We start from the raw sequence: 41,648 nt of genomic DNA, 5'->3' as shown, positions 1-41,648 counted from the left end.
GTGCTGGAAGGGGTGAACAACAAGATCAAAGTGATAAAGCGTATGGCATATGGATTTAGGGACTCAGAATACTTTTTTCTGAAAATCAAGGCGGCCTTCCCCGGAAAGCCGCGATGAACCTAAAAAAACCGGCACAAGGCCGGTTTTTGACGAACAGGGGAATAACTCAGGGCAAGATGCGGGGGCTCCACTCCAGCCACTCTTTCTCTGCCTTGGCATGAAGCGGATAACGATGGCCCGCCTTGACGGTCGCGCCCATTTCCCGCTCCGGCGTATTGAAGGCAATCCCGCCTGCCAGCAGGCTTTGCACCGTTTCGACCTCGATGGTGCCACCGGTCAGCCCGATATCGGCCTTGACCCCGGAGACATTCCAGAAGCGGCTATTGGCGCGTATCAGATGGGCGTACTGTCCATCCACATTCACATAGATCAGTACCTCACTGCCATCCCGGGCCAGGGTCACGCCGGTGACGCTGCCCACGACCATCTTGCGAAACAGCAGGGGGCTGCCCACGCTGATGCCATCGACGGAGGGGCTCTTGAGGGTCAGGGCAAGACCGGCGGGGCCACTCTGGCTCAAGGGGAAGGTCTCCTTGCCAGCCCCCCGGCCCGGTGTCGCCTCCACAAAGGCCCCCTTGATCAGGGTATCGAGGTGGGCAACCCCCCCCAGCCCGACCTTGGCCTGCACCAGGGCATAGCGTGCCCCGGATTGCAGGAAACGCGCGGCATATTGCTCATTCAGCTCGGCCTTGAAGCTTACCTGGCCCAGGGTCGGGTCCAGTTCCACCTGCTCTACTTTGCCGATGTCCACTCCGCGATAGCGGATGGGGCTGCCAACCCCGAGACCCGGGTTGTGATCCGCCGTGAGCGTGAGGGTACGCACCTGGGAGCTTGCCTGCTCCTTGCTGTCAAAGAGCTGATGACTGCTGCGACCTGTCCCCAGCTTGTCGAATTCGATGGCACCACGCAGCAGGGTGGCGAGGTTCCCCATCTTGACCTGCACGCCATCGAGCCGGATCTTGCCGTCAATGGCGGCCTTCTTCCAGAACTGGGGTTGCTGCTTGAGCAAAGGAGCATAGATGGCATCGATCTCCAGGGTGATGGCCACCCCGCGATCATCGGCATCCAGCGCCTTGACCTTGCCCGCTTCCAGTCCCAGGTAGAGGACGGGGGAGCCCACACCGATACCATCAGCCTGAGCGGCACGCAGCGTCCAGCTGACCGCTTTGGCATGGCGGCTCCCAAGCAGGGCTAGCTCCTGGCTGGGGTAGAGGCGGTCAATCCTGTCACCCTTCGCAGCCTGTACCAGCTTGATGCCCCCCGCCAACCAGGCACTGGCCGGGCTGGTCTCCACCTTGATACCGCTGAGATCCGCCTCCACCTGCAAGGGGGCGGCGCGATAGAAGCGAGCCCGTTGCAGCAGATGGCGATAACGCTCGTTCACCAGCAACTCGACACTGGCATTGCCGCCGGCATCCAGGGTCAGTGCCCCGAGCTGACCTATCTGCAACCCCTTGAACCAGAGCGGAGCCCCTTCGCTCAAACCGGCGAGATCCTCTGCCTGCAGGGTCAGCTTGATGCCGCCGCGCTGTGCCTGGCTCTCCAGGGTCATGGTGTTGACCCGTTTACCGGGTTCATAGTCCAGACGAATGGCGGGCCCGGCCAGCAGGCGATCCGCATGCTTGATCCCGGCAGGGGAGAGAGAGACCGTCTCCCACACCAGACGACTCTTGCCGGTCACCCGGAACGCCTGTTCGGGGTTGATGAGGGCCGTCACGCTCCGCCCCTGCTCGGTCAGACGAATGGGGTCGATGCGTCCAATCTCGATGCCCTCATAGAGGATGGGCATCCCTTCCTTGATGGGCAGAGTCCCAGCCTGGATGGTGATGCGCTCACCCCGGGCGGCCTCGGCCAACCCCTTGTAGAGGATGAAGTTGACCCCCTTTTGCGCCACGGGAGAATCCTTGGGGGAGTCAAACGCAATGCCGCCGCTCAGAATAGAGGTGAGACTGCCCGCTTCCACGCTGACGCCAGCCAGGCTGAAGGAGCCTTTGATGCCGCTGATGTTCCAGAATCGGGTATCCGCCTTGACGAGGTGCTCGAAGCGCGGCTCGATCACCAGATCCAGGATCACGTTCTGGTTCTCTTCCCCAAGACGGGTGTTGATGACACTGCCCACCTCCAGCCCGCGGAAATAGATCTTGGCGCCGATGCCCACCGACCCCAGAGAATCGGCTGTCAGGTGCAGGGTTCGCCCCTGGGCCTGATAACCGGGGGGAGGACCATCCAGGGCATCGAACTCATCCTCCAGCGGGTTGTTCTCCCGTCCGGGTTGCAGGTTGATGTAGTTGCCTGACACCAGGGTGTCCAGGCCGGAGATCTCGGTCAGTGACGCCTTCGGACTCACCAGCCAGAAGTCGGAGCCCTTGCGTATGAGGGAGCGGGCACGGCTGTCCACTTTGGCCAGCACCGCAATCTTGCGACCATCCTGTGCCAGTTCCAGCTCCTGGACCACGCCGATGGCGACCCCCTGATAGCGCAACTGGGTCTTGCCCGGCAAGATACCGTTGCCCTGGGCAAAGTTGATGCGAATGAGTTGACCACTGTTCGTCCACTGCTGGTAGAGAAAGCCTCCCGCCAGCAAGAGGGCGATGAAGGGCAGCAACCAGACCGGTGATAACCAGCGGTGCTTCTCAATGACGGGCTCAGCCCCGACCATACCGACTCCTTACATTGGCTGTGATGCACAGCGCGTTCGACACAAAAAACATTAACGGGCCGCCTTGTCCCACAACAGGCGGGTATCGAGCATCCTGGCCGACATCATGGTGAGGACCACCACGCCGGCGAATGCCGTCGCCCCGGGGCCGGCACGCACGTTGAGCAGCACGCCGCGATCCACCAGAGCCACCATCAGCGAGATGACGAACAGATCCAGCATGGACCAGCGTCCGATGAAATCGATGATGCGGTACATGACGAGCTGGCGTTTGCGGCGCACGGGCTTGCTGCGCTGCAACTGCCAGCAGATCCAGCCAAGACCCAGGATCTTGCCGATGGGCACGATGATGCTAGCCGTCAGTACTATGGTGGCAATGCCGGACATCTTGCTGCGATAGAGCGCCATGATACCGCTGAAAATGGTATCGGACTGCAATAATCCCTTGTTGTAGAAGTGGGTGATGGGCAGCAGGTTTGCAGGCAACAACATGAAGGTGGCCAGCGCCAGCAGGCCCCATGACCAGGCGAGGGAATGGGGAATGCGCATCTGCAAGGGGGTGTGACAACGAGGGCAGCTCATGCCGTGTTGATGGCGCACCAGCAACCCGCAGGTATGGCAGCGGCAAAGCCCCAGTTCACGGGCGCTGATCGGGGACATGGTCCGGCTCCCGGGAGGCGTGTTGCAGCGGAATCCGCTCCCAGTAAGGGGCAGGATCAAAGAGGATCAGCAGCGTCATGTTGAGCAGCATCAGACAACCCAGGCTCAGCAGACCGCCTCCCAGGCGCACGTCGGCGATGTCGATAAGCTTGAACAGGGCGACCAGCAGGCTGACGATGTACACCTCCAGCATGGCCCAGTGGCGAAATACTTCGACCGCTTTGAGGGTCCACGCCAGCAGATGCCAGCGCTTGGCCAGGCCGGAGGCGAGGGCAAAGATCCCGAGCAGCAGCCCTGTCGGCGCCAGCACGGCGCACCAGAGCACCAGTGTTGCCACCCAGAGCTCGCTCTCGGCATACAGCATCATAATTCCCTTGATCAGGTTGGCGTCCGAGTTCACGCCCGCCAGACGAAGATAGATCAAAGGCTCAAAAAACGCGGAAGGCAGCAACAGGAATCCGGTGATGGTCAGTGCCATCAACTGGGAAGGGCGAAAGGCATAGCGCCCATACAGATGCTGATGACAGCGGGGGCAATGGGCGTGACGGCGCAGCGGCAGCAACTTGCGTTCGATCAGCAAGTCACAGGCCGGACAGACAATCACCGAGTGCGGATCCGACATACGATTCAACCTGTTGAAGGAATTGATGAAATTTACCTTAAAACGCCTGCTCTGTCTTGCCGCGCTGCACAGCCCCCTTTGAAAAGACGTGTTTTCCGCTGTGAACTGGCCGCCGCCAGCCAAGCAGGGGCTGGCGATGCATGCCGACATGCTGAGGGTATTTGCAATACTGTATATACGTACATATACTTGCAATCACTATCATCAGGAGGGCGCCGCGATGGCCGTTGAGATCAAGTATGTTGTGGTACGTGGGGGAGTGGAGAAGATGACCTTTGCCAGCAAGAAAGAGGCGGATGCCTATGACAAACTGCTGGACACCGCCGATGAGCTGATGACACTGCTGGCGGGTGCGCCGGTCGCGCTTGCACCGGAGCAGCAGGAGAGTCTGGCCTTTTATCTGGCCGAGCAGCGGGATCAGCTTCAGCAGGTATTGCGCGGTGGAAAAGGGCAGGGGAATTCCCCCAAAGAAGACAAGCAGGATACTGAACTGCCAAAGGGGAAGCCCCTGAAGAGCGTGGCTTGAGACGAAAGGGCGGGGAAGGGGATGTGAGGCAGAACCCGCTCTCTCATTCATGAAAAGTGCAACTTAAGTCATTATCACGACTATTTTCCCCGAGAACTTTCCAACCACACCGCATATTTATTGAATATGCTGATTGCTCGTCATCATGGGGTATCACAGCAAGATGCCTCAGGTCGTTGCCCCCAAGGCGCACTGCAAGCCCTGATGCCGATAACCCCATTTATCGGCATCAGGGGGGCGGCCCCGTTCAAAACATTCAACCGACATCACACACCATCATGACTCATCCAGCACTTCCACCCGCCATGCCGCTGTTCGATAGCGTGGACCACCTTGAGGCGGGCAATCCCCAGGTCAACCAGTACCTCGCCACCCTGAGTCTTGGCAAGGTCCCCGACGCGGGGATCGTGTATGAGCTGGCCGTCGACTGGCTGCTGGAGCAGCGCCACAGCGAAAACAACTACAAGACCTATCGCAGTGAGCTGACCACTTTTTTGCACTGGTGTTTTTGCGAGGTGGCCATCAGCCCCAGGGATCTCACCAGGCGCATCATGATGCGCTATCTCGACTATTGCCAGGCGCCACCGTCCGGACTGATTGCCTATCGCAACGTCGCCCAGTTCGTGCTCGACAAGGAGTGGGGGGAACGGTTGCCAAACCCCCTGTGGCGTCCGTTTCTTGGCAAGCGGGAACTGGGCCGGGAGCTGCCGTATCGACTGAGTGAGCAGGCGATGAAGACAAAACTCGCCATTTTGTCCGCCTTCTTCCAGTTTCTCATCCAGGAGGAGTACATGGATCGCAATCCGGCTCTCCTGCTGCAGCGGGTTAAACGTGCGGGCCCCCAGGAGGCTGGTGAAGACGCGCAATCCTTCACCGAACTGCAATGGTCCTATGTGATGCAAGCCGCCGAACAGCTCGCTGCCGAATGCCCGGCACAACATGAGCGCAGCCGCTTTCTCATCTGTCTGATGTATGCCTGTTATCTGCGGATTTCCGAGGTGGCGGCCAGGCCGGGTTTCAGCCCCGTCATGGGCCAGTTTCGACGTGACGCCAAAACGGGCGTCTGGGGTTATGACATTCCCCGCAGCAAAGGCGGTAAACGTCGCACCGTGGCCGTTTCTCAGGCTCTGCTCGAAGCCCTGGCTCGCTATCGTACCTTTCTTGGACTTTCGCCACTGCCGGCCCCCGGGGAGCAGACCCCGCTGTTCGTACGCCACAAGGCGGCGGCCCATGGCCGCGAACAAGGCGAACTCAATGCCAATCTGGGTATCCGCCAGCTACGGGACTTGGTAATGGCGGTATTTGAACAGGCCGCAAGCCTCGCCGAACAAGACGGTTTTGATCAGGATGCCGCTGAAATGCGAACCCTGACGCCGCACTCCATTCGCCATACCGGTATCACCCATGACATCAATCTGCACGGCCGGCCTTTATCCCACGTACAAGCCGATGCGGGACATGACAGCATCGACACCACCTCCAAGTACCTGCACACCGGCAACCGGGAACGTCACGAGAGTGCCAGCCGCAAGCCGCTGGACCACTTGCTCGACCAGGACCGTACATATGATTGATAACCAGTGGTGAACAATAAAACTGCACTCATAACCAAGACGCGGGACCTAAAGACAATCCTTGATTGACCATGCCCTGGGACTCATAAATCCGACACTGCGCATAATGTATATTATGTTAAATGAAATATCTTGGTATTCTGTCACCCTCAACCGAACTGTGTATAATGGTGGCAATTGATCCTATCCCCGACCGGATGTCTTAAGTGGCTGAATTAACATCAGAACAATTAAAACCCGCTTTCTCGATTGAGCAGTTCCCCACACTTGGCGAACTCGACCCCATTCCGTTTGCCGCCCTGCAACCCAGAGCGATTTCGGGTATCAAACGGCTGGCCAGTTTTGATGGTGACTGCCCGGTCATGATCCTCAACGGTTTCCCCGGTGCAGATTACGAGAATGTCTGCCAGACCCTGATCGCCTCTTCGAATGGCAAGGATGGCGACCTGTTCGATCTCTGTTATACCGAGAATCTCAACAACCCTTTCAAGCCCATCTGGCTGCGCCTGCAACCGGGCTCGGGTTTCGAGTTCTGCGAGATGGTCGGTGAGCTGCTCAAGCTGATGAGCCACCATCTCGACGCCGAGCGGCTGGTCACCCGGATCATCCGCAAACAGAACAACGACCCCAAGATCGTGGATTTCCTCTCCGATCTGGCCGCCCATGTCGCCCAGGGCCTCGAGTTCCAGCACCCGGTGCTCATCAACCTGCTGATCCATCATGAGGATCAGCAAGCCCCTGTCGTCTACGGCCGTGACCTGAACTGGGATACCTTGTTCGGTTCCATCAACTATCAGACGGAACAAGGCTCCGTTTACGCCAACCAGCACCTTTTGGAACCTGGTCTGCTGCGGGAAGCCAACGGTGGTTACCTGATACTTCAGCTCGATGAGCTGCTGGATCAGCCTCATCTCTGGTTAAAGCTCAAAAACGCCATGCAAAAAGGCGAGCTGGACTGGAATGCCTATCAGGAAGGCAAGACGCTGACACCGTTCTTCACCCCGGAAGCGACCCCCATCCGGTTCAAGTTGATCCTGGTCGGTGACAGGCTGGACGTGGCGGAATTCCAGATGCTGGACAGGGACATGGCGGAGCGCATCTTCCTGCGTGCCGATCTGGTCTCCGAAGTGAACATCGAGGAAGATCTCCCCGCCTTCCTGCAATATCTCGCCTGGCTGCGAGCGCGCTGGGCGCTGCTGGATTTCACCCCAAGTGCCCTCCTCGCCCTCTGTCGCCATGCCAGCCGCCTGTGTGACCACCAGGAGTGGCTATCCCTCTCCGAGGTACAGCTCGGCGCCATCATGCGCATGGCCGACAGCCTGGCCCGCGAGCTGGAAGCGAGCTGCGTCACTGACGAACATATCCTGCTCGCCCTGGAAGAGCAGGATTACCGCCTCAACTATCTGGTGGAGCAATCGGATCAGGGTGTTATCGACGGCCAGATCCTGCTGCAGACCGACGGTGAAGAGGTTGGCCAGATCAACGGCCTTTCCGTCATCCAGGTGGCCGGCCATCCCTATGACTTCGGGGAGCCGGTACGCCTCACCGCGACCGTCCACCTCGGGGATGGCGATGTGGCTGACATCGAGCGCAAGGCGGAGCTCGCCGGGCACATTCACGCCAAAGCCATGATGATCATCCACGGTTACCTCTCCAACAAGTTCGGCGCAGAGAACCCCTCGCCGCTCTCGGCTAACCTGGTGTTCGAGCAGTCATACCACGAGATCGATGGTGACAGCGCTTCCCTGACCGGCCTGTGTGCCCTGCTCTCTGCCCTCGCCCGCCAGCCCATCTACCAGCACTTCGCTGTGACCGGTGCGGTCGACCAGTTCGGCAATGTGCAGGCCGTTGGCGGCGTGAACGAGAAGATTGAGGGCTTCTTCCGGGTGTGCAAGATCCACGGCCTCACCGGCAAGCAAGGCATTCTGCTGCCCGGCACCAACGCCCAGCAGCTCAACCTCTCTGATGAAGTGATCGCGGCAGTAGAGGCTGGCCAGTTCCACATCCACCCGGTGGATCACGTGGAAGAGGCAATCGAGCTGCTCACCGGCTGCGTCGCTGGCGAACCGGACATGCCGGATACCCTGTTTGGTCGCATCCAGGAGAGACTGGACGAACTCAATGGCACGGCAACCAAGAGTGGCGGCCTGCTGCGCAGCCTGCTGGATCGGCTGCTTGGCCGTTAAATGAAGTGATCGGAGTTGTTTAGCGAACATCTGTAAGCTAAATTGGCCCGGCTTTGACCCATATGAAGGATAAACAGCGTGACCCTAGATAACGACACCACTGATCCCCGCCTCTCCCTGTGCGAACAAGGCAAAGAGTCCTTTACCCGTGAAGAGCTGCTTGCCTGCAGCCGTGGCGAATTATTTGGTGAAGGTAACAGCCAGCTGCCCGCCCCCAACATGCTGATGATGGATCGCATCGTCAAGATCAACGACCATGGCGGCGAGCACGGCAAGGGTGAAATCCTGGCTGAACTCGATATCACGCCGGATCTCTGGTTCTTCGACTGCCACTTCCCCGGCGATCCCGTCATGCCCGGCTGCCTGGGCCTGGATGCCATGTGGCAACTGGTCGGCTTCTTCCTGGGCTGGAAAGGGGGTCCTGGCAAAGGACGTGCGCTGGGTGTCGGTGAAGTCAAGTTCACCGGCCAGATCCTGCCGACGGCCAAGAAGGTCACCTACAAGATCACCTTCAAGCGCGTCATCAACCGCAAACTGGTCATGGGCATTGCCGATGGCGTCGTGGAAGTGGATGGTCGCCCCATCTACAGCGCCACCGATCTGAAAGTGGGCCTGTTCAAAGACACCACCGCATTCTGATCCTGCTCCTGGGTGAGCAGAGACAACGTAAAGGGGCCACAATGGCCCCTTTCCTTTTGTAATGAGTGATGAAGTATCGGTTACTTCATGAAGAGGCCTGAGCCTCGCCCTTCCATGGCATCGCGCCAACCACCAAGCCAATGGCCCCTGGCATCCAGGCACTGGTACGGACACGCTTCTTTCTGTTTGCCGACCACGCCAGCCTGATAACCACGAGCACGAGCTCTTTCCAGACGGTCCCGTTTTTGTCTCTTCATCATCTACGACCCTCTTCCGTGGAACAAAAAAAGCGACCAATTTTTCATCGGTCGCTTTCATCTTTACCCCAGGGGGTTGGCAGGGTCAAACAAAAAATTTCATGCTATCCGCTCATTGTGACACAAGACACTGAACCGCATTAATTTTTAGTGACACAACTTTTTAGCGCTGGAAACGGCGCAGCCAGGCGAATGGCAGGGCCAGCAGAGTCAACCAGAACAGGCTGCCACCACCGCTGCCACCATCCTGACCGGTCTGGTTGTTGACCGGTGCGTTGGCGACCACATAACCGGCCGGATCGTTGTTCTTGTAGTCGGTCACGACCGGTGCCAGCTTGACGCTGACCACGGTAGCGTTGGTGCGGTTGTTCAGATCGCTCTCGCTGTTGTAGCGATAGGCGGTCGCGGCCACAGTCCCATTCTCGCTGATGCCGCTGGCATAAGCGATGTGATAGTAGTAACCGTTCTGGGCACACTGCTTGGCACCCGCATCATCCAGACCACAGATGAGATCGTTCAGGTACCAGTTGTTGCCGGTCGCCGCGTTGAGCAGGAAGCCTTCCTGCATGCGGTTGGTGCCGTTGACCACGGGTTGGGTCTGATGGCGGGAATCACGCCAGCCAACCACCATGTTGTGGTTGTTGATGGCGGCCGCTTCCGAGCCGGAGCCGCTGAGCGGCTTGTCCTGCAGGGAGACCACGGCGTTGGTGGTCGGCGTGTTCAGGTTGAACACGAACATCTCCACCGGGCGGTTCTGGCCCTTGTTGATACGATAGAGCTGGTTGCCGACCACATAACCGTTGTCGTTGACCCCCACGGCCCAGCTGTGTTGCAGCTTGGCGTCATCCTTGCCGGGCTCGCCTTCTGCCAGCGGGATGATCTGGGTGGTGCCCACCTTGCTGCCATCCAGATCCAGTGTCCAGTAGGCGGCCAAGTTGCGGCCATCCAGGTAGTTGGTGCCGATCTCGCCGGTGGAGGAGTACCCTACCCCATACAGTGTGCCGTTAAATTTGCCCACGCCGAGCGCGGAAGCGGTCTGCACCACTTCGTTGCGGCCCCGGGCATACTCGTTGGCCTGCAGCAACTTGTTGAAGGTACCGGTACTGTTGACCAGCCAGAAGCTCGCCTGGGTGTTGAGGCCCGGGCAGTAGCGGTAGTCACCGTACTGGCCGTCGTTACCGGCAAAGCACCAGTTGTAGGTTTCGGAGTTGACGGCGATGTTCTTGCCGGTGGCAGCGGTACCGGTCACCAGATACTGGCCGTTGTCCAGCTTCTTGATGCTGGTCGGCACACTTAGGCTGTGAGTACCGGCGCCATCTTTCAGCTCGACGGGGTTGCCCTCCTCAACCACGGCAAAGGCGGTACGCACCTTGCCACTCATCTTGTAGCCCGCCCGGGTGCCGGGTACATCACCCAGCGCGGTCACCAGGCCGTCGGTCTCGCCCAACTGCACATAGCCTACGTTGTTGCGCTGATCGACACCGTCGAGGAAGTCACGACGCCACTGGTAGGCGAAGTTGCTGTTGTCGTTCCAGAAGGAGTTGCAGACCGAGTTGGAGAGCATGCAACCCTGCTCGAAGCGGAAGCGGTCAACCAGGAAGTCGGCAAACCGCACGGTGGAGAAGTATTCCGCCATGTTGTTCTTGGTGTTGAGCCCGATGAGGCCGTTGGCATCGCCGCTGATCCCGCTGGCATAGCCTTTGACTTCGTCATCAACGATGGTGAAAAAGGAGCTTTGTGCCGCCTGCGCGTTGAGGCTGGCGCCGACCAGGATGGCCAGCATGGATAATTGCTTTTTCATCTACTTCCTTAGTCTTGATGTTTCAACGCTTCCAACTCCTCCCAACGGGAGAAGGCGTGTTCCAATGCGGCCTCTGCCGCATTCAATGCATCCAGTTTGGGCTGGGTCTGCTCTGCTGGCAGAGAGAAGAAACCGGGGTGGTTAATCTCGGCCTGCAGGGCATCGAGTTCCATTTCCAACTGTTCCAGCCGGGCTGGCAGATTATCCAGCTCCAGTTGCAACTTGTAAGAGAGTTTTCGTGTTTTTTTCGCAGGCTCCGCTGCCGACGCGACAGACTCTGCCACCTTGACCGGGGCCGGCTTGGCCGTCTGTTGGGCTGCCTGCAGGGCTCGTGTGGCCATCATGTCGGCATAGCCCCCGACATAATCGCTGATCCGACCATCCCCTTCAAACAGCCAGCAGCCGGTCACGGTATTGTCGATAAAACGGCGATCGTGGCTGACCAGCAGCAGGGTCCCCGGGTAATCGGTGAGCAGCTCTTCCAGCAATTCCAGCGTTTCGACATCCAGGTCGTTGGTTGGTTCATCCAGAATCAACAAGTTACTGGGCTTGAGGAAGAGTTTGGCCAACAGTAGACGGTTTTTCTCGCCCCCTGACAAGGCCTTGACCGGGGTGCGCGCCCGCTTGGGCTCGAACAGGAAGTCCTGCAGATAGCCGAGGATGTGACGGGAGCGGCCGCGAACCATCACCTCCTGCTTGCCCTCCCCCACGTTGTCCACCACCGTCTTCTCGGGATCGAGCTGCTCACGGTATTGATCGAAGTAGGCCACTTCCAGGTTGGTCCCCTGGCGCACCGAGCCACGGCTCGCCTCGAGCTGGCCCATCAGCAGCTTGATCAGGGTCGACTTGCCGCAGCCGTTGGGGCCCACCAGAGCAATCTTGTCCCCGCGCAGCACCTGCAGATCCAGTCCCTGGAACAGGGTGCGATCACCAAAGTCCAGCCCCAGCCCCTCGGTCTCGAACACCAGCTTGCCGGAGCGGCCCGCCTCGTCCAGTTGCAGCTTGGCCTTGCCCTGCAGCTCCCGGCGCTGGGTGCGCGCCATGCGCATCGCCTTGAGGGCCCGCACCCGTCCCTCGTTGCGGGTACGACGCGCCTTGATCCCCTGGCGCACCCATACCTCTTCCTGGGCCAGTTTGCGGTCGAACTCGGCGTTTTTCAGCTCCTCGACCCGCAGCCACTCCTCCTTGCCTTGCAGATATTCGTCGTAGTTGCCGGGCCAGGAGGTGATCACGCCGCGATCGAGATCGATGATCCGGGTCGCCAGCTTGTGGATGAACTCCCGGTCGTGGGAGATGAAGACGATGGCGCCGCGAAAGTCCTTGAGGAACTCTTCCAGCCAGTTGATGGCATCGATGTCCAGGTGGTTGGTCGGCTCGTCCAGCAGCAACAGATCCGGATCACACGCCAGGGCGCGGGCCAGAGCCACCTTGCGCAGCCAGCCGCCAGACAGACTGTCGAGCGTCACATCAGGGTCGAGATCGAGCAGGGTCAGCACCTGATTGATGCGGGTCTCGTACTGCCAGCCGTTCTGATAGTCGAGCTGCTCCTGCAACTGGCTCATGGTGCGAATGTTGGCATCGGAAGGGTCGTGCGCCAGGGCGTGGGAGACATGGTGGTACTGCTTGAGCAGCTCCCCTACCCCGGCCAGCCCTTCTGCGGCGTAATCGAACACGGTGATCTCGCTCGAGGCGGGCGGATCCTGCTCGAGGCGGGTCACTTTCAAATCTTGTTGCAACACCAGACGGCCGTCGTCCAGCGGCAGTTCGCTGGCAATCACCTTCATCAGGGTAGACTTGCCCGCCCCGTTGCGACCCACCAGACAGAGGCGCTCGCCCCGCTCTATGGTGAGCTCGGCATGGTCGAGCAGCGGAAAATCACTGAACGACAGGGACGCGCCGTGCAATGTCAAAAGAGCCATGTTTGTTCCTTGTTGCTTATGAAAAAACGGGCGGCAGCGTGAGTCTGCCCCCGTTTTATCGTCAAATCCTGCTCACCCCTGTGCCAGCCAGCCTTGCAGCTCTCCCAGGGTGAAAGGCCAGCCCAGCTCCCGGCCGGCACTGTCTTGCAGCACCGGGATGCGCACCCGGTAAGCCTCGAGCCAGGCCTCCTCCTCCAGGATGTCGCAGCGGCGGGTCTGCGCGGCCATCCCGGCCTGTTCCACCAGCGCCCACGCCTGTTCGCACAGGTGGCAGCCGTCGGTATGAAACAGGGTCAGCATCAGCCTTGTGCCTCGGCGTGGGTGATGATCCAGCAGTTGTGGATATGCTGGTTGCGCTCGAAGTCCTTGGGCCGGGTCTTGTTCGTGATGTTCTGCGCCTTGAGACCAATGGCGTCAAGGCCGGCCAAGTCCATCTTGAAGTGGCGCTTGTTGTTGGAGAAGACCAGGGTGCCGTCCGCCGCGAGCAGGCGCTTGAGGTGCTGCATCAACAGCAGGTGATCCCGCTGCACGTCGAAGCTCTCGTCCATCCGCTTGGAGTTGGAGAAGGTGGGCGGATCGATGAAGATGAGGTCGTACTGCTCGTCGGCTTCCGACAACCACTTCAGGCAGTCCGCCTGCACGAACTTGTGCTCGCGGCCCACCAGCGAGTTGAGGCGCATGTTGTCCTGGGCCCAGTTGAGGTAGGTGCGCGACATGTCCACCGTGGTGGTTTCGCGGGCGCCGCCGAGCCCCGCGTGCACGGTGGCACTGCCGGTGTAGGCAAAGAGGTTCAGGAAGCGCTTGCCCCGAGCCATCTGGCCCAGCATGCGGCGGGTCTGGCGGTGGTCGAGGAAGAGGCCGGTGTCCAGATAGTCGTAGAGGTTGACCCAGAGGCGTGCACCGTACTCCTGCACCTCCATCCGGTGCTGCTCTTCGGAGAGCTTCTGGTACTGCTGTTTGCCTTCCTGGCGCTCGCGCACCTTCAGGATCACCTTCTCGCCGTCCATGCCGGTCACCTTGATGGCGGCCTGCACCATGTCCAGCAGACGCTGGCGGGTCTTCTGGGCGGGAATGTCCTTGGGCGCCGCGTACTCCTGTACCACCAGATAATCCTGATAGCGGTCGATGGCAGCGTTGTACTCCGGCAAGTCCGCGTCATAGAGGCGGTAGCAATCGAGGTTCTCCTTGCTCGCCCATTTCTCGAGGGTCTTCAGATTCTTGCGCAGACGGTTGGCAAAGTCCTGGGCCACCTCTTTCTGGGAAGCAACGGCATCGAGGGCGATCTGATAGTTGCGCAGCTGGCACTCGAGGGCGCCGTTGAACAGGCGATACTGCTTGTCGGCACGCAAGCGCAGGCAGCTCAGGAGTTCGGGAGAGGCGGAGAGAATGGTGACCTTCCACCCCTGGAAGCCGCGGCGCAGGGCATCGCCAAGGGCCTGATGCACTTCCAGCAACGCCGGGAACTCCCCAAGACGCTCGCCATAGGGCGGGTTGGAGATGAGCATGCCGACCTGACGGCTCTCTCCTTCCACAGCCGGCATCGGCAGCGGATTTTCCAGCTTGGTGACATCGGCCTGCTTGAAGGTAATGAGATGGGCCACGCCGGCGGCCTTGGCGTTGTCACGGGCCTTCATCAGGACCCGGGTATCCGCATCGCAACCGAACAGCTTCACCTCGCAGCGCTGCATGCCGCGCTTGGCACGCACCTGGGCTTCCATCATCAGACTCTGCCACAGTTCACCATCGTGTTGCAGCCAGCGATCGAAACCGAAGCGCTCACGGCGCAGCGCAGGCGCCATGTCGGCAGCGATGAAGGCCGCTTCAATCAGCAGGGTACCGGAGCCGCACATGGGGTCCATCATGGGCTCGCCAGCCCAGCCGCTGCGGGCAATCATGGCCGCAGCCAGGTTCTCTTTGAGGGGCGCCTCGCCGGTGCCCTGGCGATAGAAGCGCTGGTGCAGCGCCGGGCCTGACAAGTCCAGCGTGATATTGGCCTTGCCTTTGCCAAGGTGCGCCATGATGCGAATGTCCGGGGACTTCTTGTCCACATCCGGGCGCACATGACTGCGCTTGGTGAAGCGATCGACGATGGCGTCCTTGATCTTCAGGGCGCCGTACTGGGTATTGCGAATGGAGGCGTTGGTACCGGTAAAGTCCACCGCGATGGTGGCGGTACCGGAGAAGTGCTCCTCCCAGGGAATGGTATGAGCTCCGAGGTAGAGGTCCAGATCGTCGTTCATCTGGAACTCGGAGAGCACCAGCACGATACGGGAGGCAAAGCGGCTCCACAGACAGGCCTTGTAGCCGATGGCCAGTTCGCCCTTGAAGTGGACGCCGGCCACGGTCTCACGGACCTGCTCTGCACCCAGATTGGTCAGCTCGACGGCCAGCAGGTTTTCCAGCCCTTTGGGGCAGGTTGCAAAAAATTCTTTCATCACGCTCACGGGGATGCCATAAAAATAGTGCCGCATTATACCTTATCGGCCCGCGCTCGGCACTCGAACCTTGGACAAAGGCGCCATATAAACGGCAAGAGGCGCGGCAGACTCTCCCCTCCCCCTTGCGGGCGACAGGATCCCGCTCTTGGCTGGCAGTTGTCTACCATCACATTCGTAAAGAATTCGAAAATCTTGCCCGGACCAGGCAGAAAATGGTCGTGACGACCAGACGAAGGAAAAAGACAAATAATGGAACAAGAGAGAGACTGAGCGCTTAAATATCAGACCAATATAGCAGGCCTATAACGGACTTATTCGTCGCCATATAACGGCCCCGTCGTCAGCCCACTTCCCGATATTGTGTCTGTGCCCGAACTCTGGCTTGCATCCGGTTATTCATCACCTTGATCACGGCAAAGCGCGGCAGCGTCTTGCTGTTGGTCAGCACCAGCTCGTCGGTCAGGTTCAGGCAAACACTCGCCTGATCGCCGGCTTCGATGACCATGAATTCCCCCCTACCGTGGGGCGTATCCATCCACACCAGGGATCCCATATCCGGAATAACATGGGCCTGCTGTTCATGAAAGAACCAGCTTTGCGGCATCAGGGGTTTATAAAAACGGCTGACGGCGATGGCATTGAGGACCAGCTGGACCTGGTGGGGCGTACTCCAGTCGAGTTCAGCGGCCTTGTCCATCAACTGGTAATAGAGGGCGGCATCATCCACGCAAAAAGGCTGGGTGGTGAAAGAACAGGGAACAAGTTGCCGACCTTTATATTCGGTGGCAAATATCATGCGATCGGACAAATCCAGCATCAGGCGATCATCCTGAGCGTCATAATGCCACTGCCAATTGTCATTGGGTTGAATACACATGGTGGTGCCCTTATCTAAGCCGTCCCTCGACTTTATTCCATGTCGAGAATTTGAGCAACGTTAAATAAGGGCAACCGGTTATTTTTTAAATATGGGTAACGATATCTTTGACCAGACTCGGCCCTTTATAAATAAAGCCGCTGTAAATCTGGACAAGACTGGCACCCGCCGCCAGTTTTTCCCGAGCCGCCATGGCGCTGTCGATACCACCCACACCGATAATGGGCAGGGCGCCGTCGAGGGCCTTGGCCAGGTGGCGGATCACCTCGGTGCTCTTGTGCTGGAGCGGACGACCGCTAAGCCCGCCAGCCTCTGCGGCATGGGGCATGTCATATATCATCTCCCGCTCCAGAGTGGTATTGGTGGCGATGACACCATCAATACGGTTCTTGATCAAAGAGGCGGCTACCTGATCTATTTCATCGAGTGACAGATCCGGGGCAATTTTCACGGCCAGCGGCACATACTTTTTATATTTCTCGGCCAGCTCCTGTTGACGCTGTTTCAATGCGGCCAGCAGTTCATCCAGTGCATCGCCATATTGCAATTGACGCAGACCCGGGGTGTTTGGTGAGGAAATATTGACCGCAATATAACCGGCATGGTCATACACCTTGTCCATGCAGAGAAGGTAATCATCCTTGCCCTGCTCGATGGGGGTGTCCTTGTTCTTGCCGATATTGATGCCGATCACCCCCTGATATTTGGCCTCTTTCACCTTGGCCACCAGGTGATCGACTCCCTTGTTGTTGAATCCCATGCGATTGATGATCCCTTCGGCCGGGATCACCCGGAAGAGACGAGGCTTGTCATTGCCGCTCTGGGGTCTGGGGGTCACGGTACCGACCTCGATGAAACCGAACCCCATGGCGCCGAAGGCATCGATGCACTCCCCGTCTTTATCCAGACCGGCGGCCAACCCCACCGGATTGGCAAAATTAAGCCCCATGACGGTGACGGGGCGTTTGGGCAGAGAGTGGCGGAAGAAACAATCAAGCGGGGTACCGAGAAGGCGGGGCAAATATTTGATGGAGAGATCGTGAGCCTGCTCCGGATTGAGTTTGAACAGGAAATGCCTGGCGAGTGGGTACAGCATGCTTGCTCCTTAAAAAAAGCCCCGGCAACTGGCCGGGGCTTTTGGGGTTATGCCGAGGTTCGGCAATTCAACTGGAGCAGGTTCAACTCTCGCAAGGCCACCGAGAACTTGGCGAACTCGTGCGTGCTCGTGGTCTTGAAGTCGGCCAACATGTGGGTCCAACGGGACAAGAGTTGCTCATGCTCCGAAATCCAGTCGGCCAGTATGGTAGCGCATTCCCCCTGCTCTTTGCACCCTTCCAGTACCACGGAGGTGAGGCTGCGTTGCTGCCAGTCCAGATCTTCGCGGAAGGAGGCCCGCGCCATCGCCTGCCAGTGGTTGCCCACCGGCTGATGGTTGATCTGTTCGAGGAACCAGTGCAGATCCAGCTTGGCACCCAGGCGGTAGTAGACGTTGGCAACCCGCAGGATGTCGGTCTTGTGCTCCGCGGCAATCTGCGCCAGATCCAGGCAGGAGAAGAGGCTGCTCATGTGGGCCACGCGACGGGCGATGGCCTCCGGCACCTGTTTCTCCATCAGGGCGGCGACCGCCTGGCTGTGTTCGGCCACTTCGCTCTCGTCCATTACCTCATAAAGGTGCTGACTCAGGGTCTCGAAGGCCGGGCGGAAGAAGGCGATGTTCTCGCCGATGCTCCAGCTGCGGTTGCGGGCGCGCAGGAACCAGCGGGTGGCGCGGCGCACGATGCGGCGGCTGTAGAACATCAGCTCGAGCTGGGTCTGGGCATCCACCCCGTTGTCACACCCTTCGATGTCACGCCACAGGGCGCCGAGGCCGAACACTTCCCGGGCCATGGCGAAGCAGCAGGCCACTTCCGCCACCGAGGCACCGGTCTCGTCCTTCATCCGGCTGGCGAAGTTGAGCCCCATGTCGTTGACCAGCATGTTGGCAACCCGGGTCGCGATGATCTCGCCTCGCAGCGGATGCTGGGCCAGGGCCGCGCCAAATTGCTGCTGCAACTGGGTCGGGAAGCTGGTGACCAGCATGTTGGCGAGGAAGGGCTCGTCGGTCACTTCCGGGCAGTTGAGCTGCTCTTTGAGCACCATCTTGCCGTAAGCCACCAGCACGGCGAGCTCGGGACGGGTCAGCCCCTGCCCTGCCGCCATCCGCTCGGAGAGCTCCTCGTCGGAGGGGAGGAACTCGAGCGCCCGGTCCAGCTTGCCTTCCCGCTCCAGCCCCTGGATGAAGCGCTGCTGCTCTTTCAGCTGCTCGGCACCACGGAAGGCAGTGACCGAGATGGATTGTGACTGGCGGTAGGCGTTGGTGATGACCACCTGGGCCACCGCATCCGTCATCTCGTAGAGCATCTGGTTGCGCTGCTTGAGGGTCAGGTCACCGGCCGCCACCAATTGGTTGAGCAGGATCTTGATGTTGACCTCGTTGTCGGAGCAATCCACCCCGCCCACGTTGTCGGTGAAGTCGGTGTTGATGCGACCACCCTGACTGGCATACTCCACCCGGCCAAGCTGGGTGAAGCCCAGGTTGCCACCCTCGCCCACGATGCGGGCACGCAGATCACGCCCATTGACGCGCAGCACGTCGTTGCTGCGATCCCCGACGTCGGCGTCGCTCTCGCGGGCGCTCTTCACATAGGTGCCGATGCCGCCGTTCCAGAGCAGGTCAACGTTCAGGCAGAGCAGCGCCTTGATCAACTCGTTCGGGGCCATGCCGCTCTTGTCGGTGCCGAGCAGGGTCTGCATTTCCGGGCTCAGCTTGATGGACTTGGCAGAGCGCAGGAAGATGCCGCCCCCCTTGGAGATGAGCTCACGGTTGTAGTCATCCCAGCTGGAGCCGGGCAGCTCGAACAGGCGCTTGCGCTCGACGAAGCTCCTGGCCGCATCCGGGGTCGGGTCGACGAAGATGTGCATGTGGTTGAAGGCGCCCACCAGCTGGATGTGCTCGGAGAGCAGCATGCCGTTGCCGAACACGTCGCCGGCCATGTCACCTATCCCCACGCAGGTGAAGTCGGTGGTCTGGCAGTTGATGCCAATCTCACGGAAGTGGCGCTTGACCGATTCCCAGGCGCCGCGGGCGGTGATGCCCATCTTCTTGTGGTCATAGCCCACCGAGCCGCCGGAGGCGAACGCATCGCCGAGCCAGTGGCCGTATTCAAGGCTTATCTCGTTGGCGATGTCGGAGAAGGTGGCGGTGCCCTTGTCGGCCGCCACTACCAGGTAGTAGTCATCCTCGTCGTGACGCACCACGGATTTTGGCGGGATCACCTCGCCGCCGATGATGTTGTCGGTCACGTCGAGCAGGCCGCGGATGAACAGACGGTAGCAGGCCTTGCCCTCCTCCTGAATGACGGCACGGGGGGCGCCTGCCGGCATCTGCTTGCAGTAGAAACCGCCCTTGGCACCCACCGGCACGATGACGGTGTTCTTCACCTGCTGGGCTTTCACCAGACCCAGCACCTCGGTGCGGAAGTCCTCCTTGCGATCGGACCAGCGCAGGCCGCCACGGGCCACCTTGCCCCAGCGCAGGTGTACCCCTTCCACTCGCGGGGAGTAGACGAAGATCTCGAACTTCGGCAGCGGCAGCGGCATGTCGGTGATGCTGGAGGGGGCCAGCTTGAAGGAGATGTAGGGCTTGATGTTGCCCGCTTTGTCCAGCTGGTAGTAGTTGGTGCGCAGGGTGGCGTCGATCATCTCTACATAGCGGCGAATGATGCGATCGTCATCCAGGTTGGCGACCTGATCCAGCTTGGCCGCAAGCTCCTCGTGCAGCTTGGCGGATGCCTTGGCATCTTGCGATGGCACCTTGGCGTCCTGCTTGCCGGCCGGATCCAGGCGCTGTTCGAACAGAGTGAACAGCAGCTCTGCGATATCCGGATAACGGGTCAGGGTCTCCTCGATATAGGACTGACTGAAGGAGACGCCGGTCTGGCGCATGTATTTGGCATAGGCCCGCAGCACGGATACCTGACGACCGGTGAGGCCGGCCCCCAGTACCAGACGGTTGAAGCCGTCATCTTCCAGGGTCTTGTTCCAGATGGCGGCGAAGGCCTGCTGGAAGCGCTGCTGGCTCTGCTCCAGATCGAACGGTTGCTCACCGCGCAGCAGCATGGAGAAATCGAGGATCCAGAACACCTCGCCGGTGGGGGTCCGTACCTGATACGGGGTCTCGCCGATGACGCGCAGTCCCATGTTTTCCAGCATGGGCAGGACGTCGGAGAGGTGGATGGGTTCGCTTCGGTGGAACAGCTTGAGGCGTACCCGGCGATCGTTCTCCTCCTCCTGGGCGCGGTAGAACAGCATGCCAAGCGGCTCGGCCTCGCTCAATCCATCCAGGGCCATGATGTCCGCGACGGCAGAGCCCGGCAGCACATCTTCCTTGTAGGCGCGGGGGAAGGCGGTGCTGAAACGGCGGCGCAGCTCGTTGCCACGGGCCTCGCCATAGTGGGAAAGCAGCACGGAATCCAGGCGGTCATCCCAGCTGCGGGCCGCTTCAATCAGGTTGTTCTGTACTTCGTTCACATCCACATCCACGTTGTTGTTGTTGACCCGCACTATGTAGTGGGTCCGTGCCAGCACCCCCTCGGTGAAGTAGACGTTGAACTCCACATCGATGCTGCTGCCAAAATATTTCTGCAAAATCTGCTGGGTCTTGACCCGCAGCGCCGTGTTGTAGCGCTCCTTGGTGACATAGACCATGCAGGAGAAGAAGCGGCCGTAGACGTCGCGGCGCACGAACAGGCGCAGCATGTCCCGCTCCTGCATCTCCAGCACCCCGAGACCGGTGGCCAGCAGCTCCTCTTCACGGGCCTGGATCAGCTCGTCGCGCGGGTAGGTTTCCAGCACGTTCAGCAGCGCCTTGTAGGCATGGGAGCCCGATTCAAAGCCGGAGGCGGCCATGATGCGCTCGAGGCGGTGGCTGATGAGGGGGATCTGGGTCGCACTGGTGTTGTAGATGGAGGAGGCATACAGGCCGATGAAGCGATCCTCTCCCACCACCTTGCCGTGCTCGTCGAAACGCTTGATGCCGATGTAGTCCACATAGGCCGGACGATGCACCCGGGACTTGCTGTTGGACTTGGTGAGGATCAGCAGGTCGGAACTGAGGGCCGCGTGACGGGCGCTGGCGGGCATGGTGCCGAGGCGCTGGCCTTCGTCCTTGATGGAGTTCTTCATCAGGCCCAGGCTGGACTCGGGCTGCGGCAGGATCTCGTGATCCCCCTCCACCGCCTTGACGTCGTAGCGACGATAACCCATCAGGGTGAAGTTGTGGGCGGCCACCCATTTGAGGAAGGCGACGCAGGAGTCCACCTCGGCCTGGCTGACCGGGTTCTTGCGTTTGGGCAGCTCCTCGATGATCTCGTTCAGGCGCGCCAGCATGGGCTGCCAGTCTCCCACCGCCAGGGCCACTTCCCGCGCCACCGAGTTGAGCTCGGCAGTCAGGGCGTCCATCTCCTCTTCACCGGTCAGGTGATCGATTTCGATGAGAAAGGCGGTTTCCACCGAGGTCTGCTCTGCGGTGTTGTCCAGATCCAGGATGGCGCCAATCTTGCCGCCTTCGCCGCGGATCAGGTGCAGCGGCTGGTGAAGCATCATGTGGGCGGTGATATTGAGACGCTTGAGCGCCATGCGGATGGAGTCCACCAGGAAGGGGGAATCCTGCAGGATGATCTCGACGATGGTATGAGGAGACTGCCATCCGTGGCGGGTCAGCTCGGGGTTGTAGACCCGGATATAGGGCTCGATGCCGGTACGGTGGTTGAGGGCATTCCACAGACTGAGGGCGGCGCCATAGAGATCGCTGTCATTGCGGTCATGCAGATCAGTGCTGGCCATGTTGCCGTAGAACTTGGCAACGAAACATTCGACCAGGGAGGCACTGTTTTTCGGCAATTTCTGGTGGATCAGACTGAGAACGTTTTCGAGCAGAACGGATGTAGGGGCGTCTTTCAATGCCATTGCTAGTTTCCTTATCGGACGACATCACAGACACGGCGACATCCACCCAGGATGCGCGCCGGTACAGAGTTGCAGCGAAGTGTAATGGCTTGGATCAAGGAAGGCGAGCAAAGGTGATAACGGGATGTTAAAAACAAGGGACAGATCACGGCTTGGGTTGTGATAAATTTTGCCAAGTTGGCAAAATTCAGAAAATCGCACTGGATGCCGCGCCATTTACCGGATAGATAGTGACTTAAAGCAGATATTTACCCGGATTGATGTTCAAGTTTTGTTAATTTATGCGTTCCAGGGAAATGAAGCGATGATCGTCCTGGGTTTTCAGTCGAAAGTAGCCGTGAACGCCGCTCTCCGACACAAAACGCCGGATTTTCTCCAACCCCAGCTCCAGGGTCAGACCCTGCTCGGTACGTACCACCAGGCGGTTCACCTGCCCCTGGTACATCAACATGATCTCGTCGCGGCCAAGGGAGAGCCGAAAAGTGTATTGCCTCATGTCACCTCCTGGTCATCCATGAAAAACGGGCAGGAGAGCCAGACTCCCCTGCCCGCCGTCGTGACGCTTATTGTGCCAGCGCCTTGCTCACCTTCTCGAACAGATCCCGCGCCAGCCCGTCCAGGTTGGCCAGGCGGGTCAGCTCGGCGCGAACCAGCGCCTTGCGCCCCTCATCGAGCCGCTTGAACTGGATAAGCGGGGTGATGAGGCGGGACGCCACCTGGGGATTGACCTCGTTGAGCTCGATCAAGAGATCGGTCAGGAAGCGATAGCCGCTGCCATCGGCGGCGTGGAACTGCACCTGGTTGTTCATGGCGAAGCTGCCGATGAGCGCCCGCAGCCGGTTCGGGTTGCGGATGCTGAAGGTCGGGTGCGCCATCGCCTGCTTCACGTCATCGAGCACATCCTTGGCCGGCTTGGCGCCCACCAGCCGCAGCCAGTTGTCCAGTACCAGGCCATCATGGGCCCACTTGCCTTCGAAGTCGGCCAAAAGCGCGGCGCGGCACGGCAGCAGATGGCTGTTGGCCACCTGGAGTGCAGCCAGGGTGTCGGTCATGTTGTCGGCGGCCCCGTACTGCTCGCGCACCAGGGTATCGGCCTTCGCGGCATCCAGCGCCGCCAGATAACCCAGCACCACGCCCTTGAGGGCCCGTTTGGCCATGTCGGCATGGACCACCTGATAAGCCGGCAGACGCAGGCTCTCGTAGCACGCCAGCAGGCGGTCGCCGAAGGCGTGGGCCAATGCGGTCTGGATCCCGTTGCGCACCTGGTGGATGGCGTCGATATCGGCCACCTCGAACAGCTCGGCCAGGGTCGCCTCCCCCGGCAGGGCCAGGATCTCTGCCTTGAGGGCGGGATCCAGTGCAGCCTCGTCCAGAATGGCAACAAAGGCCGCCAGCAGGGTGTGGGAGAGTTCAACCCTCTGCCCGTGCTGGACCCGCGCCACCCCGTCGATCACCGCCTTGTTGATCAGCATCTGCGCCGCATCCCAGCGGGCAAACTCGTTGCGGGCATGGCGCATCAGGAAGGCCAGGGCCTCGTCGCTATAGTCATAGTGCAGCTTGACCGGGGCGGAGAAGTCCCTCAGCAGGGAGGGTACCGGTCTGACCGGCACCCGATCGAATTCGAAAGTCTGCTGTGCTTCCAGCACGTCCAGCACATTGCCGATGGCCTTGCCCTGGTATTGCAGCGGGATGACGGTACCCTGTGCATCGTAGAGCTCGATGTCGAGGGGGATATGCAGCGGCAGCTTTTGTGGCTGATCCTGGGTCGGCGGGGTGTGCTGGCTCACGTGCAGACGATAAACACCACTCGTGGCATCGTACTCGTCGGTCACGGTGAGCTCGGGGGTGCCGGACTGGCTGTACCAGCGGCGGAAGCGAACGAGATCCACCCCGGAGGCATCCTCCATCGCCTGCACGAAGTCGTCGCAGGTGGCGGCAGAGCCGTCGTGACGCTCGAAGTAGAGGCGCATGCCCGCCAGGAAGGCGTCCTCCCCCAGCAGGGTGTGCATCATGCGGATCACTTCAGAGCCCTTCTCGTAGACGGTCAGGGTGTAGAAGTTGTTCATCTCGATCACCACATCCGGGCGGATGGGGTGGGCCATGGGGCCGGCATCTTCGGCAAACTGCGGACCGCGCACGGTGCGCACGTTGTTGATGCGGTTGACGCCGCGCGACCCCAGATCGGAGGAGAACTCCTGATCCCGGAACACCGTCAGCCCCTCTTTGAGGCTTAACTGGAACCAGTCGCGGCAGGTGACGCGGTTGCCGGTCCAGTTGTGGAAATATTCGTGACCGATCACCCGCTCGATGCCGTGGTAGTCCGCATCGGTGGCAGTGGCCGGGTTGGCCAGCACGAACTTGGAGTTGAAGATGTTGAGCCCCTTGTTCTCCATGGCCCCCATGTTGAAGAAGTCCACCGCCACGATCATGTAGATGTCGAGATCGTATTCGAGGCCAAAGCGCTGTTCATCCCAGCGCATGGAGTGGATGAGGCTCTCCATGGCGAAACCGGCGCGGTCCAGGTTGCCCTTGTCCACGAAGATTTCCAGCGCCACATCGCGACCACTCCGGGTGGTGTAGTGATTGCGCTCCACATCGAAGTCCCCCGCCACCAAGGCGAAGAGGTAGCTCGGCTTGGGGAAGGGATCCTGCCACTGCACGAAGTGGCGACCGTCGTCCAGATCGCCGCTCGCGACCTTGTTGCCGTTGGAGAGCAGATAGGGGTACTTGGCCTTGTCGGCGGTGATACGGGTACTGTAACGGGCCAGGATGTCTGGCCTGTCCATGTAATAGGTGATACGACGAAAGCCCTCGGCCTCGCACTGGGTGCAATAGGCATCGCCGGATTTGTAGAGCCCCTCCAGCGCCGTGTTGGCGGCGGGATCAATGTTGGTGACCACGGTCAGCACGCACTCGGCCGGCAGGTTGAACAGGGTCAGGCTGCTCTCTCCCTGCTCGTATTGCTGATAGGGCACGCCATCCACACTGACGCTGACAAGGTCAAGCCCCTCGCCGTCCAGCACCAGGGGTTCGTTGTGATCGCCGCTGCGACGCAAACGGGAGATGGCGGTGACCCGGGTCAGGGGCTCTTGCAGCTGAAAATCGAGATCCAGGCTGTCACACCAATAGAGGGGAGCCTGGTAATCCTGGCGATATTTGGCCGTCATGGCCTGAGGTTGTTCAGTCATTATTGTGTGCTTCCACGCTTTGTTATTGACGTGTCAGAGGCTGTCACAAGGCTCGGACAGGGTCAAATAGTTTGCATTCAGGCAAAAGAAAGGGCGACCCGAGTCGCCCTTGTCATTTCGTTGCCAGCATCAGCTCTTCTTGCTGAGGGTGGCCAGATCCGCCGTGATGTTGGCCGCTTCCACCTGGTATTCGTCAGGTGCCTCGAAATCGGTCGGCAGTTCATCCAGGCTCTTCACCGTCGGCTTGCCAAGACGGGTCAGCCGCTCGTTGGCTCGCGCCAGCGCCTTCTCGTCCTGTTTGGCCTGTTCAGCCAGCCGCTCGGCTTCGTTCAGGGAGACCGACTTCTTGTCCTTGTCCGCCTGATACTCCTTGATGTCCTGCAGCACATAGGCAAATTCCGGATCCTTGGTGATCCGTGCCTCGTGGGCCGCTTTCAGCTTGGGCAGCAGGCTGGAGAAGTCCCCCAGTCGCTCGTAGCTGGCCGAGGCAATCTTGTCCCAGGGCAAGGCGTTGAACTCGCGGCTCTCCCCCGTCTCACCCGGCGCTACCGCAGTCGGGAAGGCGATATCGGGTGCAACTCCCTTGTTCTGGGTGCTGCCGCCATCGATACGGTAGAACTTGGCGATGGTGTACTGCACGTGACCCAGCGGCTGCTCGTAGAAGTCATAGACCTTGGCGAGGCTGCGATGCTGCTGCACCGTCCCCTTGCCGAACGAGTTTTCGCCGAGGATCAGCGCACGACCATAGTCCTGCATGGCGGCAGCGAAGATCTCGGAGGCCGAGGCGCTGTAGCGGTCGATCATCACCGACATGGGGCCACCGTAGTAGACATTGCCGTCGTCGTCACCATTGACGGTGATGCGACCCATGTGATCACGGATCTGCACCACGGGGCCGCTGGCAAAGAAGAGACCGCTCAGGGCGGAGGCTTCCGTCAGGGCACCGCCACCGTTGCCGCGCAGATCGACGATGAGGCCGTCGATCTTCTGCTTGTTGAGGCTGGAGATCTCCTTGATCACGTCGTCGTGCAGGTTGACGTAGAAGCTCGGGATCTCGAGCACGCCGATCTTCTTGCCCTCGGCGGTGATCACCTTGGACTTGGCGGCTCTGTCTTCCAGACGCACCTTGTCACGCACCAGCTCCACCAGCTCGGTCTTGGCGGTCGCGCCCTTGCCGCGCTGGATCTCCAGCTTCACCTTGCTGCCCTTGGGCCCCTTGATGAGCTCGACCACGTCGTCAAGACGCCAGCCTATGACATCCACAATCTTGCCGTCGTCCTGCCCCACCCCGGTGATCTTGTCATCGGGTTTCAGGTGATTGGACTTGGCCGCCGGGCCACCGGGCACCAGGGAGCGGATGACGGTGAAGTCATCTTCCGCCTGCAGCACGGCACCAATCCCCTCCAGCGAGAGGTTCATCTCGGTGTTGAACCGATCGGCGCTGCGCGGAGACAGATAGCTGGTGTGCGGTTCGATGGCGCGGGCGAAGGAGTTCATGAAGAGCTGGAACACGTCCTCGCTCTCGGTCTGGGACATCCGCTTGATGGCGTTGTTGTAACGCTTGCCAAGCAGCTCCTTGATCTCGGGCCACTCCTTGCCGCTGAGCTTGAGGCTCAGGGCATCGAACTTGACCCGCTGACGCCACAGCTCGTTGAGCTCGGCTTCATCCTTGGGCCAGGGAGCCCCTTCCCGATCGAAGACGTAATTGTCTTTCTGGGTAAAATCGAAGGGAGTGTCGAGCAGTTTGAGGGCGTATTCGAACCGCTCGTACCGCCGCTGCTGACTCAGGTTGAACATCTCGTAGGCAGGAGCCAGTCGCCCTCGCTCGAGGTCGGTGTCAAAACCGGTACGATATTTCTCAAAACGGCTGATGTCAGAGGCCAGAAACAGGTTGCGGCTGTAGTCCAGATTCTCCAGATACTTGTCAAAGATCACGGAGGAAAAGGCGTCGTCCAGCTTGAACTGTTTGTAGTGGGAGCGGGTAAACAGATTGGCAATTCGCTTGCTGGCCGTAGCATGTTGGCTCTCTTGAGCCAACACAGGCAAATCACTTTCCTTGAGCACCGGCTCGATGGCCTGTGCGAGCCCGGCAAGCGCCAGGCTACAGGCAACGAGTGAAAAACGAATCACGCCATGCTTCAACATTCGTCTCCTTAGAGAACCAGATGCTCGAACTTGACCCGCAACATCATGCCGGTCTGCAATTGAACCTGTACGTCATCCTTGGTCACTTCCTTGATGGTCGCAGGCACAGGGGACTTGCCCAGCACGACGCGCACGCCCTGCTCGACTTTCAGGGTAGCGGCATCCACTTTCACCAGCGGCGCATCGGCGACCGGGGCAGCCTTGGGAACAGGGGCGGACTTGGGCTTGTCGGAGCGGGGAGCGTCAGCCTTGCGCGGCGCGTTGCGACGCGGCTGCTTGGGCTTGTCTTCCTTCTCCTTGGTGTTGGTGCGACGGCTGGCAAAGACACGTTCCTTGCTCTCCTTGAGCGCCTGTTTGGCATGCTCGATGTGCTCTTCGGTGAGCAGCTCGCCCGGGTTGCCGTCCAGATCGACACGGGCCTGGCCAGCCTTGAGGCCATGCAGGTAACGCCAGCTGGAGGTGTATTGACGCAGAGCAGAGCGCAGCATGGTCTTGGAGACTCTCTCGTCATCAGCAAGACGCGCGGCCAGATCCTGGAAGATGCCAATCTTGAGTGGCTTGGCCTCTCCTTCAGCGATGAAGCAGGCCGGGAATTTCTCGACCAGGTAGGCGACGATCTCTTTACTGTTCTTCAGCTTTTCAGTGTTTTCCATGTATAACCTTGGCTTTCATATAGACGCACGGGCATGCCCGAACACAACAAAGGCCCCATTATAGAGAGCTTGGGACCTTTTGCGAACCATCTAGCAATGACTTAGAGCATGCTTTCCAAAATTTGCACCGTTTCTTCGAGGCCAATCCGGTCCTGCTCGTCAAAGCGGTTAAAGATTGGACTGTCGATGTCCAGCACCCCGATGATCTCCCCGCCACGGCGCAGCGGGATGACGATTTCCGAGTTGCTGGCACCGTCGCACGCAATGTGCCCCGCGAACTGGTGCACGTCGTCCACCAGCTGGGTCTTGCCCTCGGCAACCGCAGTGCCACAGACGCCGCGACCGACCGGGATGCGCACACAGGCCGGCTTGCCCTGGAACGGGCCGAGCACCAGGGTCTCGCCCTGCAGCAGGTAGAAACCAACCCAGTTGATGTCAGCCAGTTCCTGATTGAGCAGGGCAGACAGGTTTGCCAGGGTGGCGATCATGTCGGGTTCGCCCTCCAGCAATGCCTGGGCCTGCTGGTTGAGCGTGCGATAAAATGCTTGTTTTTCAATCATGATTAAATGAACTTCACTCCTTGATAATCAATGCAAGGTACCGTCCTGCCTGAAAATTTCAAATCAATTTTCAATTATCCCCCCTCCTGGGGCCCGATGAGAGTCCGTTCAACGTGCCGCGCCCAACGTCAGTTGATGGCGCTGGCCATTGCTCCACTCGATGGTCAGGAGCCAGTCCATCGCCTCGGTCGTACAACTTCCCACCTGGGTCACCCCTCGCCACCCCGTTTGGCTGGGTTCAAACAGCACGGGGATGAGCCCCATGAACATCTCCTTGCCCTCGAGCCAGGCCTTGACCGGCGTGATGGCCGGCACACCCCCTTGAAGGCGCAGGACAAAGTCATGTTCAGGGCGGATCGGCAAGCCATCGATGCTGACCGTCAGCGGGCGATCCCCGACGATGAGGCGGCAGGGGCTGTGGGACAGATCACAAATCTGAACATTGGTGCCCTCTGCATGGTCGCTTCCTGTGCCTGAAAACCAGGTTCGATAGGCCATCAGGGAGAGCAAAATGACCAGCACCATGGACAGGTGGACGATTTTGCGTGAAGTGAGTCTCTCTTTCATGAAAAAACAGCTCTGTAAGGTACTTTGAAAATGTAATTTTCGTGATCTGGCGCAAGGTAAAAACTGGCGGACATGAGACCCGCTGGAGCCAAATATATCACTGTTTGTACTGTTATTTTACCGGTCATTTCAGTATCATTCTCAATGGATTTTCATTTAACCACCTTTTGCTTTTCCTTTTATTAACAGATGTTAACGAGGGGATTTTGCAAAACCGGGGTGAAAATGGCCCAGGACACCGGGCAACACTAACAACAGCATCGGAAGCGGAATACAACGATGAGCCATACAACAAACCACCCTGAGTACAACTATACCGTTGTGCGCCAGTTCACCGTCATGACGATTGTCTGGGGTATCGTCGGCATGTCGGTGGGTGTATTGATTGCAGCCCAGCTGATCTGGCCTGCCCTCAACTTCGACACCCCCTGGCTGACGTACAGCCGTCTGCGTCCCCTGCATACCAATGCGGTCATCTTCGCATTTGGTTGCAGCGCCCTGATGGCCACTTCCTTCTACGTGGTGCAGCGCACCTGTCAGGTCCGACTGTTTGGTGGTCCCCTCGCCTCCTTCGTGTTCTGGGGCTGGCAGGCGATCATTCTGTCTGCAGCCATCTCGCTGCCGCTGGGGTACACCACCTCCAAAGAGTACGCCGAGCTGGAGTGGCCCATCGACATCGCCATCGCCGTGGTCTGGGTGAGCTATGCCATCGTCTTCTTCGGCACCCTGGCCAAGCGCACCACCTCCCACATCTACGTGGCGAACTGGTTCTTCGGTGCCTTCATCATCACGGTTGCCGTGCTGCACATCGTCAACAACATGGAAGTGCCGCTCTCCGGCATGAAGTCCTACTCCATGTACTCCGGTGCCATGGATGCCATGGTGCAGTGGTGGTATGGCCACAACGCGGTGGGCTTCCTGCTGACGGCGGGCTTCCTTGGCATGATGTACTATTTCGTGCCCAAGCAGGCGGGTCGCCCCGTCTACTCCTACCGCCTCTCCATCGTGCACTTCTGGGCGCTGATCTCCCTCTATATCTGGGCCGGTCCGCACCACCTGCACTATACCGCCCTGCCTGACTGGGCCCAGTCGCTAGGCATGGTGATGTCCCTTATCCTGTTCGTGCCCTCCTGGGGCGGCATGATCAACGGCATCATGACCCTCTCGGGTGCCTGGCACAAGCTGCGTTATGACCCCATTCTGCGCTTCCTGATCGTCTCCCTGTCGTTCTACGGCATGTCGACCTTCGAAGGCCCCATGATGGCGATCAAAACCGTCAACGCCCTCTCCCACTACACCGACTGGACTATCGGTCACGTTCACTCCGGTGCCCTGGGCTGGGTTGCCATGGTGTCCATCGGTGCCGTCTACCACCTGATCCCGAACCTGTTCGGGCAGGGGCGCATGTACAGCATCAAGCTCATCAACGTCCACTTCTGGCTGGCCACCGTGGGCACCGTGCTCTATATCGTCGCCATGTGGATTTCCGGTGTGATGCAGGGCCTGATGTGGCGTGCGGTCAACGATGACGGCACCCTGACCTACAGCTTCGTGGAGGCGCTGCAAGCTTCCTATCCCTTCTACTTCGTGCGCTTCCTGGGTGGCTGCTTCTTCGTCACCGGCATGCTGCTGATGGCCTACAACGCCTATCGCACCGTCACTGCGCCCAAGGGTTCTCTAGAACCCGTCGCACAGCCAGCCTGATTTGAAGGGGTTTAAAGCATGAGCAACAACAACCGTCACGAGATTTTTGAAAAAAGCGTCCCCATGCTGGTGATTGGCATCATCTTCGCCATCAGCCTGGGGGGCCTGGTGGAAATCACCCCCCTGTTCTTCCAGAAGCAGACCAACGAGCCGGTGGAGGGCCTCAAGCCCTACACCGCCCTGCAGATGGAAGGACGCGACATCTACATCCGCGAAGGCTGCACCGTCTGCCACAGCCAGATGATCCGCCCGTTCCGCGCCGAGACCGAACGCTACGGCCACTACTCGGTTGCCGGCGAGAGCGTCTGGGAGCACCCCTTCCTGTGGGGCTCCAAGCGTACCGGCCCGGATCTGGCCCGGGTCGGCGGCCGCTACTCCGATGACTGGCATCGCGCCCACCTCATCAACCCGCGTGACGTGGTGCCCGAGTCCAACATGCCGGCCTTCCCCTGGCTCGAGACCAATGTGCTGAGCGGCGAGTTGACTGGCAAGAAGCTGGCTCTGTTCCGGGATCACTTCGGCGTGCCCTATACCGATGCCGACATCGCTGGCGCCGGTGAGGCCGTCAAGGGCAAGACCGAGCTGGATGCGCTGATCGCCTATCTGCAATCACTGGGCCATGCCCTGAAATAAGGAGTCGGGATATGGATTACGGCACATTTCGCGGCCTGTACACCCTGCTGCTGATGGTCATCATGATTGGCATCATCGTCTGGGCCTACAGCAAGCGCCGCAAGGCTTCTTTCGACGAGGCCGCCAACCTGGTTTTTGCCGATGACGAGCAACCCAGTGCTGATAACAAGAACGCAGGAGCGAAGCAATAATGAGCACTCTGTTTAGCATTTTTGTGACCGTCATAAGCCTTGGCACCATTCTCGGCTGCTTCCTGCTGCTGGCCTGGTGCATGAAGGACAAGATGGGAGCCGAAGAGGGCAAACCCATGGGTCACACCTTCGACGGCATCGAGGAGATCAACAATCCCCTGCCGAAGTGGTGGTCCTATATGTTCCTCTTCTTCATCGTCACCGGGCTCATCTACCTGCTCGCCTTCCCGGGCCTTGGCAACTTCAAGGGTCTGCTGGGCTGGCAGAGCTCCAACCAGGATGTGCGTTCCCTGGCCGAGTCCAAGGCGGCGGCCGAGTCTGCCAAGGCCGAAGGACGCGCGGTGGAATACGACCGGGAACTCGCCAAGGCCGACGAGATCTACGGCGCCAAGTTCCGCGAGCTGACCTATCAGGCTGACGGCAAGAGCTACAAGGAGATCACCGAGATCGCCAAGGATCCGGAAGCCCTGAAGGTGGGTCAGCGCCTGTTCCTGCAAAACTGTTCCCAGTGTCATGGCTCCGATGCCCGCGGTGGTCGCGGTTTCCCGAACCTGACCGACAGCGAATGGCAGTGGGGCGGCGCACCCGACCAGATCAAGACCACCATCATGGGCGGTCGTCAGGGGATCATGGCCGCCTGGGGCGAGATCCTGGGTCAGGACGGGGTGAAAGAGGTTGCCTCCTATGTGCTGAGCCTCTCCGGTCGTAAGGTTGATCTGGTGGAAGCCAAGAAAGGGGAAGCACGCTTTGCCATGTGCGCCGCCTGCCACGGTCCGGATGCCAAGGGCGGCATCGCCTTCGGCGCACCGGATCTCACCAACAACATCTGGCTCTATGGCGGCTCCCGTCAGGTGGTCGAACAGACCATCACCCACGGGCGCCACGGCGTGATGCCGGCCTGGAAGGACATTCTGGGGGAAGACAAGGTACATCTGCTCGCTTCCTACGTTTACAGCTTGTCCCACAACGATCGGCAAAATCAGCAGTAACATGTGATAAGCACGTGATTAATCAGCAAAAAGCCTCGACTCTTCGAGGCTTTTTGTTATCTTGTGTTGGCTGAATTACCGCCATTTCGTTAACCATTTGTTTCGGTAGCATCATGACTCAACCCTGGTATCGCCAATTCTGGCCCTGGTTCATCATCGCCCTCCCCTGCGCCGCCGTGGTAGGCAGCATCGCCACCGCCATCATTGCCAGCAAGGATGGGGTCAACCTGGTGGCGGAGGACTACTACAAGCAGGGCAAGGAGATTAACCAGGATCTCAGCAAGTTCGATCGCGCCGAGGCGCTCGGCATCCGTATCGCCCTCAATGTCAGCGACAAGGAGCTGACGTTAAATCCACTGTCCGGGGATTTCCCCCTCGGGCAGGCACTGCACCTCTCCCTGTTTCATCCCACGTTGGCGGGCCTGGACAGCGAACATCTGCTGACGGCCGATGGCAAGGGAGTCTATCGCCTGATGCTCGACAAGCCCCTCACCGGCAAGTGGCACGTGCGGGTCGATGCCTTCAACCATGAATGGCGCCTCCAGGAGACGGCACAACTGCCGACTCAGGCAGCGATTGAGCTCGATCCCAAGGGACGTTGAATCACGAAGGCAGGGTGATCGGCACGCCGGTCAGCCGCCCTTCTCCCCGACCCGGCCTGCAGGGCTGCATCAAAGAGGGATGATCACCATGACCGGCTGTTTTCACTGTGGTGAACCGGTTCCCACTGGCAGTAACTTTACTCTCGAGATCAAAGGCATCGCTCAGCCGATGTGTTGCCCTGGCTGTCAGGCCGTGGCACAGACCATTCTCGAATGCGGCCTCGCCAGTTATTACGAACACCGCACCGCTCCCGGCATCAAGGGGGAACTGGTGCCCGAAGAGCTCGCCGCCCTCACCCACTACGATCTGGCGGAGGTGCAGCAGGAGTTCGTCACCGACACCGGTACGGGTCGCGAAACTACGCGCGAGATCCAACTGACGGTGGAAGGTTTGACCTGCGCCGCCTGTGCCTGGCTCATCGAGCGGCACCTGATGACCCTGCGCGGTCTGCGTTACATCAACGTCAATACCACCACCCATCGCGCCCGCATCAAGTGGGATCCGGCCCAGCTCTCTTTGAGCGACATTCTCAAGGGCTTTGCCAGGGTCGGCTATCGCGCCTATCCCTTCCAGACTCATCAGCAGGAAGCGCTCTACGCCAAAGAGGTGCGCAGCTACATGTTCCGCATGGCGCTGGCCGGCCTTGGCTCCATGCAGGTGATGATGTGCGCCGTGGCACTCTACATGGACCTCTTCATCAGCGTGGAAGAGGAGTTCATGATCTACTTCAAGTGGATAAGCCTTCTGCTCTCCACCCCCATCATGATCTACTCGGCCCAGCCTTTTTACGTGGGGGCATGGCGCAGCCTGAAGCAGGGGCACCTCTCCATGGATGTGTCGGTGTCGCTGGCACTGATCGGCGCCTTCGTCGCCTCCATCTGGGCCACGGTCTTCAACACGGGTGAGGTCTATTACGACTCCATCACCATGTTCGTCTTTTTCCTGCTGTTGGGCCGTCTGCTGGAACTACGAGCGAGGCGCAAGGCGTCGGAGTCGAGCTCCAACCTGGCGCGTCTGGTGCCCATCATGGCGACCCGCATCGATGATGACGGCGAACACGAGGTGGCCGCCAAGACGCTGCGAGTCGGAGACAGGGTGCGGGTACTCGCGGGGGCCACCCTGCCGGCAGACGGCATCGTCACCTTGGGCCAGGCCAGCCTCAACGAATCCATGCTGACTGGCGAACAGTTGCCTCTGCTCAAGCAGGCCGGGGATCCCGTCTATGCAGGCACCATCAATACCGATGCCCCCCTGGAGATCCGGGTCAGCCATCCCATTGAAGAGTCGCGTCTGGCCCAGATCATGCGCCTGCAGGATCATGCTCTGGACGACAAGCCCGCCATCGCCCAACTGGCGGACGTGCTGTCGCGCCACTTTATCCTGGTGCTCCTGATCATTGCGTCCGCGGTCTGGACCTTCTGGCATTTTCATCAGCCCGAGCGGGCCTTCTGGGTCACCCTGGCGGTGCTGGTGGCGACCTGTCCCTGCGCCCTCTCGCTGGCCACCCCGACCGCACTGACCTCGGCCACTGCCAACCTGACCCGCAGCGGCATCCTGCTGCGCCGCGGCCACGTGCTGGACATTCTGACCCGGGCCAACCGCATCGTGATGGACAAGACGGGAACCCTGACCACGGGCAACATCAGCCTGGTGAGCACCCAGCCCCTCGGCGAGCTCGACGCAGCCCGCTGCCTCGCACTCGCCCATGCCCTGGAGACCTACTCCGAGCACCCCATCGCCCGTGCGTTTCGAAGCAAACCACTGGCGGACGGGGTGCCGCTCGCCGCCAGCGACGTCACCCCCGTCATCGGCCACGGCGTGCAGGGAGTAATTGAGGGCAAGCATTACCGCATCGGCAGTGCACGCTGGCTCGAGCTGGCGCAAGAAGAGAATGCCGCTCAAGGGCTGACCATCTATCTGGCCGATGAACACGGACTGCTGGCCCGTTTCATCCTGGCCGACACGCTGCGCCCCGATGCCGGTGCACTGATCCAGGCCTTCAAGGAGGCAGGCCTGCAAACCACCATTCTCACCGGCGACGGTTCGGACCAGGCGGACATGCTGGCCCGCGAGCTGGGGGTCGATGAGCTGGTAAAAGGGGTCACCCCGGACGGCAAGCTGGCCTATCTCAAGGCCCGGGAAGCGGCCGGGGATATCAGCATCATGGTGGGAGATGGCATCAACGACGCCCCTGTGCTGGCCGGCGCCCACGCGTCCTTTGCCATGGCGGGGGGCACGGATCTGGCCAAGAACAGTGCCGACGCCATCCTGCTGGCCGACGATCTCTCCCGTCTGCTGGCCGCCCGGGCCCTGGCCCTGCGCACTCGCAAGATCATCAAGGAGAACTTTGCCTGGTCCATCGGCTACAACCTGCTTGTGCTGCCGCTGGCTGCAAGTGGCTGGCTCCCCCCTTATCTGGCGGCTGCTGGCATGTCCCTGAGCTCCCTCATCGTGGTCACCAACTCCATGCGGCTCAACCGGTGAGCAGCCATCTGGCATCCTCCCGGGTGGCGGCACCTCTTGCCTCGCCGGGTTATCATCCCCCTTTCACCACAGGGTCCGCGCCATGAACATTATCTTCGTCCTCATCCCCATCGCCATCCTGTTCGTTGTCATTGCCGGCGCCGTCTTCTTCTGGGCCATCCGCTCCGAGCAGTTCGAGGATCTCGACAGGCAGGGCTCCAACATCCTGTTTGACGAGGAGCAGCGCCCCTTGCCCCCCTCTGAACAACAAGCAGAACAGGAAAACAGGCCCCATGACCAGCAGCCTTGACCTCATGGGCGCCCTGCTGGTCGGGCTTGCCGGTGCCGGCCACTGTATCGGCATGTGTGGCGGCGTGTCCGCAGCGCTCTCCATGGCCATACCTGCCGAGAAGCAGCATTTTTGGGGCAGGCTCGGTTATCTGCTCAACTACAACCTGGGGCGCATCCTGAGCTATGTGCTGGCGGGCGCGCTGGTGGGCGGCTTGCTCGCCACCACCACGGAGATAGGCGCTGGCAAACACGCCCTGGCAGGGCTTCGCCTCATCGCCGCCCTGCTGATGATAGCGCTCGGCCTCTACTTGGCTGGCTGGTGGCATGGCGTCTTGCTGCTCGAGCGCATCGGTGCGAAGTTCTGGCCTCTCATCAAGCCGCTGGCAGGCAGGTTTCTCCCGTTTACATCAGCCAGGCAGGCCCTCCCCTTTGGTATGATATGGGGCTGGCTCCCTTGCGGCCTCGTCTACTCCATGCTGACCTGGAGCGCTGCCGCAGGCTCCGCGAGTGGCGGGGCACTCATCATGCTCTTTTTCGGCCTCGGCACCCTGCCGACCCTGTTTGCGCTAGGGGGGCTGGCAGACCGATTGCGCTACTGGCTCACCCTGCGCAGCCTGCGCCTTGGGGGCGCCTTGCTGCTTATTGCCTACGGGATCCACACCCTCTGGATCGGGATGGCGTCCTTTTGAAACCCTATCCAAAACGGATGAGATGGTGGTAAACTTGTTTGATATAAATCAATTATTCATTTGAGCCTATGATCCCGGACAAGAAACCTGGCAGACGTATTCAGAGCGGTGGCTGTGCAATTCATTGCCAGGATTGCAGCATCAGCCAGCTCTGCATCCCCTTCACCCTGAACGATAACGAGCTCGATCAGCTCGACAGCATCATCGAGCGCAAAAAGCCGTTCCAGAAGGGTGAAGAGTTGTTCAAGGCCGGCGATGAGCTCAAGTCGCTCTATGCCATACGTTCCGGGACCATCAAGTCATACACCATCACCGAACAGGGTGACGAACAGATCACCGCCTTCCACCTCGCCGGTGATCTGGTCGGTTTCGACGCCATCCACAAGCAGGCCCACCCCTCCTTCGCCCAGGCGCTGGAAACCGCCATGGTGTGCGAAATACCGTTCGATGTGCTCGACGACCTCTCTGGCAAGATGCCCAAACTGCGCCAGCAGATCATGCGGCTGATGAGCAACGAGATCATGGGCGACCAGGAGATGATACTGCTGCTCTCCAAAAAGAACGCCGAAGAGCGCCTCGCTGCCTTCCTGCACAATCTCTCGGTTCGTTTCTCCGAGCGCGGCTTCTCCGCCAAGGAGTTCCGCCTCTCCATGACCCGTGGAGACATCGGCAACTACCTCGGTCTCACCGTCGAGACCATCAGCCGCCTGCTGGGCCGTTTCCAGAAATCCGGTCTTATCAGCGTCAAAGGCAAATACATTACTGTACTGGACAACGTTGCCTTGGGCGTCATGGCCGGAGCCACTCGTCCTCCCTGCGGTTAATCCCCGTTTATTTCCTCTTTTGCCGGATCGGAGCACCCTGAAATTTGATCCGGCACACCTTGCCGCCTCCCCCCTTGGACTAAGCTGTAATAGCTAAAGAGTTGCTATCATTGGCCTTTTTGCCAAGGAGGAGAACATGGTCAAGTACCGAAACATTCTGGTGGTGATCAATCCCGAGGAGGAGCGCCAGATTGCGCTCGAGCGCGCGGTCAAGGTCGCCGAGCTGGATGAGGGCGCCCAGCTGACCCTGCTCCTGACGATTTACGACTTCTCTTACGAGATGACCGCCATGCTCTCGGCAGACGAGCGGGAAGAGATGCGCCATGGTGTCATCGCCCAACGTCGGGAGTGGCTCGACGAGATCCTCACTCCCTATCGGGCCAGAGGGCTGGAATGCGAAGTGAAAGTGCTCTGGCACAACCGTCCCTTCGAGTGCGTCATTCAGGAAGTGCTGGAGCAGCGTCACGATCTGGTCGTCAAGGCGACTCACAAGCACTCCTTCCTGCAAACCTTCATCTTCACCCCCACCGACTGGCACCTGCTGCGCAAATGCCCCTGTCCGGTTCTGCTGGTAAAAGAAGGGCACTGGCAACGGGGGGGCAACCTGATTGCCGCCATCAACTGCTCGAGCGATGACAAGGAGCAGAAGGTGCTCAACGAGCGGATCACCCGCGAGGGGATCGCCATCGCCGAGCTGCTTGGTGCCAGTCTCTATCTGGTCAACACCTACCCGGGCACTCCGGTCAATGTCGCCATCGAACTGCCAGAGTTCGATCCCAACGCCTACAACGATGCCATTCGCAAACACCATGAAGATCTGCTGCGGGAACATGCCGATCAGTTCGGCATCAACCACATGTGGACCAAGGTGGCGGAAGGCTTGCCGGAGGAGGTGCTGCCGGACATGGCGGACGAACTGAATACCACCCTGATGATCATGGGATGCGTCGGCCGTACCGGCCTCTCTGCCGCCCTGCTTGGCAACACCGCCGAGCACGTGGTGGACAGGCTCAACTGCGACATTCTCATCCTCAAACCCGACGATTACAGCTGCCCTGTGGATGACAGGCGTCATCCTGCATAAGCGTTTCTTGCCCTCCCCCGGGACATGGCTATAATAAGCCGCTTATTTTTGTCCCGGGTTTGAGGCCATGCTAGAAGAGCTTAACGCCAAAGAGAAATACAGTTTCAACAAGCTGCAGAAACGCCTGCGGCGCAACGTGGGCCAGGCCATCGCCGACTTCAACATGATTGAAGAGGGTGACAAGATCATGGTCTGCCTGTCTGGCGGCAAGGACAGCTTTGCCATGCTCGACATCCTGATGAGCCTGAAGGCCAGCGCCCCCATCCATTTCGATCTGGTGGCCGTCAACCTGGATCAGAAACAACCCGGCTTCCCCGAGCACGTGCTGCCTGAATACCTGAGCACCCTCGGCATCGACTTCAAGATCGTGGAAGAAGATACCTACTCCATCGTCAAGGAAAAAGTACCGGAGGGCAAGACCACCTGCGCGCTCTGCTCCCGCCTGCGCCGCGGTATTCTGTATCGCACCGCCCAGGAGCTGGGCTGCACCAAGATCGCCCTTGGCCATCACCGTGACGACATCCTCGAGACTCTGTTCCTCAACATGTTCTACGGTGGCAAGCTCAAATCCATGCCCCCCAAGCTGGTGAGCGACGATGGCAAGAACGTGGTGATCCGCCCCCTTGCTTACTGCAAGGAGAAAGACCTGGTGCGCTATGCAGAGGTCAAGGCCTTCCCCATCATCCCCTGCAACCTGTGCGGCTCCCAGGAGAACCTGCAGCGCCAGGCCATCAAGCAGATGATGCAGGAGTGGGATCGCCGCTTCCCGGGCCGTCTTGAGACCATGTTCACCGCCATTCAGGACGTGATCCCGAGCCACCTGCTCGATCACCAGCTGTTTGACTTCAAGAGCATCAACCGCGACTCCGGCATCATCGACGGTGGCGACAAGGCATTTGATCCGCCAGAGCTGCCCAAGGCGCCGCTGCTGGACATCGACGAGATGGACATGCTGGACGTGATTGAGGTGCGCTAAGCCCCGTCACCCACAGAAAAGGAGCGCCAGGCGCTCCTTTTCTCATTCTGGCAATCTGCGGACTCGGGTCGCTACCCCTTGTGCAGCCAGGGGGTCAGGCGCAGGATCTCCCCTTGCAGTTGCAGCTTGCCCTGGGCAAACCCCTTCAACTGCGCATTGCTGAGCAGCAGTTGCCCCTGCTGCCAGGAGACGGCCTCCTGACGGGCACCCTCCACAAGGTAGGCTGTGCCTGCGGGCGCCACCATGGAGATCCGCACCCCTTCCATCTTGGGCAGGAAATACTGGCCGACCATGCCGGCCATCTTGTCGAGCAATCGCTGCATCTGCTGCTGGCGCGAGACGAGCTCGGCCAGCGGCACCTCGGGTGTGGCGGGGGCGTCGGCCATCACCTGTACCGACAGATCGCAGGCTGCATGTGCCTCGGTGAGCCCCACCACCACGATCGCCTTGTCGAGGTTGAGATCATCGTCATAGGGCAGACGCAGTTCGCCATCCACAGTGACCTCGGCGGGCACATCCCTGTCCGGGGTCGAGACCCGGGCCGAGGTGAGCCCGCAGCGCCGACCGTTCTGTTGACTGGCCAGATAAAAGCCCAGTCTGGCGTGGCCAAATTCCCCCTTGGCGAAGGTCTTCATCTGGCTGTAGAAGGTGCCGTAGTCGAGTTCAAGGGACGGCTCAGCCTGTCCCAGCATGGGCATCAGCAGGAGCGCCGCCATCCCGTATCGCTTGTTCATATGCCATCCTTTTGCATCATGCTCCGGGCGGGTCGACACCGGCTGACCCCTGGTATTCCATTATGCGTTGAAATGATCCGGGCCCTGCCCGTTGTTGCCACTGGCAACCTCGGTCACTTCGACTGCCACCCCACACAGATCCCGGTAGAGAATGCCCTTGCAGTTGAAGTAGAGCGGCGCCACCCAGATAAGTCCCAGCCCCATGGGGATGAGCGCCAGGAAGAAGAGTGCCAGCATGACCCCGTGCAGCAGCACTATGCTGGGCCAGCCCCGGGCAAAGAGCTTGAGGGAGACCAGAATGGCCTGAGCCGGGGAAAGACCGCGCTCCAGCACCAGAGGTACGGTAAACACCAGCCCCATGCCCACCAGGGCGGAAGGGATGAAGGCCAGCATCACAGGCACACCCAGCAGCTCGAACAGGGGTCCAAACAGGCTGGTGATGAGGCTGCCGAGCAGACTCAGGCTGCCCAGGCGCAGGAAGTGGCGGAAGAAGTCGAACACCTGGCTCGGCCGGGCGCGTACCCCCACCGACTGCTGCAACCCCAGCATGTCGAGGGAGGAGGTCATGGGTGACATGATCACCGTGACCAGCAGGCTCAGGATCAGGGCCATATCCATATCCCCTCCTTCACGGGCGACATAGGGCGTCAGCAAGGTATTGCTCAGCAGGATCCAGATTGCCATGACCCCGGCGATGGCCAGCGCCAATCCGAAACCGGTGCGACGAGTCTGTTGCCACCCCTCTTTCAACACCCCTTGCAGGTCCAGACGATATCCCTGGCTGAGGGACTGTTCGAGGGTTCCACCGATCCGCATTCTATTACTCAATTGACTGTCCAACATTCACTGACGACTGATCCAAGGTGGCACATTATAGCGGTTTGAACCGGCATGCGTAGCCGTTTTTCCTGTTATCTTCCGTTCAGAAAGCCATTGATACCAAAGGCCTTGCAGCCCTACTTGATGAAGTTCCCCTCACCCTTGGCCCCTCTGTCCAACGGGAGTAGGATGTTGACATCCTCCCCCACCTTAGCGCTTCGCGTCACAGGAGGGGGATTCCCATTACTGGGTGATAGCTGCTCGCGCAGTACCGGGTTCCTGCTTCATCGGGCGGCCTGATTGCACCACGC

Annotated in this window: 35 protein-coding genes; 16 read left to right on the top strand and 19 right to left on the bottom strand. The window is 59.9% G+C overall.

The annotated features are described in order from the left end of the window. A partial coding sequence (locus ACNPAA_RS15525; RefSeq protein ID WP_146054411.1) for a transposase occupies positions 1-117 on the top strand: 117 nt, incomplete at its 5' end. A 49-nt stretch (positions 118-166) separates the two neighbouring features. Here ACNPAA_RS15525 and ACNPAA_RS15520 read toward each other — a convergent pair. Genes ACNPAA_RS15520 through ACNPAA_RS15510 form a run of 3 tightly spaced genes read right to left on the bottom strand, consistent with a single transcriptional unit; the run spans position 167 to position 4,001 of the window. After that, complete coding sequence (locus ACNPAA_RS15520) at positions 167-2,719, bottom strand: MlaD family protein (protein WP_417891853.1); 2,553 nt, start codon at positions 2,717-2,719, stop codon at positions 167-169. A gap of 51 nt (positions 2,720-2,770) precedes the next feature. Then, a complete protein-coding gene (locus ACNPAA_RS15515; RefSeq protein ID WP_010674753.1) occupies positions 2,771-3,379 on the bottom strand; it encodes a paraquat-inducible protein A in 609 nt (202 codons plus the stop codon). Then, entirely contained in the window at positions 3,357-4,001 is a 645-nt protein-coding gene (locus tag ACNPAA_RS15510) for a paraquat-inducible protein A (RefSeq protein WP_010674754.1), read from the bottom strand. The genes ACNPAA_RS15515 and ACNPAA_RS15510 overlap by 23 nt, the downstream gene beginning before the upstream one ends. Positions 4,002-4,221: 220 nt before the next feature. Here ACNPAA_RS15510 and ACNPAA_RS15505 point away from each other — a divergent pair, with 220 nt between their 5' ends. From ACNPAA_RS15505 to fabA, 4 genes are all read left to right on the top strand, one after another. Next, positions 4,222-4,527, top strand: a complete 306-nt coding sequence (locus ACNPAA_RS15505; protein ID WP_128271377.1) for a YebG family protein — start codon at positions 4,222-4,224, stop codon at positions 4,525-4,527. A 278-nt stretch (positions 4,528-4,805) separates the two neighbouring features. Then, complete coding sequence (locus ACNPAA_RS15500; RefSeq protein ID WP_048207700.1) at positions 4,806-6,101, top strand: tyrosine-type recombinase/integrase; 1,296 nt, start codon at positions 4,806-4,808, stop codon at positions 6,099-6,101. 206 nt (positions 6,102-6,307) lie between these two features. Continuing rightward, positions 6,308-8,287, top strand: a complete 1,980-nt coding sequence (locus ACNPAA_RS15495) for a Lon protease family protein (protein ID WP_201871457.1) — start codon at positions 6,308-6,310, stop codon at positions 8,285-8,287. 78 nt (positions 8,288-8,365) lie between these two features. Beyond that, positions 8,366-8,926, top strand: coding sequence for a 3-hydroxyacyl-[acyl-carrier-protein] dehydratase FabA (fabA, locus tag ACNPAA_RS15490; protein WP_010674758.1), 561 nt, complete (start codon positions 8,366-8,368; stop codon positions 8,924-8,926). A gap of 80 nt (positions 8,927-9,006) precedes the next feature. On the opposite strand, the gene rmf is transcribed toward fabA, so the two are convergent. The 14 genes from rmf to ACNPAA_RS15420 all read right to left on the bottom strand — a co-directional run bounded on the left by rmf (position 9,007) and on the right by ACNPAA_RS15420 (position 29,337). Continuing rightward, entirely contained in the window at positions 9,007-9,186 is a 180-nt protein-coding gene (gene rmf, locus ACNPAA_RS15485) for a ribosome modulation factor (RefSeq protein ID WP_005315693.1), read from the bottom strand. A 160-nt stretch (positions 9,187-9,346) separates the two neighbouring features. Beyond that, positions 9,347-10,984, bottom strand: a complete 1,638-nt coding sequence (locus tag ACNPAA_RS15480; protein ID WP_201871456.1) for a DUF3466 family protein — start codon at positions 10,982-10,984, stop codon at positions 9,347-9,349. Positions 10,985-10,992: 8 nt separating this feature from the next. Continuing rightward, on the bottom strand, positions 10,993-12,903 hold the full coding sequence (locus ACNPAA_RS15475; RefSeq protein ID WP_417891852.1) for an ABC transporter ATP-binding protein: 1,911 nt from the start codon (positions 12,901-12,903) through the stop codon (positions 10,993-10,995). A 72-nt stretch (positions 12,904-12,975) separates the two neighbouring features. Next, complete coding sequence (locus ACNPAA_RS15470; RefSeq protein ID WP_039040794.1) at positions 12,976-13,203, bottom strand: glutaredoxin family protein; 228 nt, start codon at positions 13,201-13,203, stop codon at positions 12,976-12,978. After that, positions 13,203-15,374, bottom strand: coding sequence for a bifunctional 23S rRNA (guanine(2069)-N(7))-methyltransferase RlmK/23S rRNA (guanine(2445)-N(2))-methyltransferase RlmL (rlmKL, locus tag ACNPAA_RS15465; RefSeq protein ID WP_279955896.1), 2,172 nt, complete (start codon positions 15,372-15,374; stop codon positions 13,203-13,205). Before rlmKL ends, ACNPAA_RS15470 begins: the two co-directional genes overlap by 1 nt. 307 nt (positions 15,375-15,681) lie before the next feature. After that, the gene (locus ACNPAA_RS15460; protein WP_029314546.1) at positions 15,682-16,218 is read right to left on the bottom strand and encodes a cell division protein ZapC; all 537 of its coding nucleotides are present in this window, start codon (positions 16,216-16,218) and stop codon (positions 15,682-15,684) included. 85 nt (positions 16,219-16,303) lie between these two features. Continuing rightward, positions 16,304-17,314 carry a quinone-dependent dihydroorotate dehydrogenase gene (gene pyrD, locus ACNPAA_RS15455; RefSeq protein ID WP_043152728.1) on the bottom strand — a complete coding sequence of 337 codons (1,011 nt, stop codon included), beginning with the start codon at positions 17,312-17,314 and terminating at the stop codon, positions 16,304-16,306. A gap of 47 nt (positions 17,315-17,361) precedes the next feature. Continuing rightward, the gene (locus tag ACNPAA_RS15450) at positions 17,362-22,224 is read right to left on the bottom strand and encodes an NAD-glutamate dehydrogenase (RefSeq protein WP_201871452.1); all 4,863 of its coding nucleotides are present in this window, start codon (positions 22,222-22,224) and stop codon (positions 17,362-17,364) included. Positions 22,225-22,498: 274 nt separating this feature from the next. Continuing rightward, entirely contained in the window at positions 22,499-22,720 is a 222-nt protein-coding gene (locus tag ACNPAA_RS15445) for a DUF2835 family protein (RefSeq protein ID WP_010674767.1), read from the bottom strand. A gap of 67 nt (positions 22,721-22,787) precedes the next feature. Beyond that, positions 22,788-25,412: an aminopeptidase N gene (pepN, locus tag ACNPAA_RS15440; protein WP_113070252.1), complete on the bottom strand. Its 2,625-nt coding sequence runs from the start codon at positions 25,410-25,412 to the stop codon at positions 22,788-22,790. A 129-nt stretch (positions 25,413-25,541) separates the two neighbouring features. Then, positions 25,542-27,557, bottom strand: coding sequence for a carboxy terminal-processing peptidase (gene prc, locus ACNPAA_RS15435; protein WP_041211433.1), 2,016 nt, complete (start codon positions 27,555-27,557; stop codon positions 25,542-25,544). An 8-nt stretch (positions 27,558-27,565) separates the two neighbouring features. Then, a complete protein-coding gene (gene proQ, locus ACNPAA_RS15430) occupies positions 27,566-28,210 on the bottom strand; it encodes an RNA chaperone ProQ (RefSeq protein WP_201871451.1) in 645 nt (214 codons plus the stop codon). Between the two features lie 101 nt (positions 28,211-28,311). Further along, the gene (locus ACNPAA_RS15425; RefSeq protein ID WP_010674771.1) at positions 28,312-28,770 is read right to left on the bottom strand and encodes a GAF domain-containing protein; all 459 of its coding nucleotides are present in this window, start codon (positions 28,768-28,770) and stop codon (positions 28,312-28,314) included. A gap of 108 nt (positions 28,771-28,878) precedes the next feature. Beyond that, complete coding sequence (locus ACNPAA_RS15420) at positions 28,879-29,337, bottom strand: hypothetical protein (protein ID WP_103243112.1); 459 nt, start codon at positions 29,335-29,337, stop codon at positions 28,879-28,881. A gap of 279 nt (positions 29,338-29,616) precedes the next feature. On the opposite strand from ACNPAA_RS15420, the gene ccoN reads away from it, so the two are divergent. From ccoN to ttcA, 11 genes are all read left to right on the top strand, one after another. Further along, a complete protein-coding gene (gene ccoN, locus ACNPAA_RS15415) occupies positions 29,617-31,041 on the top strand; it encodes a cytochrome-c oxidase, cbb3-type subunit I (RefSeq protein WP_103243111.1) in 1,425 nt (474 codons plus the stop codon). An 18-nt stretch (positions 31,042-31,059) separates the two neighbouring features. Then, complete coding sequence (gene ccoO / locus ACNPAA_RS15410; protein ID WP_010674774.1) at positions 31,060-31,674, top strand: cytochrome-c oxidase, cbb3-type subunit II; 615 nt, start codon at positions 31,060-31,062, stop codon at positions 31,672-31,674. Between the two features lie 11 nt (positions 31,675-31,685). Beyond that, complete coding sequence (locus ACNPAA_RS15405; protein ID WP_010674775.1) at positions 31,686-31,865, top strand: CcoQ/FixQ family Cbb3-type cytochrome c oxidase assembly chaperone; 180 nt, start codon at positions 31,686-31,688, stop codon at positions 31,863-31,865. Then, the gene (gene ccoP / locus ACNPAA_RS15400) at positions 31,865-32,854 is read left to right on the top strand and encodes a cytochrome-c oxidase, cbb3-type subunit III (RefSeq protein ID WP_039040785.1); all 990 of its coding nucleotides are present in this window, start codon (positions 31,865-31,867) and stop codon (positions 32,852-32,854) included. The genes ACNPAA_RS15405 and ccoP overlap by 1 nt, the downstream gene beginning before the upstream one ends. Before the next feature lie 113 nt (positions 32,855-32,967). Next, positions 32,968-33,456 carry a FixH family protein gene (locus tag ACNPAA_RS15395; protein ID WP_010674777.1) on the top strand — a complete coding sequence of 163 codons (489 nt, stop codon included), beginning with the start codon at positions 32,968-32,970 and terminating at the stop codon, positions 33,454-33,456. An 88-nt stretch (positions 33,457-33,544) separates the two neighbouring features. Beyond that, entirely contained in the window at positions 33,545-35,941 is a 2,397-nt protein-coding gene (locus ACNPAA_RS15390; RefSeq protein WP_049637152.1) for a heavy metal translocating P-type ATPase, read from the top strand. A gap of 82 nt (positions 35,942-36,023) precedes the next feature. Then, a complete protein-coding gene (gene ccoS, locus ACNPAA_RS15385; protein WP_041211434.1) occupies positions 36,024-36,230 on the top strand; it encodes a cbb3-type cytochrome oxidase assembly protein CcoS in 207 nt (68 codons plus the stop codon). Next, on the top strand, positions 36,214-36,900 hold the full coding sequence (locus ACNPAA_RS15380) for a sulfite exporter TauE/SafE family protein (protein WP_010674780.1): 687 nt from the start codon (positions 36,214-36,216) through the stop codon (positions 36,898-36,900). Before ccoS ends, ACNPAA_RS15380 begins: the two co-directional genes overlap by 17 nt. Positions 36,901-36,968: 68 nt before the next feature. After that, positions 36,969-37,724 (top strand): FNR family transcription factor, encoded by a 756-nt coding sequence (locus ACNPAA_RS15375; protein ID WP_010674781.1) that lies wholly within the window; start codon positions 36,969-36,971, stop codon positions 37,722-37,724. A gap of 136 nt (positions 37,725-37,860) precedes the next feature. Further along, positions 37,861-38,808 (top strand): universal stress protein UspE, encoded by a 948-nt coding sequence (gene uspE, locus ACNPAA_RS15370; protein ID WP_417891851.1) that lies wholly within the window; start codon positions 37,861-37,863, stop codon positions 38,806-38,808. Positions 38,809-38,875: 67 nt separating this feature from the next. Then, the gene (ttcA, locus tag ACNPAA_RS15365; RefSeq protein WP_010674783.1) at positions 38,876-39,784 is read left to right on the top strand and encodes a tRNA 2-thiocytidine(32) synthetase TtcA; all 909 of its coding nucleotides are present in this window, start codon (positions 38,876-38,878) and stop codon (positions 39,782-39,784) included. 71 nt (positions 39,785-39,855) lie between these two features. Here the strand turns inward: ttcA and ACNPAA_RS15360 are convergent, their stop codons facing one another. Beyond that, complete coding sequence (locus tag ACNPAA_RS15360; protein WP_201871450.1) at positions 39,856-40,518, bottom strand: DUF2987 domain-containing protein; 663 nt, start codon at positions 40,516-40,518, stop codon at positions 39,856-39,858. A gap of 60 nt (positions 40,519-40,578) precedes the next feature. Next, positions 40,579-41,334, bottom strand: a complete 756-nt coding sequence (locus tag ACNPAA_RS15355; protein ID WP_052815447.1) for a hypothetical protein — start codon at positions 41,332-41,334, stop codon at positions 40,579-40,581. Positions 41,335-41,648 lie beyond the last annotated feature (314 nt).

Source organism: Aeromonas sp. PS2Canimalfood6, from assembly GCF_048276795.1.
GTDB classification, from domain to species: Bacteria; Pseudomonadota; Gammaproteobacteria; order Enterobacterales; family Aeromonadaceae; genus Aeromonas; species Aeromonas caviae.
The sequence above is the reverse complement of the archived record's forward strand: the minus strand, read 5'-3'. Positions and strand labels throughout refer to the sequence as shown.

Bases quoted from the DNA above. Each gene is read 5' to 3' on its own strand.
- ACNPAA_RS15520 (WP_417891853.1), bottom strand. From the start codon at position 2,719: ATGGTCGGGGCTGAGCCCGTCATTGAGAAGCACCGCTGGTTATCACCG.
- ACNPAA_RS15515 (WP_010674753.1), bottom strand. From the start codon at position 3,379: ATGTCCCCGATCAGCGCCCGTGAACTGGGGCTTTGCCGCTGCCATACC.
- ACNPAA_RS15510 (WP_010674754.1), bottom strand. From the start codon at position 4,001: ATGTCGGATCCGCACTCGGTGATTGTCTGTCCGGCCTGTGACTTGCTG.
- ACNPAA_RS15505 (WP_128271377.1), top strand. From the start codon at position 4,222: ATGGCCGTTGAGATCAAGTATGTTGTGGTACGTGGGGGAGTGGAGAAG.
- ACNPAA_RS15500 (WP_048207700.1), top strand. From the start codon at position 4,806: ATGACTCATCCAGCACTTCCACCCGCCATGCCGCTGTTCGATAGCGTG.
- rmf (WP_005315693.1), bottom strand. From the start codon at position 9,186: ATGATGAAGAGACAAAAACGGGACCGTCTGGAAAGAGCTCGTGCTCGT.
- ACNPAA_RS15480 (WP_201871456.1), bottom strand. From the start codon at position 10,984: ATGAAAAAGCAATTATCCATGCTGGCCATCCTGGTCGGCGCCAGCCTC.
- ACNPAA_RS15475 (WP_417891852.1), bottom strand. From the start codon at position 12,903: ATGGCTCTTTTGACATTGCACGGCGCGTCCCTGTCGTTCAGTGATTTT.
- ACNPAA_RS15470 (WP_039040794.1), bottom strand. From the start codon at position 13,203: ATGCTGACCCTGTTTCATACCGACGGCTGCCACCTGTGCGAACAGGCG.
- rlmKL (WP_279955896.1), bottom strand. From the start codon at position 15,374: ATGCGGCACTATTTTTATGGCATCCCCGTGAGCGTGATGAAAGAATTT.
- ACNPAA_RS15460 (WP_029314546.1), bottom strand. From the start codon at position 16,218: ATGTGTATTCAACCCAATGACAATTGGCAGTGGCATTATGACGCTCAG.
- pyrD (WP_043152728.1), bottom strand. From the start codon at position 17,314: ATGCTGTACCCACTCGCCAGGCATTTCCTGTTCAAACTCAATCCGGAG.
- ACNPAA_RS15450 (WP_201871452.1), bottom strand. From the start codon at position 22,224: ATGGCATTGAAAGACGCCCCTACATCCGTTCTGCTCGAAAACGTTCTC.
- ACNPAA_RS15445 (WP_010674767.1), bottom strand. From the start codon at position 22,720: ATGAGGCAATACACTTTTCGGCTCTCCCTTGGCCGCGACGAGATCATG.
- pepN (WP_113070252.1), bottom strand. From the start codon at position 25,412: ATGACTGAACAACCTCAGGCCATGACGGCCAAATATCGCCAGGATTAC.
- prc (WP_041211433.1), bottom strand. From the start codon at position 27,557: ATGTTGAAGCATGGCGTGATTCGTTTTTCACTCGTTGCCTGTAGCCTG.
- proQ (WP_201871451.1), bottom strand. From the start codon at position 28,210: ATGGAAAACACTGAAAAGCTGAAGAACAGTAAAGAGATCGTCGCCTAC.
- ACNPAA_RS15425 (WP_010674771.1), bottom strand. From the start codon at position 28,770: ATGATTGAAAAACAAGCATTTTATCGCACGCTCAACCAGCAGGCCCAG.
- ACNPAA_RS15420 (WP_103243112.1), bottom strand. From the start codon at position 29,337: ATGAAAGAGAGACTCACTTCACGCAAAATCGTCCACCTGTCCATGGTG.
- ccoN (WP_103243111.1), top strand. From the start codon at position 29,617: ATGAGCCATACAACAAACCACCCTGAGTACAACTATACCGTTGTGCGC.
- ccoO (WP_010674774.1), top strand. From the start codon at position 31,060: ATGAGCAACAACAACCGTCACGAGATTTTTGAAAAAAGCGTCCCCATG.
- ACNPAA_RS15405 (WP_010674775.1), top strand. From the start codon at position 31,686: ATGGATTACGGCACATTTCGCGGCCTGTACACCCTGCTGCTGATGGTC.
- ccoP (WP_039040785.1), top strand. From the start codon at position 31,865: ATGAGCACTCTGTTTAGCATTTTTGTGACCGTCATAAGCCTTGGCACC.
- ACNPAA_RS15395 (WP_010674777.1), top strand. From the start codon at position 32,968: ATGACTCAACCCTGGTATCGCCAATTCTGGCCCTGGTTCATCATCGCC.
- ACNPAA_RS15390 (WP_049637152.1), top strand. From the start codon at position 33,545: ATGACCGGCTGTTTTCACTGTGGTGAACCGGTTCCCACTGGCAGTAAC.
- ccoS (WP_041211434.1), top strand. From the start codon at position 36,024: ATGAACATTATCTTCGTCCTCATCCCCATCGCCATCCTGTTCGTTGTC.
- ACNPAA_RS15380 (WP_010674780.1), top strand. From the start codon at position 36,214: ATGACCAGCAGCCTTGACCTCATGGGCGCCCTGCTGGTCGGGCTTGCC.
- ACNPAA_RS15375 (WP_010674781.1), top strand. From the start codon at position 36,969: ATGATCCCGGACAAGAAACCTGGCAGACGTATTCAGAGCGGTGGCTGT.
- uspE (WP_417891851.1), top strand. From the start codon at position 37,861: ATGGTCAAGTACCGAAACATTCTGGTGGTGATCAATCCCGAGGAGGAG.
- ttcA (WP_010674783.1), top strand. From the start codon at position 38,876: ATGCTAGAAGAGCTTAACGCCAAAGAGAAATACAGTTTCAACAAGCTG.
- ACNPAA_RS15360 (WP_201871450.1), bottom strand. From the start codon at position 40,518: ATGAACAAGCGATACGGGATGGCGGCGCTCCTGCTGATGCCCATGCTG.
- ACNPAA_RS15355 (WP_052815447.1), bottom strand. From the start codon at position 41,334: ATGCGGATCGGTGGAACCCTCGAACAGTCCCTCAGCCAGGGATATCGT.